The sequence below is a fragment of the Novosphingobium olei genome (genome assembly GCF_012927405.1).
In the GTDB taxonomy this organism is placed as follows: Bacteria; Pseudomonadota; Alphaproteobacteria; order Sphingomonadales; family Sphingomonadaceae; genus Novosphingobium; species Novosphingobium olei.
The window spans coordinates 57,672-106,302 of sequence record NZ_JABBGM010000011.1 but is presented as its reverse complement, the minus strand read 5'-3'; the positions used below and the strand labels follow the sequence as shown (position 1 = coordinate 106,302).

Sequence of the window (48,631 nt, the reverse complement as noted above, 5' to 3'; positions counted from 1 at the left end):
CTGACGATGGACGGAGCAAGCAGCGTCAGCTCGAGCACAGCAGGCTCAGGCCGAGCCGGTACCGTCTCTATCCAGACGGCAAGCATGACCCTGGCTGGCAATAGTGAAATACGCACAAGCAGCTCATCCAGCGGGCAGGGAGGTTCTATCGATATCTCCGCGCGCGATGCTCTCAATGTCGCGGCTGGTACAATTGCTTCGGCTGCGCTTGCCGGATCGAGTGGTGGTGCAGGAACGATCCGCATCCGTGGTAACACCATGGCGGTTGGGGCTGCGGGGATTGTCAACTCATCGACCGCGGGTTCGGGAGCTGCGGGCAAGATCGACATTGGGGTGACTGACCTTACGGTCGGAGGCTTGGTGACTACAGCGACCAGCGCTGAAGGCGTAGCTGGTCAGGTGCTTATCAATGCGCAGTCGCTTCGTGTGGATGGTGGTACGATCCGTTCGGACGTGCTTCTCGAAAGTGCGACGGGGGATGGCGGCAGTGTGTCGGTTGTGGCGCCGACCATTGCCCTTGCCAATGCTGGCGTCATCTCCTCTTCGACAGTGTCTGCAGGAAATGCCGGGAGCGTGTCGCTCGAAGCAGACAACCTGACGATGGACGGAGCAAGCAGCGTCAGCTCGAGCACAGCAGGCTCAGGCCGAGCCGGTACCGTCTCTATCCAGACGGCAAGCATGACCCTGGCTGGCAATAGTGAAATACGCACAAGCAGCTCTGCTGCAGGTGAAGCAGGTTTGGTATCTGTTCACTCGCAGAATTTGGTCATGAATAATTCCGCTATAAGCTCGAATGCGGAAAATGCACAGTCGGGCACCTCAGGAAATGTTCAGATTGTTGCTGAGAACCAGCTTATTATCGTCGATGGCGCATCGATCACAACGACATCTGCCAACTCATCCGCAGCAGGGGCTATTGCTATAGATACCGGTTCACTATCTCTAGTTGGACGGAATTCGCAGATTGCTACTGAAAATAATTCCAAATTATCTGGGGCAGCGGGGTCAATAGAAATATATTCTGGTTCAACATCGCTAAGCGACGGTGGAACGATCACCAGTAACTCTGCACAAGGGCCCGCAGGTGACATTATCCTTCATTTACGTTCCGATAGCCTTCTCATCTTGCGCGGACGCGAAGATTCGGGCGTGCTCACTACTTCTTCTGTCCCCAAGACCGGTGGTAGAATCACGATCGAAACGCCTTTGGCAATCATTAGCAATGGTGGAAGCATACTCGCCTTGGGCGAAGAGGGGGGCGCAAACGTCAGAATCTCAACCGGCTACTTCATACGATCTGCGGATCGGCTTAACTTACTGTCGGTAAACGGGGTTTTGACTGTAAATACTATAAATAACGACGTCAGCAATGGAATAATAAGCGACAATCTACAGTATGTTGATGCCTCTCGCGTCTTGAAAGCGCAGTGCGCTTCCAACAGATCAAGAGGATCCAGCACGCTACAAATCAAACCTTTACCCATCGACTCTTCCTCAGTTTCGCTAAGAATTTCGGAGGCCATTTTGGGCGTAACGAGATTGTACGGGTGCCGATAATGTGGGGCAAGAAAGCCAGCTTGCTAGCTCTCAGCGCAATTGGATTGAGCCAAACAGCGCGGGCTCAATCCTCTGATCCTGCCCTTGTCGCCGAGCAGCCGGCGCATGCGTCCGCTCCAGGAATTGCGTATTTCAAAAGCTTGAAAATCAAAATTGTAGCAACTCCAAACCATGGGAATTTGATCGCCAATCACTCTCAGATAAGGCTGAGAGATGACGTCAGCAAATTGCAAGTTACAGCCGATAGGGGTCAGATATTAGACAAAACCTGGATCGATAACCAGTTTTATGTAAATGATCTACTTGGCAAATCGGTCGAGGCTGATCGAATTGTGCTACTTATTAAATTAATCAATCAGGTCATACTCGGTGAGGGATATATCAATTCAGGGGTAAGACTTGATGAGCAGTTTCTTCCGCAAAACGGTGAACCACTTGAGCTGAGCCTTGTTCTGGGGCGTGTAAGAAGTGCAGATAAAGATGGCAATCCGGCAGTTGTATGGCCGCGATTTCGCAAGAATGGGCTGACGACCGCTTATGTCGCAGATCGCCTCCCTGCGACGAGAGAAGTCCCATTCAACGCGATGACGCTAGAGCATCAGTTTCGCTTGCTCGCCGATAACCCAGCGATTGCTACCGTCAACGCCGACCTTCGCGCTGGCGCAAGTGTTGGCACTGCAGAAATAACAGTTTCAGTCGAGCCAGCCGCTCGATGTGATCTTTACGCTGCGATGGCTAATAATCGGTCCCCATCCGTTGGGGGGGTGCGATATGCCATCGGAGCCACTGTTAGGAATGTTGGACATCCCGGCAGCTACATAAGCACAGAAATAGGGAAAACTCGAGGCTTGAACGATGGTGTAATTGCGATCGAGTTTCCCGCTGTTTCGCCAAAAATAAACATTGTATTGAACGGTAGTTTTAATCAAGCTTCGGTCATAGATCGGGCACTTCTCCCATTGGACATCAGATCACAAGACTGGTCGGCTTCGGGGGGGATGAAATATAACGTTTTTGAGAGACCGCTATTACCTGGAAACAGTGTAATTTCGGCTAAGTCGGCGATCAAAGTTACTCTGAGCGCTTTGGTGATACATCGTGAGTCGCGAACCGAGCTTTTAGGGGAGCCGTTCTCCTTCAGCCCCGGTTCAAACGATGGGCTCGCGAAATATACCGCTTTCCGCAGTGGTATTGATTTGATCCAGCGCAGCACCAAGCATGTGCTGGCGGGATCCATTGGTCTCACGGTAGGTATCGATGGGTCGCGGTCAAGTGCCTTTGGCGTCTTGACACCCAAACGGCATTTTATCGCCGCAGCTGCTCAGGTGAACTACGCAAGGAGAATAGATAATAGCGGCCTTGAGCTGCGCGGACGAATGTTTGCACAATTAGTGAATAGCATTCTTTATTCTTTAGAGCGTGTAGCGGCTGGTGGGCAAGACACAGTCCGAGGCTTAAGAGAAAGCGCGCTACTAGCTGACCAGGGAGTAATTGGCTCGATTGAGCTAGCAAAATCGTTCAGCATTGTTTCGCGAGGGCCCACCGCCCGAAAGGTGAGCGAAAAAGACCTTAGCCTGTCAGTATTTTTGGACGGTGCTTGGATAGGCAACAAAGGCAGGCTCCAGCCAGAGCGCCGATGGCTCTCAAGCATAGGAGTCGGAGCCTCATGGTCACCTGTCAACGGGGTTAGCGCTAAGGCTTCATATGCAAAGACTTTTGTGACCTTAGCACAAGCAAAGGCTTCAGATCTTCAGGATCGAGGTTTTCAATTCCAGATTGTTTTTAGGCCGTTAGAGTTTATCGCCGCCCACGGCGAGCGATAGGCGTAAAGACACTGCGTGTTGGCCTTCAACTCAAATTACGCTTTCTGTGATGCCAAGGACCCGATTTGCACGATGTTTGTCTGTTGGACTGGTGCTGATTTCGATCACTACGGGTCATAGCCACGCGGCCTGAAGTAGTTTGTGCATTCGTCCGGCTGGAAGATATCGACGTGTTTGCGGGTCAGGTCCCGGAGGCGGCTAACGGTTCGCTCGCCGATCTTGCGGAGCATGGCCGTGCTTGGAGAGGGCTTTCTCGATCGAGTTAAATCCGGGGCTTTAGTGTGGAAGGAAGCGCATTTCGCGCGTTCCGCTTCGATCTTTTGGCGGACTGGCGCTCGCGCGTGGGTCTGTGGCTCGATAGGTTGTCGATTATGACGATGTCGCCGGGGGGCAGTTCGAGAACGCGGACACGCGCATCTGGGTGCCATAGACTTTGAGCCAGTTGCCGTTGGAATTAATAGAGGACGCTAAGCTCGGAACCGTTTCAAATTCTCGACGCTATACGGATGATGCGAAAGCATCATTGGAGCGAAGAGCGAGCACTAGCCCGGACGGTCGACGACCGTTCGGGCAATTTTTAACGGGCTTTCGAAACGGCGGTGTCAAAAGGATTGCACCGCTGGCGGTAGGGGGCGGGGAGGGGTAGGTCTTGCCCATGCCCCGTCCTTGCAAACCAGCCAATCCGTTCCGGTATTTGCACTCCTCGCCCGAGGTGATCCGGCTCGTGGTTATGATGTATGTGCGCTTTCCGCTGAGCCTGCGGAACGTGGAAGATCTGCTGTTCGAGCGCGGCATCGATATCTGTCATGAGACGGTGCGGCTGTGGTGGAACCGGTTCGGGCCGATGTTCGCAGCCGACATCCGGCGCCAGCGTGAGCCGGATGCGGGGTTTCCGACACTGGAAGTGGCACCTCGACGAGGTCTACGTGAAGATCAGCGGCGAGATGCATTACCTCTGGCGCGCCGTGGACCAGGAGGGCGAGATCCTGGAGTCCTACGTCACCAAAAAGCGCGACAAAGCAGCCGCTTTGCAGTTCCTACGCAAGGCTTTGAAGAGCCACGGCCAGGCGGAGGTCATCGTGACGGATGGCCTTCGGTCGTATCCGGCAGCGATGAAGGAACTGGGCAACGAGCACCGGCGCGAGGTAGGACGCCATGCGAACAATCGGGCTGAGAACTCACACCTGCCGTTTCGACGAAGAGAGCGTGCCATGCAGCTGTTTCGGCAGATGAAATCGTTACAGAAATTCGCCTCCGTGCATGCCTCGATCCACAACCACTTTTCCCAGGAACGCCACCTCGTCGATCGACATACCTACAAGCTTCGCCGCTCGGCCGCACTGGCCGAGTGGCAGAACCTCATGGGCTGACGTCGCGTGCGGCAAAGGGGGCGCTTTGTCAGGAGCGAACGTTTCGCATCAGACTGACACCTCCGGCCGGACAGATGACCGCACCCTGTCAGATTAAATCATCAAGCCACAAACCCTCGTGCTGCGCAGGGGCCATCCACGGATGACAGCACCGTGAGACGACAAAAACTGCTATTTGTTCCGGCAGACACTACAGTCTCGGTCTGCCAATAAGATTACATTGCATGTGCCTGGGGAGACTGGGATGGCCAGTGGGCTTTTGCTGCCGAGCGCGATAGAAGTGCCGCGCTTCAAGGGCAAATGGGTGGTGCCAGCCGCCTTGCGCGATTTGGGTGAGGCGACCGATGCCTGGCGCATCGTCATGATCACCGCTTCGCCGGGCAGCGGCAAGACCCGGCTGATGGCGCGGCTGCACGCACATCTGGAAACGAACCTGCAGTTGTCCTGCTGGCTGCGCGTGGCGCCCGACGTGCGCGGGGCGGGCACGCTGTGCCGGCAGATCGCGACGGTATTGGTGCGCGTGGTTCTGGGTCAAAAGAGCGCGACAGCAGCGGTGCTGATGGCGCCCAGCGTCGATCCCGATGTGCTGATGAGCGTTGCACTGGGCGAAGTGGCTGCGTTCGGCGGCAGCATCGCGGTGTTCCTCGACGATCTGCATGCCGCTGACGCTAATGCGGTGGGCGATGTGCAGCGATTGCTGGACGGCGCGCCGCACAACTTAAGAGTGATCATGTCCTCTCGCACGCCAACAACCCTGCGGTTGGCGAAATGGCGCAACCACGATGCCCTGCTGGAAATAGACGACAACGCGCTCGCGGTGGATTTCAAGCAGATCGGCGAATTGGTGGCCGAAGCGGGCGCCGCGCCGCTGACGCTGGCGGAAACGCGCGCACTGTGGGCGCGATCGGGCGGGCGCGTTTCTGCCGTGCGGCTGCTGGCACGCAACCGCGTGCGGCGCGATGGCGGCCAGACGGCGAGCGATGCGGGGGGATTTGCCATCGGCCGCGATATTCTCGCCTATTTCGAGGAGGAACTGTTCGCCGATCTGTCGGACGAGGCGCGGGGGGCGCTGGACGCGATGATGGTTCCGCACCGGCTGGATCACGACCTGATGGTCGCGCTGGTAGGCGGGGGGGATCAGGCCGAAAGCCATATCCGCGAATATCGCTCGCACGGATTGCTGACCCGCCGGTCGCACGGGCAGGGCACGACCTATGAGGCCGTTCCGTTGCTGATAGACGTGCTGCGCGCGCAGAGCCTCTATGGGGCAGAAGAACTGACCGCGCTGCACCACCGCTGCTGCGACTGGTTCGAGGCGCGGGGCAATTTGGCGCTGGCTGCGGCGCACGCAATGGATGCGGGCGACGCGGCTCGCGCCATCGCGCTGGTAGAGCGTTGTGGCTTTGCCATGATTGCACATGGGCAGGTCCACGAACTGCAGGTCTGGATCGAGCGGTTTGCGATTGCTGACTTGCGCAAGCACCCGATGGCGCTTCTGGCCGTGGCGTGGGTGCTGTCGCTGCTCTACCGCCTGGATGAGGCCGAGGCGCTAATCGCGCCGCTTGAGGCGGAGCTGGCGGACGATCCGGCGTTATGCGCCGCGGTGGACGCCAATCTTGCCGCACTGCGCGTTATGATTCATTCCATGCGAGACGACTTCACGCGGGCGAGCGCCGAAGGGCGGTTGTGGCGCGCACGCTATCCGCAATCGAACGATTGGTTCGGGCGCGTGGTGGACAATTCCATAGCATTCTGTCTTGCGCTGACGGGCGACGTGGCCGAGGCTCGGCTGACGCTCGACAGCGCATATCTGCCCGCGTCGTATGACAGCAACCCTTATGCGACGATCTATGCGCGCTGCATTCTGGGCCTGATCGATCTGCGCGACGGGCAGGTGCGCCATGCCGAGCGCCACTTTGCGGGCGCGCTGAAACGGGCGGAGGCCGACATGGACCCGCAATCGACCGGCACCGTCATGGCTGCGGGCCTGCTGGCGGGCGCACTGTATGAACAGAACGAGCTGGCGCGTGTGGAGCAAATCATCGAGGGCTTTGCATGGTCGCTGCATGCCCATCTGTTCACAGACGCGCGGTTCCAGGCCTATCGCGCCAAGGCGCGCATCCGGTCAGCCAAGGGGCAGTATCGCGCGGCGATCACAGCACTGGAGACGGTGCTCGACGCCGGCCCAGCGATCCGACTGACGCGGGTGCATATCGATGTACTGAGCGAGAAGGTGACCATCGCGCTCAACCATCACGATACACGGATGGCCAGCGCCTATATTCGCGCGCTGGTGGAGCAACGCGACAACCTGTTGGCTGGCGGTCTGCTCCATGCCTATGCAGAAGCCGCGGTGCTGGGGGCACGGGCGCATTTCGATATCGAGATCGCGGCACCGGAACGCGCCGTGGAAATGCTGCGGCGGGCAGTGAAACTCGACCTGGCCGGCGGATGGAAAGTGCGCGCCATGCACCATGCGGTCCTGGGCGTGCGGGCACTGCACCGTGCGCAGCGGACGGAGCGGGCGCGGAGCCTGATGAAGCGGCTGGTCCGCCAGGCCGCCGGCAGCGGTATCTTGCGTACGATCATCGATGGCGGGCGGGACATCCAGAGCGTGTTGGATGGCCTTTTCGCGCGCAGCTGGCAGCCCGAAGACCGCAGGCAGGCGCGTTTGTTGCAGGAACTGCGCGAGGCGTTCGATCCTGACCTTGCCCCGCGTGACCAAGGCGCGGTCGAGGCGCGCGAATCTGCCGACCCGATGCTGACCGAGCGCGAGGTGCACCTGGTGCGCTTGGTGCGCGCCGGGCTGACCAACCGCCAGATCGCCGAACGGATGCGGGTGAGCGAGAACACCATCAAGTGGCATCTCAAGAACGTGTTCGAAAAGGCCAGCATTTCCCGACGGTCGGAACTGGCGAGCCTTGTGCTGAACTGACGGCACGCGGTGGGGCGCGCTCTACCCACCCTACCCAATCGAGAGGGTGGTTTTGCGCAGGCGAGGGCGCAGCCAGTGTTCTTGACGGATGACAAGAACGAATGGCGCTTACGCCAGGGGAGAACACCGATGACAGGCGATGACGACTTTCGGATCGATCCGTCGTGGTACTGGACGCCCGAACGCGCCGGGCAGGAATGGGATTCCATGTGGACCCGACTGTGGCACATGGGCCCGCGCGAGGAAGAGCTTCCCGAAAGCGGTGACGTGTTCGTGCACACGTTGGGGCGCGAGAGCCTGCTGTTCGTTCGGCTCGCCGATGGGAGTGTGCGTGGATACTTCAACGTTTGCCGTCATCGCGGAAACCGGCTGTTGCTGGGTCCGGATGGCCCGGCGTTTGCACCAAAGTTCACTTGCGCGTTCCACGGGTGGGAGTTCGATCTCGACGGCAGCCTGACGCATGTTCCCTACAAGGAGCGGTTCGATCCGGCGGTGATCGATGATCCGGCCTGTACGTCGCTCAAGACCTTCCGCGTGGAAAGCTTTGCAGGATGGCTGTGGTATACGCTGGATGAAGAAGCGCCGCCCTTGGCTGAATACCTCGGGCCGATTGGCGAGCGGCTGGCGGCCTACCAGATGGAGAAGGCCCGTATCATCGATTACAAGACGTTCGAATTCGGCTGCAACTGGAAGACCACTGTCGACGCCTTCAACGAGAGTTATCATTTCCAGGCGCTGCATTCGGAAGTGCTGGCCTGGGGCAATGAGGATGCCCCTATCACGCTGCTGGGCATCCACAGCTATATGGTCAATGAATATGGGCGGCCGAGCCGCTTGTACCCCGAGCGCGAGAGGCTGAACCCGTCGCTGGAAACTCTGTTGAGCGCCAGTGGCATCGATCCTGCGACCTTCACCGGCAAGGCGACGGATGTGCGTGCGGCCGTGGCGCAGGCGAAGCGGGCGAAGCAGGGCAATTGCGTGTTTCCCTATGAAGGGTTGAACGACAGCCAGTTGACCGACGCCTATCACTATCAGTTGTTTGCAACGACACACTTCAACCTCTTCCCTGAATTCTACGTCGCGCTGCGCTATCGCCCGCATCCCGATGGCGACCCCGAGAAGATGTATTTCGATTTCATCATGTGCGCTCCGCTTGAAGACGGCGAGGTGGCACCGCCTTACGAGCACCGCGTGGTGCGCGGCGGGCAGGAAGCTGTGGAAGACGTGCTGAAGTGGGGCATTCGCCAGCATCCCGTGGTCAACCAGGTGCTGGGTCAGGATGTTGATTTGGTTGAACATGTGCAGAAGGGGCAGCGCTCGCAGAGCTTTCACGATGCCATCTTCAGTTCCGACGAACGGCGAATCACGCACTTCCACCACAATATCGACCAGCTGATCCGGGGGCGTTCGGTACGCGATCTGATCGCGACCAATCCCATCGAGCTGGACGCGCATCCGGGCATCTGAAGGGACAGCCCCAGCGGGCAAAGCCGCGGGGTGAACGGGAGAAGGGAAACTGGCAATGGCGGCAAGGCGGATTCACGTCGTCTGCGGTGCGCCCACGCATGACACCAACTATGTCCGGCTCGAACTGCTGAAGGCGCTTCAGGGGTTCGAGGATGCGTGGGTGTCGGTCGGCGACGACTTTTCGAATCTGGACAAGATTGCGGCTGCGGACGGGCTCGTTGCCTACACGTGCAATGTCTCTCCCGATGGGGCGCAACTTGATGCGCTGGAGGCGTTTCTGGCGCGCGGCGGACGGCTGTTTGCCATGCACGCCACCAATGCGCTGATCCGCTTTACCGATGGCCCGCGAATCGTGGCGCAGGGCATCGCAATTCCGGGGCAGGTGGACACAACCGATACCAACCCGCGGTTCACAAGCCTGCTGGGCAGCCGCTTTCTGGCGCACCTGTTGCTAGCGCCGATGCAGGTGGAGGTGGTTTCTGACGATCCATTGGTGGCGGGCATCGCGCCGTTCGTGGTGGAGGACGAGCCGTATATCCTAGAGCTGACCGGACCGGCCGAGGTGCTGCTCAGTTCGCGCTTTAGCGGGTCCAATCCCGGCTATGTCCTGGCCGACTGGCCCGAGCCGCGCGATCATCCCCAGATGTATCTGCGGCAGGTGGGGGCTGGGGTCGTGCTCTATCTCGCGCTGGGGCACAGCAGCGGGCGCCACGACTTCCTGCCATTGATGGAAGAAGGACCGGTAACGCGCGGGCCGTGGGAAGAGGCCGGTTTCCGGCAGGTGCTGGACCGCGCGCTGGCATGGGTTTGCGGCACGTGAGCCGGCAACTGGCCGGGAAGGTTGCCATCGTCCTTGGCGCGGGTGGCGAGGGGAACATGGGGCAGGCGATTGCCCGGCGCTTCGCCGCCGAAGGGGCAAGGCTGGTCGTGAGTGGCCGCACGTTGCAGTCGCTGGAGCCGCTGGCGGCGGCGCTCGACGGCAAGGCCGTCGCTTGTGACATCTGTTCCGCCCCCTCCCTGGAACGGCTGGCGCAAGCGGCGGTCGATGCCTTTAGCCGGATCGATATCGCGGTGGACTGCACCGGGCGCAACTTTGCCCGGCCATTTTTGGAAACGACCGAGGCGGATCTGGCGGCGATGTACGACCTCCAGTTCAAGGGGCCGTTCCAGTTCCTGCAGGCGATGGTGCGGGCCATGACGGATGGCGGATCGATCATCCGCATCAGTTCGGCCGCCAGCACGATCCTGCTGGACGATTATGCGGCGTATCGCGGGACGAAGGCTGCGATGGATCAGGTCGCGCGCAGCGTGGCCGACGAATTTGGCGCGCGCGGCATTCGCGTGAATTCGATCAGCCCCGGGGCGGTACGGACGCCGATGACAGAAGGGGTGTGGTCCTATCCCGGCGTGGTGGAGGCATTTTCCCGGACATCGCCGCTAGGCCGCACGGCGACGGTCGAGGAGATCGCGGCGGCGGCGACGTTCCTGGCCAGCGACGATTGCTTCATGACCGGCGAGAACCTGCACGTGAGCGGCGGCTTGATGCTGCGGCGCAACCCATCGTCAGCGCAGATCCGGGCGGCGATGACAGACTGACAATTCACAAGGAGGTATAGCCCATGGCGCGGCAGGAAAACATCGATCTGCTCAATCGCTACTTTTCGTTGATGCAGGCGGGCGAGTGGCAGGCGGTGGAGGACATGTATCACGACGATATCGTGATCCACATGGCCGGCACCACGCCAGCCTCAGGCCGCCTGGCGGGCAAGGCGGCGGTGACCGACGACCTTATCGCCGAACAGGTGCACGGCGCGATGGTCCCCGAAAAAATCGCCTTTGCCCGGCGCTGGAAGATCATGTGCGCCGACGACGAGCGCGTGGTTGCGATCATGGAGGGCGGCGGGCCGACGAGGGCGGGCGACCTGTATGACCAGACGTACTGCGAGATATTCCGGTTCAAGGACGGCAAGGTCATCGAGATGCACGCATTCTTCGATACCGCACTGGCCGAGCGGGCACTGTTCCACAATCCTCTCGCCACGCCGCGCGACCAAGTCTCCGCGCAAATGGATTACTGAGCTATGGGCCGACTGGAGGGCAAGGTCTGCCTTGTCACCGGCGCGGCGCGCGGAATTGGAGAGGCGATTGCGCGCGCCTTTGCGGACGAAGGCGCGCTGGTGGTGATGACCGATGTGCTGGAGGACCGGCTGGCCGCGCTGGCCGGAGAACTTGAACAGACGGCGAAGGTTCATGACGTGGCCGACGAAGCGGGCTGGGCCGCGCTGGTTGCGGCGATCGGACAGGATTTCGGGCGGCTGGATGTGCTGGTCAACAATGCCGGGTTTGGCTGGCTCAAGCCAGTCACGCAGATCCCGCTGGAGGACTGGCGACGGCTGATGGCGGTCAACCTTGATGGGGTCTTCTTGGGGCTGAAGCACGCCATTCCGCTGATGGCGCGTGGGGGCGGCGGGGCCATCGTCAACATGTCGTCGATGTATGGCACGGTCGGAAATGCAGGCACTTCGGCCTATTGCGCCAGCAAGGGCGGAGTCACCATGCTGACCAAGGCCGTGGCACTGGAATGCGCCGAGGCGGAAAATGGCATTCGCGTGAACAGTATCCACCCCGGCTATGTCGACACGCCATCCGTGGCTGAGACCCTGACCGATGGCCAGCGCGAGGCATTGCGCGTGCTGCACCCACTGGGACGGCTGGCGGATCCTGCAGAAATCGCGCGCAGCGTTGTGTTTCTCGCGTCGGACGATGCCTCTTTTATGACCGGGGCGGAACTGGCCGTGGACGGCGGTTTCACAGCCCGTTGAAGGCACCGTCGCAGCACCCGACCCACCCGCTCACCTACCCATCGGGGCAGGTGGTTTGCGCAAGGGGCAGGGCGGGTAACGGTGAAGCCCTCAAAAAAGCATATAGATGGGAGAAATGCGATGCTTGGGGCAATGTTAAGGACGGGTCTGCTTGTGTCAGCAGCGGGCGTCGCCGTGGTGCCTGCAGCGGTCTACGCGCAGGACAAGCCGACCAGCGATGCCGCGACCGTGCCGGATAGCAGCGAGATCGTCGTGACCGCGCGTCAGCGCAGCGAACGGCTGATCGACGTGCCGGTGGCGGTGACTGCGATGAGCCAGCAGGACTTGCAGCGCTACAACTCGACCACCCTTGCCGACATCGGGCAGGCTGCGCCGCAGGTGCGCATCGCGCAGCAGGCGAGCGGCGGCGGTTCTTCGTTCGTCATTCGCGGCATTGGCTCTTCGACGCTCGATACAGGGTTCGACCAGTCGGTCGCGATCAACGTCGATGGCGTGCAGACGAGCCGCGGACGTTCGCTGCAACAGAGCTATTTCGATCTTCAGCAAGTGGAAGTGCTGAAGGGGCCGCAGGCGCTGTTCTTCGGCAAGAACAGCCCGGCAGGCGTCATTTCGATGCGCTCGGCCGATCCGACGTCGACTTTTTCCATGGGTGCCAACTTAGGCTACGAATTCCGCGCGCACGAGTTGGTGGGCAGTGGCTTCGTATCCGGCCCACTCACCGACACGCTGGGCGTTCGCCTTGCCGTTCAGGCCCGCACCATGCGTGGGTGGATGCAGAATGTGCCTGCTGCGCCGATCCCAAACTGGGAGCCGGCTACTGGCGCGACCATGCTGGCGGCCGACAAGTGGGGCCCGAAACAGCGTGAGGTGATGGGCCGTCTCACGGTGGTGTTCAAGCCGACGGCCGACTTCGACATGAACTTCAAGTTCACTGCGGGCGTTTCGCGCGATAACGGCGAAGGCACCAACGGCGAGATCGTCTATTGCGGGGGCGGTCCGGTGAACGGACTGGTTGATCCGTATGAGGACTGCAAGCGGAACCGCAAGGTCGTCTCGGCCTATGTCCCGCCCGAACTGCTGGCCGGTTATATCGGCAACCGCAGCGACAGTCGGCCTTACGAGGAATACAAGCCGATCCTCGCTTCGCTGACTACGAACTGGAAGTCGGACAAGGTCGCTCTGACCTCGGTGACTGGGTATTACCACTACGAACTGGGATACCTGCAGAACGGCTTCGAGAAATCGAGCTATGCCTACAACCTCGGCTCGCAGGTGGAAAAGTACCGGGCGTTTTCGCAGGAGTTCCGTGGGCTGACCACGTTCGACGGGCCGCTCAACGCGATGGTGGGCCTCTATTATCAGGATACTTCGCTATACAATGGTCAGTCGTTCCGCATCGCGGCGCTGCCGCAAGACCCGGCGACGGGCTATTACCAGAGCATTTCCAAGACCGGCACGCTTTCAGGCAAGACCTATTCCGCATTCGGGCAGCTGACCTACAAGATCCTGCCGAACCTGGAACTGGCGGGTGGCGTGCGCTGGACACACGAGACGAAGGACGTCGACCAGCGCAACACCTATGTGCACCCGCTGCTGGCCGGGCTGTTCCCGATGAAGGAGTTCAGCGGGCACTACAAGGGCAACAACGTTTCACCTGAAGCGACGCTGACCTGGCATCCGACGTCGCACACCACGCTCTATGGCGCGTTCAAGACCGGCTACAAGTCGGGCGGGTTCGGCCTTCCGGCGATCCTCAGCGTGGGCACCGTGGGGTCCGACTTCACCTTCGGTCCCGAAAAGGTCAAGGGCGGGGAGCTTGGCTTCAAGGGTGAATTCATGGGCGGCGCGCTGACGTTGAACAGCGCGATCTACCTTTATGATTACAAGGGCTTGCAGGTCGACATCTTCGACGGGACCAAAATCACCTATCAGGTGTTCAACGCCGGTTCCGCGCGGACCAAGGGCGCGGAAATCAATCTGCGCTACCGGGCGAGCAGAGCCTTCTCGCTGCGCGCAGGGCTGGGGTACAACCAGGCGCGGTATCGCAACTTCGTTTCGGCCTGCTATGCTGGCCAGAGCGTTGCGGGAGGGTGCAACCTTGCGCCTGACGCCAATGGCGTGTTCACGCGGCAGGATCTGAGCGGGGCGCCGCTGGTGCGCGCACCCGACTGGTCGGGCAATATCGGTGTGACGTATGACACCCCGGTGACCGACGGGTTCAACCTTGCCATTTCGGGCGATGCGACGGGGACGTCGAAATACTTCTTCAGCGAAACCGAAGGCGCGGGCACGCGGCAGAACGGTTACTTCAAGCTGGATGCCTCCATCAGGCTTTATCAGCCCGAACAGGGCCTGTCGGTGGCGCTGATCGGCAAAAACCTAACCAACCGCTATGTCATCGCGGGCGGTAGCGACCGCCCTGCCACGGGGGCGGGGGCGGGCACCAACACCGTGACGCCGGGCGACATCATCGGCTATATCGAACGGCCGCGTGAAGTGATGCTTCAGGTCGGCTACAAGTTCTGATAATGGGCAACGGACACGACAACGCCGCGGCCATTCGCGACTACTATCGGGCCATGGGGGAGGGAGACTTCGAGCACGTCGTCTCCCTCCACGACCCGGATGTGGTGTGTTGGATGTCGGGCACCAGCCTTGTTTCGGGGCGGTTTCAGGGGCGTGAACCGCTTTATGCCCATATGGGCGAACACGTCCTCGGCCCGCTGGTGACCGGGACCGAGCCTTATGTGAAATGCTCGCGACTGGTGCTGGTGGACGGCGATTATACGGTCGGCCTTCTGCACGGCGGGCTACCGGCGCGCGATGGCGGGCGATATGATCAGTTTTACCTTCAGATATTCCGTTTCGAGGACGGACTGATCCGCGAGATCGTCGAGTTTTTCGACACAGTGATGGTGGAAACCGTGCTGATGAAGAACCGGCTCGAGCAGCCGCGAGCCAAACCTGCAACACCGTTCGATATTGTGGCACCCGGGTGCCGGTCTGCGCTGGATCGTGAAGGGACCGTCGCACTGGCGCAAAGGTTGACGCAAGCCTTGGCTGACGGGGACTGGGCGGCAGCGCGGGCTTCGCTTGCGCAGGACGTGATAATCCGCGTTATCGGTTCGACGCCATGGTCGGGGCAGAGCGATGATGCCGGTGTGCTCGAACGGATGTTCGAGACGGGGCTGTCAGCGTTCCGAGTCGTGGCCGCCGACAGCGCGTCGGCGGTCGTGCTGGCGAAGGCGCCGGCAGCGCAGAAGCAGCAGTATGGCCTGATCATCGAAACCGATGGCGCAAGCGTTGGTTGCCTGTCGATTTTCCTTGATACTGCAGCCGCTGAGGCGGGGCAGTTCGGGAACCGCATGATCCCCGCCACTTCCCAAGCAATTAATCTGCCGTTCGACGTGTTGGCGTCCTTCACCAGATCGAAGGATTAATTGTTGAGGGGGCAGAGCTAAAGGGACTACACGGCGGTGTCAAAAGGATTGCACCGCTGGCGGTAGGGGACGGGGAAGGGTAGGTCTTGCCCATGCCCCGACCTCGCAAACCAGCCAACCCGTTCCGGTATTTCCACTCCTCGCCCGAGGTGATCCGGCTCGTGGTGATGATGTATGTGTGCTTTCCGCTGAGCCTGCGGAATTTGGAAGACCTGCTGTTCGAGCGCGGCATCGACATCTGCCACGAGACGGTGCGGCTGTGGTGGAACCGGTTCGGGCCGATGTTCGCAGCCGACATCCGGCGCCAGCGGGTGCGCCGCATGCGGGGCTTCAGGCACTGGAAATGGCACCTCGACGAGGTCTACGTGAAGATCAAATGCGAGATGCATTACCTCTGGCGCGCCGTTGATCAAGAAGGCGAAGTCCTGGAGTCTTACGTCACCAAGAAGCGCGATAAAGCAGCCGCTTTGCGGTTCATGCGCAAGGCTTTGAAACGTCACGGACAGGCCGAGGTCATCGTGACGGATGGCCTGCGGTCGTATCCCGCAGCGATGAAGGAGCTGGGCAACGACCACCGCCGCGAGGTGGGGCGCCATGCCAACAATCGGGCCGAGAATTCGCATCTGCCGTTCCGACGAAGGGAGCGTGCCATGCAGTGGTTCCGGCAGATGAGGTCGCTACAGAAGTTCGTGTCCGTGCATGCCTCGATCCACAACTACTTCTCCCAGGAACGCCACCTCGTCGATCGACAGACCTACAAGCTTCGCCGCTCGGCCGCTTTGGTCGAGTGGCAGAACCTCATGGGCTGAGGTCGCGTGGGGCCAAGGGGGCGCTTTGTCAGGAGAGAACGTTTCGCATCAGACTGACACCTCCGCCATTTTCCCGTGATAGTTTGATCTGGTGTCCGGCGCCGGAAAGGGGCTGCGCATCGCTTTGCGAATGACTGGTGATCGGGCGCAAACCGGGTCATACTGCCGGCGCGATATTTTTAGGTGAAAGCGATATGGCGGCCGGAGATGGCGTTCATCGTCCGGCGCATGACAATCAAGCGCACGTAATCGCCTGACAACACAATCGCTGCGGGGGCAAGCGGATGAGGGGTTTGCTGGGAGGCGCCAGATGGCTTGGATTGGCGCTGGCCTTTGGCGCGCTGGCCATCGTGGACTTCGGGCGGTTCGGCTTTTCCCGGATCATCGACCAGCGCGGCGGTGACATCGCGCTGGCGCTTCATGCCCGATCGCGCCCGGCGTCGGATCGGGTCGTGTTCGTCGACATCGACCAGAAGTCGCTCGAGGACATGAACGACCTTGCCGGAAGCTGGCCCTGGCCGCGTTCGGTGCATGGCGAGATCATCGATGCGATCGAACGACAGCATCCGCGCGCGATCGTGTTCGACGTGCTGTTCAACGAACCCGACATCTATCGCCCGGAACACGACGCGGCGTTCGTCGATGCCGTTGCGCGCAATCCCAACGTCTGGCTGGCGATGTCGCTCAACGCCGATGGCGAGGGCGCATGGGTCAGCGCGATGCCGGCGGGTGCGGGCGCAAGGCCCGCCGGGGCCGGCGTGCGCGACGCCCGGGTTCCCCTGATGCTGCCGCTGGTGGTGGCATCGCGGCCGGAGGCGATGCGCGGCGGCCTGATCAATTTCACGCCGGACAGCGACGGGGTGGGCCGGCACCACTCGCTTTGGCTGGAGCGCAAGGGCTGGCGCTTTCCTTCGTTGCCGGCGCAGGTGATGGCGAGCCTTGGCCGGCCCTTGCCGCCGCAGCAGCGCGTGCTGTTGAACTGGCGCAGTTCTTGGCGGCACGTCTCCTTCGCGGACGTCTACCTCGATTCCCTGCGTGAACGACCGCAGCGCCCGCGCGATGAATTCCGCGACCGGATCGTCGTCATCGGTACGGCGGCGCCGGGGCTGCTCGACCTGAGAGTGACGCCGCTGTCCAGCACCTACCCGGGGGCGCAAGTGCTGGCGACCGCGATCGACAACCTCGACCGGGGGGACTGGCTGCGCGAGCTGCCGCGGTCGGCAATGCTGCCGCTGGTGCTCGCCTTGATCGGACTGGTCGGATTGGGCTTTGCCCGGCAGGTGACGGCGGGACGGCTGATGGCCATCCTGATTGGCGCGACGGCTGTCGTGCTGGCAGGCGGGTGGGTTCTGCTGGGGCGCGGCACCTTCGTGCCGATCTTCGCAGCATTGGCCTATGCATGGGCGTTCTACATCGCCGGCGTGGGCCTCGCCTATCTCGAAGAGCGCACGAAGAGGTTGCGCACGTCGCAGATGTTCAAGCGGTTCCTCGATCCCAACGTCGTCAGCGACCTGATCGAGCGTGGCGAGTTCGACCACCGCAACACGGCACAGGCGCGGGAGATTTCGGTGCTTTTCTCCGACATCAGAGGCTTTACCTCGCTGTCGGAGGTTTCGACGCCGGAAGACGTGGTGGCGCTGCTGAACGCCTACTTTTCACGCCAGGTCGATGTCATCTTTGCGCATTCCGGAACGCTGGACAAGTTCATCGGCGACGCGATCATGGCATTCTGGGGCGCGCCGCTGGAGCAGCCCGACCACGCCGTGCGCGCCGTGAACGCGGCGCTCGACATGTCGGTCGCGCTGGAGACGATGCGCGGCCAGATGGATGGGCTGGCGAGCACGCTCGAGATCGGCATCGGCATTCACACCGGACGCGCGGTGGTGGGTTTCATCGGATCCAGCGACCGGCTCGACTACACTGTGATCGGCGACACAGTAAACCTTGCCAGCAGGGTGGAAGGATTGACCAAGGGAATCGCCCGAGTTCTGGTGACGCAAACCACGCGTGACGCTGCGGGTGATGCCTTTGATTGGCGAGACGTCGGTCTCTATTCGGTCAAAGGGCGTGAAGAACAGGTTCGACTATATGAACCATTGCGCAAAGATGATACGTAACTTGAACGATTTCATGGGGAGCATGATCGTGCGTTTGAGGCTTATGCTGGCGTCTGCGCTCGTCCCGGTGACGGGGGTGGCCCTCCTGACGGCAACGCCGGCCCTGGCCGCGGAAAAGGGCGTGGCCATTCGCGCCAGCGATCTGCTTGCCCGCCCGTTCATCGACGCTGAAAGGGCCGGCGCCGTTGCGGCGAACCAGCCAGTGACGATCGAAGCCCGGCAAGGGGCCTGGGTGCAAGTCAGCGCGGGCGGGAAGACCGGGTGGGTGCGCATGCTGAACCTGCGCCTGGAAGGAGCAGGTGTTGCAGGCGCCAGACCTGCGGTGGCGGACAATCGGCCCACCGCCGGCAACGCGCTGTCGAACCCGGCGGCCCTGCTGCGCACGGGGAGTTCGGGCCGCACGGTGACCACCGGAGTCAAGGGACTGGACGAGGAAGACATCAACAACGCATCGCCCGACTATACGCAGCTGGCGATGCTGGATGCGCTGGCGGTCGATCCGGGAGCGGCCCGCGCCAAGGCGCAGGCTGAAAACCTTACCGAAAACCAGGTGGCATACCTCAAGAAGCCGAAGGGCAGAGACTGATGAAGATCCTGCTCAAAACCGCCATGGCGCTGTCGCTGGCCGGCTTTGCGGCCTGCCCCGCGCAGGCGCAGTTCCCCAATCTGGGAAGCCTTCTGAACAAGGCGCAGAATGCCAAGAAGATCGGGGATGGATTGCGCTCGATCTCCCAGGAGGAGGAGATCAAGCTGGGGGGTGACCTTGCCGGGATGATCCTGGGCGCGGCGCCGCTGATCAAGGACGATGCCAAGCAGCGTTACGTCAACGAACTGGGACGCTGGCTGGCGAGCCATTGCAGCCGTCCCGACTTGCCCTGGAAGTTCGGCATCATCGACAGTCCCGACTACAATGCCTTTTCCATGCCGGGCGGGTACGTGCTGATCACGCGTGGCCTGTTCGACCAGATGCGCAACGAATCCGAACTGGCCGGCGTGCTGGCCCACGAGATCGCCCATGTCGAGCGCAAGGATCACCTCAATGCCCTGCAGCGCAGCATGCGCGAACAGGCGCTGGGCGACATGCAGCAGTATTTCCGAGGACCGGGCGGGATCGCTTCGCAGTTCACCACGGCACTGCTGGCGGCGGGCAAGGACATCTACACCCATGGCCTGAACAAGGGCGACGAGTTCGATGCCGACCGCAATGGCGTCGTCATCGCGGCGCGATCGGGGTTTTCGCCATTCGGACTGGTCGGCGTGCTGCAGACCTTGAGCGGGCAGAGCGATACGAGCGGCCGCGCGCTGCACGATCGCACCCATCCCTTGGCTGCCGAACGGATCGACCGGCTCGACCTGGCGATGGGCACGCAGTTCGACGCGATGACCGGGGTGGTGGACGACCTGCCCTCGTTCGTCGCGCTGCGGACCCCTCCGCCCCCGCCACCACCGCCGGCACAGGCGAAGCCGCCCGTCCGCAAGGGGAAGCGGCGCGGTTGACGGGAAGGGGGCGAGCGCGGCGGTGGCGCGGTCTGGCGTCTGCCGCTCTATCGCCTCATCGAAAGATGCCGGACGACCCAATCCCACGCTGACCGGAAGTGACGGACCAGCCTGAATTCCCAGCGGTGATCTGCACCATCCGCATAGGCCGATGCCGCGGGCACGACGATACCGATCGTCGTGCCCGCCGGCACGCGGCGATCAATCGAGAGTTGGGCGCCGATGGCGGCAGCGCGTTCGCGCATGCCGATCAGCCCGAAGTGTCCCTCGCGCCGTCCCGCTCTGATGATCGGCTCGGCGATGCCGACCCCGTCATCCTCGACAAAGATGCACAGCTGATCCTGATCGTAGTTCACGATGACGTCGACGACATTGCGGCCCGAGTGTCGCAGCGAATTGCAGATCGCTTCGGCAATGATGTCCAGCAGTTGTTCGAGCGCCTGGGCATGCAGGGGCCGGGGGATGCCTTTCGCCGTGACCCTGACCGAGGATTCGTCCCCTTGCGTCATGTTCGCGATGATCCGGCGCAGCACGTTGGCAAGGTCCGCCCCGAGTTCGACCGAGCGCAGATCCTGCACGCGGTTGCGCCCTTCCACGAGGGCATCGTCCCCCCGTTTCATCGCGTTTTCCAGCTTTTCGCGGGCGGGCTGGTCCTGCGGGATCGTGTCTGCCACCGACTGGAACAGCAGCATCAGACCCTGGAACCCTTGCAGCAGCGTATCGTGCAGATCGCGCGCGATGCGTTCGCGTTCCGAAAGCCGCGCTTCGTGCTGGGTGCGCAGCCGCGCCGAGAGCTGGGCAAGGCGCAAGGTGTAGGCCAGCCAGAGCAGCAGCCCGACCGCCAGCGCGCATAGCAGCAGAAACACACGTGACTGGAAGAACGTGGGCGCGATCACGAAGGTGAAACGGGCGCCTGTGTTGTTCCACACCCCGTCGCTGTTGGCTGCGATCACCTGGAACGTATAGGTGCCGGGGCCGAGCCGGGTGTAGAACGCCTGCCTGCGGTTGCCCGCGTCGACCCAATCGGGATCGATGCCGTCCAGCTTGTAGCGGAAGGCAACGCGTTCCGGGATCGAAAGGCTGAGCGCGGTAAATTCGATCTCGATGTTGGAAGTGCCCGCCGGAAGCTGGAGATTGCCCTGCGCCGGGTGGCGGCGATCGTTGGTGGTGATGGAATCGATCACCACGTTCGGCGCAAGGGGATTATGGAACAGGTTGTTGGGATCGATCCACACCAGGCCGTTGCCGGTGGTGAACCAGACCCGATCGGCCGCGTCCGCGACGACGCTGCTGCCATAGACGGCACCGTAAGGAGCGCCGGGCAGGCCATCGCGCGAATCGAGCAGTTCGTATTGCAGCAGACGCGGATCGGCACGATCGAGCGCGCTCTCGAGCGACTGTGTGCGGGCGCGCAGGATGCCGGCCTGGGTAAATATCCACGAGCTTCCGTCCGCTGTGTCGGCAATGCCGGTCACGCCCGAGAGAGCCGGGATGCTTGCCGCGCGCAAGGCGTGGAACTTGCCATCGGCGAAGCTGCCGATGCCATTTTCCCCGCCGATGATCAGGCCGCGACCATGGGGCTGGATGAAGGTGACGTCTCCGATGTTCAGCCCGTTGCGGGAGAAGTCCTCGGTCTTGCCGTTGCGCAAACGGAACAGGGTGCCGCCCGAATAGCGGATCCACATGCTGCCATCCGGATCGGGGATCAGCACTCCCGTTGCGCCGACCTTGGATTCGATGGGCAAGCGGCGCCAGCCCGTCACCGAGCGGCTGAACACGCCGCGCACGAAGGTGGAGATCCACAAGGTGCCGCCCGCGTCGTAGGCTGCCGAATAGACCGCCTTGCCCTCCACGCCTTCGGGAAGGGGCAGGGGCCTGGCGAGCGTGCGGCCGACCAACTGCTGGATGCCGTCCTGGGTTATCAGCCAGATGGTACTGTCGCGACGGTTGGTGACCATGCCGCGCAGGCGGCCGACATTCGCGACATAGCGTTCCGGCGGGTGCCCGGGCTGGATGCGATAGAGCGCCTGCGTGCCGTCCACCGCCCGGCTCGCGGTGCCGGACCAACCGGTGTAGGCGAAGATGCTGTCCCCGGCTGCGCCAACAAAGCGCGCGCGAAAGCCCGATGGTACCAGCGTTTCGGTGACGATATTGGCAGGACGGAACCGATCGAGACCGAGGCTGGTGCCGATCCAGATGTTGCCTTCGCGATCTTCGAACAGCGTGTGGACGAGATCCGACGACAGGCCATTGGTCGAGACCGAAGGACCGCGGCTGTCGGCCCCCTGATCGAGCACAGGGACACCATGTGCGGTGCGCACCCGGCGCAGCCCCCCGCCGCCGACACTGGTACACCACAACGTGCCGTCGCGATCGAGCAGAATCGGGCCCTCTATCGCCTTGGGCAGAACGAGCCCGGGATTGTTCGACGGCTTGGCCGGCGTGCGCAAGCCGGCCAGATCGGGCATGGGATAGAGGTGCGTTACGCGCGTGTCGGTCGTCCACAAGCGGCCATCGGCGGTGGTGGTGAAACCTTCCGGACCCCCGGCGTAGCCTTGCGCGCGCTGGAACTGCGATTGGCCGGGTTTGAGATAGAACAGGCCGCCAAGGTTCTTGGACCAGACCGTGCCATCGCGGGCCACCCCGAACGACCAGACCCCGCCGCTGCCTTCGCTGAAGGAAAAACCGAAATCGCCCTTGATGACCACCCACCGCTTGCCATCGAAGCGCAGGATGTTGTCGGGCGTCGATGCCCACACGGTCTTGTCCGCGCCGACGGCAAAGGCGTGTACGCTGGTGGAGCTGCGCGAGCTGACCGGGTAGTTGGTGACCTTGCCATCGTGCAAGTACGAGATCACGCCCACCGGACGTTCGTAGCCGATCCAGAGCCCCCCGGAGGCGGTCGCTGCCAGCGCATGGATGCTCGGACTGGGCAGCTTGTCCGCCGCGATCCGTTCCACGCGCACGCCATCGAAGCGATACAGGCCATTGACCGAGCCTAGCCACAGGTAGCCATCGGGTGTCTGGGTGATCGCCCAGATGTTGGCCGGCATGCCATCGGCGATGGTCCAGGCGGTGTGATGGAACTGTGCGATGGAACGGGTGGGATCGAGCGAGCGGGCAGGACTGGAAACCAGCAGCACCAGGAAGCAGGCAAGCACGGCCAACCCGGATTGCCGACGGCGCCTTCCTGCTGCCACCCTCAGGCAGGGTGACGCACTGCAGGTGGGCTTCGTCGATTTGCGCAATGCAGTCTTCCATCACTCGGCATGGGTGGCCGCCGGCACCGTGGGCGCATGCCTCCTGGCCGGACCGGGCTCTTATCACGATCGAGCATGGTATCGTCGACCGTTTTCAATTAGCATTTTCACCTTCGTTGCGGATCGGGGCTGGTGTGGCAACTGACGGGGGGTCTTTGCTCGGCATATGGCCGCGGCCGTCAAGCGTGAGGAGGGCGGGGCAGTCGCCGAACCCGAAGCTGCCGGCGGTGGCAGTGCTTGCATTGGCCCTGCTTGTCGAACCAGCAGCGTCACGAGCGGCTACACCGGACGGCCCGGACGCAGCAGCCCCGCCGGGCAACGCCGACATCATCGTGACGGCAAACAAGCGCCCGGAACGCAAGCAGGATATTGCCATGTCGCTCTGGGCCATGTCGGCCGAGCAGCTCGATCGTGCGCAGGTCCGCGATTTCGACGACCTTGTGAAAGTCGAACCTTCGCTGACCGTCACCAAGACCACGCAGCCTGGCAACAACAGCATCAACATTCGCGGTGTCGGAACTTACGCCTTTTCGATCGCGACGCGGGCCAGCGTATCGGTCGTTGTCGACGATGTGCCGCAAGCGTTCCAGGCGCAGGCCTTCCGAGAGCTTGCCGACATCGCCTCGATCGAGGTGCTGCGGGGGCCGCAGAGCACGCTGTTCGGCACTTCGGCGACGGCAGGGGTCGTATCCATCACCACCGCCGCGCCGACGACGAGACTGACGGCGGCAATGACGGGCGGCTTCACCAGCGATGGCGAGCAGCGGGCGAACGGTTTCGTGTCAGGCCCGCTGGATGAGGGGTTGCTGTTCCGCCTTTCGGCCAGCGCCAATCGCTATCGCGGCAACTTGCGCAACATCTACACCGGCAACTGGGTGGACGGGCAATCAGGCATCGACCTTCGCGGCAAACTCGTGTGGTCCGCGTCGGACGCGATCACCATCACTGCGGCGGCACACCACGATCGCGCTGGAACGAGCTGCTGCACCTCGGCCTATTACGCCGTTTCACCTGGGGTGAGCTTTGGCAACTTTGCGAGAGTTCGCGTGCCGCAGGGCGTGATCCTCGGCAACATCGTGCCCGGGCCCGACAACCGCACGATTTCAGCCGATGTCGATCCGCGAGGCGACGCCACCGAAAGCGGGGCGAGCGTCAAGATGGACTGGCGACTGGGCAAGTATGCGCTAACCGCGATCAGCGGGTTCGCGACCTATGCGCTCGACGATCTGCAGGACACGGACGGCACCGCGTTCAACTGGGGGCCGGGCGGCGCCGGCGTCCCAGGCGCAGCCCGCGGTGGCTCGGCCAACGGCGGCTGGTTCCGCATCCGCTCGGTCACGCAGGAACTTCGGCTGACATCCCCCGCTGCCGACCGGCTGTCCTTCGTCGCTGGCCTGTTCTTCAGCGACACCCGCGCGCAGCGCTCGTTCGTGCGCGGCAGCAATTCGCTGGGTCCATACGGTTCGCTGGCCATCGTGCCGCCGACCACGTCAGCCTATTCGAGCTATTTCGCGCAGGCGCGCGACACCAACATCGCGGCGTTCGGGCAGGCGAGGTATGACCTGACCGGCCGGTTCGCGCTCTCCGCCGGCATTCGCTTCAATCGCGATGCCATGCGCTATCGCCTGATCGACCGGGTGGCCAGTGTCAGCTTCGGGGTGCCGGATTGTTCGTCGGTAACCCCAAGCGGGCTTGCGATTTCGACCTGCGACACCTTCAAAGCCGTTGCGGGGCGGGTGGCGCTGGAGTTCCGGCCATCACCGGCGTTCCTCGTGTTCGGAGGCTACGATCGCGGGTACAAGGGCGCGGCCTACGATCTATCCAGCACTTACACCACGCGCACGCCGGTGACCCAGGCCGGGCCATACAGCGGCTTTCCGGTGGCCGACGCGGTAGCGGCGAAGCAGCCGATCCGCCCGGAAACGGTCGATGCGTTCCAGCTTGGCTGGAAGAGCCGGCCGGCGAGCGGGCTGACCTGGAACGTGACCTTCTACCTGGAGACGTTCCACGGCTTCCAGGCGCAGAGCCGCGACGAGCTGACCCGCCAGAACATCTTGAACAGCATCGAGCGGGTCACCACCAAGGGCGTAGAAATGGAGGTGGCGGCAGAGCTTTCGCCGGACTTCAGCGTGCACGGCTACGGCACGTGGAACGACGCGCGCATCGGGGCTTTCCCCAATGCAACGTGCTATTCTAGCCAGACCGCCGCACGGGGCTGCATCAATGGCCAGCAGGATCTTGCGGGCAAAAGCCTGCCCAATGCGCCAAGGTGGAAGTTCAGCCTGAGCGCGGAGCGCGAAATCCGGCTTCGCGCCGAAACCGGGCTGCGATTGATTGCGAACTGGGTCTGGCAATCGCGCGTGGTGCAGAGCCTGTTGCAGGACCCGAACTCGGTTCAGCCCGCCTATGGCCTGTTGGGGCTTGGCGCCGAGCTGCACGATGGCCGGCGCCGCCTCCGCATCTATTGCTCGAACCTGTTCGACCAGAACTATGCGCTGAACCGAGGGCGCGACGGGAACTGGAACATCAATCCCTATGGCGCGACATCTGCGCCGATCAGCGATGCCACCAAGTGGACGCCCGGACGCGACAGCAGCCGCTATGTTCGGGTGGAATTCGCCTCGAGCTTCTGAAGCGGGAGAAGGCAGGGCGCCTTCGCCCGCACCGCGTTCGGGGCGATCACAGGTCGATGATGCCGCGCCGGGCGGCGACGGTCACAGCATGGGTGCGATCGCTGACGTGGAGCTTGGCGAAGATGCTCTTGATGTTCGACTTGATCGTTTCCTCGGCCACGCCCAGCTTCCACGCCACCTGCTTGTTGGCATGGCCCGCCGCGATCATGCGCAGGATGTCGACCTCACGCGGGGTGAGCGGGTCCTCGATCGCGTGCAATGCGATCTCCTGGGCGACATCGGGATGAAGATGGCGCTGGCCGCGGTGGACTGCGCGGATGGCGTTGAGCAGTTCGCGGCGCAGGCTGCTCTTGAGCAGGAAACCCGCCGCACCGGCGCGCATCGCGGCAAGCGCCTTGGCATCGCCGGAATAGGTGGTGAGGATGATGATGCGCGCATCCGGATGGCGCGCCCTGATCGTCTCCAACGCCTGAACGCCGCTCATCTCGGGCATCTGGATATCCATCAGCACCAGATCGGGCCGGAGCTCCTCGAACAGGTGGATCGCGTCTGCGCCTGTGGCCGCTTCGCCCACGACGACCATGTCCGTCTGCAGGCCGATCACCGCGGCCACGCCTTCCCGCAACATCGGGTGATCGTCGGCAATCAGGATGCGGATCGGGGCTGTTGCTTCTGCCGGCATCCCAAAACAGTCCCCGCGTAGTCGCTGCGCCGGCGGCCTTGTGGCACGCCGTCCTGCCCGTGCAGTGGGGCCGGCGCATGGGCCACCACAGGCCCGATCGGGCCGACGGTTACCACGAGGGGTGCGCGGTTGGTAGCCACTCGAATTCGGGCTTCAGCTATCCCCCATCCGGGTGTTCCCGGCGTGGCCTGTGCAGCGCATTCTCCCGCCGCATTCGAACGGGGGACCAGACATGGACAAGCAGTTGCCGCCAGCCAGCGCTGGCATGGTCGTGCGCCGGGACGTGCTCGCCGCCGGGGCACTGGTCGCGGTCGCCGCGACCCTGCCGATCGCACCGTATTCAAACGCCGCATCAACTCCAGGAGACCGCACGATGGGCAAGATCACCACCAAGGACGGCACCGAGATCTTCTACAAGGACTGGGGGGCGAAGACGGCGCAGCCCATCGTCTTCCACCACGGCTGGCCGCTGACCGCCGACGACTGGGACAACCAGATGATGTTCTTCCTGGGCCAGGGTTTCCGCGTCATCGCGCACGACCGGCGTGGGCACGGGCGCTCGACCCAGACTGACAGCGGCAACGAGATGGACACCTATGCCGCCGATGTGGCGGCGCTGGCCGACCATCTCGATTTGCGGAACGCCGTCCATGTCGGCCATTCGACCGGTGGCGGGGAGGTGGCGCACTACGTCGCGCGGGCGCGCCCGGGACGCGTGGCGAAGGCCGTGTTGATCGGCGCGGTGCCGCCGATCATGCTGAAGACCGCGGTCAACCCCGGCGGCCTGCCGATGGAGGTATTCGACGGTTTCCGCACCGCGCTCGTCGCCAACCGCGCGCAGTTCTTCCTCGATGTGCCGACCGGGCCGTTCTACGGCTTCAACCGCCCCGATGCGAAGGTTAGCCAGGGCCTGATCCAGAACTGGTGGCGGCAGGGCATGATGGGCGGGGCCAAGGCGCACTACGACTGCATCAAGGCCTTTTCCGAAACCGACTTCACCGAAGACCTGAAGAAGATCGATGTACCCGTGCTGATCATGCACGGCGAGGACGACCAGATCGTACCGATCGCCGATTCCGCGCATCTGGCGATCAAGCTGGTCAGGAAAGGCACGCTCAAGACTTATCCGGGCCTGCCACACGGCATGGCTTCGACCCACCCGGACGTGATCAACGCCGACCTTCTCGCGTTCATCAAGGGCTGATGCGATGAGCTACACCAGCCGCATCGACCTTTCCGACCATGTGCGCAAGGAAGCCTGCGCCTTGCTGCAGGCACGCCTGTCCGACGCTCTCGATCTGGAAGCGCAGGCCAAGCAGGCGCACTGGAACGTGAAGGGCCCGCATTTCCTGCAACTGCACGAGCTGTTCGACCGCCTGCATGACGAGATCGAGCAATTCGTCGATCAACTGGCCGAGCGCATCACCGCGCTCGGCCATGTGGCCGACGGGCGCATCGCCACCACCGCCGCAGCCACCACGCTCTATGGCTATCCGCTGGAGGCCACCGGCGGGGAAGCCCATCTCAAGGCGATCAGCGCGAGCCTTGGCGCCTTCGGCAAGGCCGTGCGCGAGGCGATCGATCGGGCGGGCACGACCGGGGATGCCGATACCGCCGACCTGCTCACCCAGATCTCCCGCGAATGCGACAAGCAGCTCTGGTTCCTCGAAGCGCACCTGCAAGCGCACTGAGCATCACGATTTCAAGGAGAATTCCCATGTCGTTCCGGTCCCAGAAGCTGATCAATGCCGATGACACGCTGTTCATCTTCATCGACCACCAGCCGCAGATGGCGTTCGGCGTCACCAGCATCGACAGGCAGACGTTGAAGAACAACACGGTGGCCTTGGCCAAGGCTGCGAAGCTGTTCAACGTGCCGATCATCCTGACCGCGGTGGAGACAGAATCCTTCTCCGGCTACATCTGGCCCGAACTGCTCGATGTGGTTCGCCAGAAGCCGATCGAGCGGACCTCGATGAATTCGTGGGATTCCGACGAACTCGTCGCGCAGGTGAAGGCCAGCGGAAAGAAGAAGCTGGTCATCGCCGCGCTGTGGACAGAGGCCTGCCTGCTGTTCCCCACGCTGTGCGCGATCGAGGAAGGGTTCGAGATCTATTTCGTCACCGATGCCTCGGGCGGTACGTCGCTGGAAGCGCATGATGCGGCAATCCGGCGCATGGAACAGGCCGGGGCGCATCCGCTGACCACGATCAACGCGCTGCTCGAGCTACAGCGCGATTGGGCGCATCGCGATACCTACAACGGCGTGATGGACATCGTGCGCGAACATTTCGGCGCCTATGGCATGGGCGTCGATTACGCCTACACGATGGTCCACAAGGCACCGCAGCGAGGCGCTTTCCCGCACGAAGCACCCCACCCCGAAGGCCATTGATACTTCACGGCCGAAGGGAGCCTCCTGCCCATGAAACCTTATCTCGCAGCACTTGGCATCGGCCTCCTGGTCGGTGCGCTGTACAGCCTGCTCGGCACGCGGTCGCCCGCCCCTCCCGCGATCGCGCTGCTGGGACTGCTCGGCATGTTGCTGGGCGAGCAGGCCGTGCCGCTGGTGAAGCGGATGGTTCATGGGCAGGAGGTCGCCTCGTTCTGGAAGAGCAATTGCGCCGAGCGTGTGACCGGCGTGCCACCCAAGGCGGATAAGGAGCCTTGAGCGCCAGTCGCCGCCAGACACTGGCCGGAGCGCTTGGGGTCTCGGCCATGTCCCTGATGCCCGGCATCGCCCGCGCGACCCATAGAAAGTCACAGCCCATGCACGACGACCTCATCATCGTGAACGCCCTTGTCACCACGCTCGATCGGGAAAATCCCCGGGCCGAGGCGGTGGCCATCCGCGACGGGCGCTTCCTGGCGGTCGGATCGGAACAGGACGTGCGGGCCGCTGCACCGGGCGCCGCGGTCATCGATGCCCAGGGGCGGCGCATGATCCCCGGACTTATCGACAGCCATATGCACATCATCCGGGGCGGGCTGAACTTCAACATGGAGCTGCGCTGGGACGGAGTGCCCACGCTTGCCGACGCGATGGCGATGCTGAAGGCGCAGGTCGATCGCACGCCTGCCCCGCAATGGGTACGCGTGGTGGGCGGGTTCACCGAACACCAGTTCGCCGAAAAACGCCTGCCGACGCTTGCCGAACTCAATGCGGTGGCGCCCGATACGCCCGTGTTCATCCTCCACCTCTACGACCGGGCATTGCTCAACGCCGCAGCATTGCGGGTCGTCGGCTATGGCAAGGACACGCCCGATCCTCCCGGCGGGGAGATCGTGCGCGATGCCGCCGGCAATCCCACCGGACTGTTGCTGGCGCAGCCCAATGCCACGATCCTCTATTCCACGCTGGCCAAGGGGCCCAAGCTGCCCGAGGACTACCAGATCAATTCGACCCGCCACTTCATGCGCGAGGTCAATTCGCTGGGCGTGACCAGCGTGATCGACGCCGGCGGCGGCTTCCAGAACTACCCCGACGACTACCACGTGATCGAGAAACTGCACGAGGACGGACAGCTGACCGTGCGGATCAGCTACAACCTGTTCACGCAGAAGCCGAAGGAGGAACTGGCCGACTTTGCCGGCTGGGTGAAGCAGGTGACCCCGGGGCAGGGCGACGATACCTATCGCCACAATGGCGCGGGAGAGATGCTGGTCTATTCCGCCGCCGATTTCGAAGATTTCCGCGTGGCAAGGCCGGACATGCCGCCCAGCATGGAAGGCGATCTCGAGCCGGTGATCCGCCTGCTTGCGGAACATCGCTGGCCCTGGCGGCTGCATGCGACCTACGATGAAACCATCGGGCGCGCGCTCGATGTCTACGAGAAGGTCAATCGCGACATTCCCCTCCAGGGGATCAACTGGTTCTTCGACCATGCCGAGACGATCAGCGAACGCAATATCGACCGTATCGCGGCCCTGGGCGGCGGGATCGCCGTACAGCATCGCATGGCCTATCAAGGCGAATACTTCGTCGAACGGTACGGCCACCGCGCCGCCGAGCGCACGCCGCCCATCGCCCGGATGATTGCGGCGGGCCTGCCGGTGGGCGCTGGCACCGACGCGACGCGCGTAGCCAGCTACAATCCGTGGGTCTCGCTGTCATGGCTGGTCACCAGCCGCACGGTGGGCGGTCTGTCGCTCTATCCCGGCGCGAACCGGGTGAGCCGCGAAAAGGCCTTGATGATGTGGACGTGCGAGAACACCTGGTTTTCGAACGAGGTCGGCAAGAAGGGCCAGATCAAGGCTGGCCAGCTGGCCGACCTTGCGCTGCTTTCGGCGGACTTCTTCGCGGTACCCGAATACGACATCGCCCACATCCGCTCGGTCCTGACGCTACTGGGCGGCGCGGTGGTGCATGGCGAGGGCGACTTTGCGCCTCTCGCCCCGCAGTTGCCCGCACCGATGCCGGATTGGTCGCCGGTTCGCACCGTTGGCGGCTATCATCGCACGCCGGAGGCGAATGCCATGCTTGCCGCGGCCTGCGGCTGTGCCAGCGCATGCCAGGTGCATGGACACGACCACGCCCGGGCCTTGGGCGCAGCGACGCCTGTGGCCGATGTCCAGACCTTCTGGGGTGCGCTGGGCTGCGGGTGTTGGGCGGTCTGACATGGGCGACACCGAGCCGCCTCTGATCCACGCGATCCTGGACTGGCCGCCGATCTGGCTTGTTGCGCGCCTGCTGCTGGTTGGTGCCTATGTGCTGGGTGCCATCGCGAAGCTGGCCGACTGGCCTGCCGCGGTCGCCGAGCAGGCGCGGTTCGGCATGGCCCCGGCGCCGCTATGGGCCGCGATCACGATCCTTGTCGAAATCGTCGGCCCGGTGCTGATTCTGACGGGGCGGATGATCTGGCTCGGCGCGGGCGCGCTTGGTGTCTTCACCTTGCTGGCGGCGTTCGTCGCCAACGCGTTCTGGACGATGGAGGGCCCCGCGCGCTTCGCCGCTACCAATGCCTTCTTCGAGCATGTGGGCCTGGTCGGCGGCTTCATCCTCGCTGCGCTCGTCGCCGAACACGCCCGGCGCGAAGGACGTCCCTGACGATGGCGACCTCCCCACCCGCTCCGGTTCGCACCCCGGCACCGCTGTTTCGCCTGTTGCTGCTGCTTTCGGCGTCCACCGGCATGCTCGATGCGGCCAGCATCCTTTGCCTCGGCAAGGTCTTTACCGCCAACATGACCGGCAACGTGGTGTTCCTTGCCTTTGCCGCAGCGGGGGCGCCAGGCTTTACCGTCACCCCCTATCTGATTGCGCTTGCGGCCTTCATCGTGGGGGCAATCGTCGCGGGCCGGGTCTGGCGCATGCCCGGGCCACGGTCGCTGCAGCACTGGCTTGTGGTGGCGGCGCTGATCGAGGCCGCGTTGCTGATCGTGGCGGGGCTGACCGCCCTTGGCGCTGCCCGGCCTGAAGACCTGCCGCCCTGGCGCCTGTTCGCCATCCTTGCCTTGACCGCCAGCGCCATGGGCTTTCGCAATGCGATCGTGCGCCAGTTGAAGGTGCCCGATCTTACCACGACGGTCCTGACGCTCACGATCACCGGACTTGCGTCGGATTCGCAGTTCGCCGCCGGATCTGGTGCCAACCGGAACGCGCGCCTTGCCGCCGTGGCCATGATCTTCGGCGGGGCGGTGATCGGCGCGGCACTTGTCCTCCACGCAGGGCTTGCCGCCACCCTGCTGCTGACCGCGCTGATCGTGCTTGTCGGCACTGTCATCTTCACCCGCCATCCGCTGATGGCGGACCTTCGCCGCTGATGCGGGGCCTTGCGACAAGACTGCTGTCGCTCGTCCTCGCGCCGCTGCCGGCCTGCGCCGCGCCCGAGCGTACCAACGTGCGCTACGATGAGGACTGGTCAAGCGCTGCAGGCGCAGAGGGCATCGACCGGCTGAAGTACGTGCGGTTGGACGCATCGGGCGATATTCACGCATCGCTCGGTCTTGAGTTGCGAACACGCTACGAAGGATTCGATAATCCGCTGTGGGGCGCGTCCCGCGACGACGGCTATCTTTGGCTGCGCGCGATGCCTTCGTTGGATGTCGAGGCTGGGCACCTGCGAGCCTTCGTCCAACCGATCGCCGGCTATGCCCGCGGCGTCAACGGCGGCAACGGCCCTGCCGACCAGACCGGGATTGACCTGCTGCAAGGCTTCGGCGAATGGCGGGTGCCGTTGGCGACCCATGGCACGATCACGTTGCGCGCCGGCCGCGAACTTGTTGGTCTCGGATCGGAGCGACTGGTCGGCCTGCGCTATGGCCCCAATATTCCGCAGCCGTTCGACGGAATGCGGGCGATCATCGCTCATGGCGCGGTCCGGCTCGATCTGATGCGGTTGCGTCCGGTGCAGATCGGGCTCGGCAACTTCGACGATCGCACTTCGCAGACGCGGAAGTTGGAAGGGGCCTACGCCACTTGGACAGTTGCGCCCAATATCGGCGTTGATCTCTATCTCCTCGGCTATCGCAACGACCTGGCGCGGTTCGACGGCATTTCCGGGGTGGAAAGGCGCAGGACCTACGGCGTTCGCGCGTTCGGTAGACGCGGCGGACTGTCGTGGAATTGGGAGCTGATGATCCAGCGCGGCCGGTTCGGGGGGCAACCGATCCGCGCCTGGTCCCTGGCGACGGAGACGGGCATTTCCTTTCCCGCCGTGCGGCTGCAGCCGCGTTTGCGGCTTCGCGCCAATGTGGCGAGCGGCGACAGCAAGACCGGTGACGGCAAGCTCGAAACGTTCAACGCCATGTTCCCGAAAGGAAAGTATTTCGGAGAACTTTCCCCGATCGGCCCTCGCAACATCATCAACATCCACCCTGGGATCGACCTTGTGGTGGCGCACGGGGTGGGCATCGAACTGACCGAGGTGTCCTACTGGCGCGCCTCAACGGGCGATGGAGTCTATGACGTTCCCGGGCAGGAAATCCGGGCCGCCGGAGCAAGCAAGGCACGCCACATTGGTGACCAAATCGAGCTAAGCACCTCCTGGAAGGCAAGCGCGACGGTATCCTTCGCAGCCTCGCTATCGTTGTTCCGCGCGGGCAGATTTCTCAAGGAGACCGGGGCCGCCCGTCCTATCCACATGGTCGGCACCGAAGCGATGCTCAAGTTCTAACGCGAGACGAGCGCGCAAGTGCGTGCCTCCTATGCCTTGCTTGCATGGATGCGCAGGCGGTTCGGCCGTGGGTGCTTCGCCATCGGTACCGTGCTAGGCCGCGTTCATGGACGATCTGGCGTAACTTGCAGGGGAGATGGGCGTGAGGCTGGGTTCGCGGTTCGACCTCAACCTTCTGGGCGTTTTCGAGGCGATCTACGCACGATCCAGCGTGACCCACGCGGCCCGGCACCTCAACCTTTCGCAGTCCGCCGTCAGCCATGCTCTGGCGCGGTTGCGGCGCGAACTGAACGACCAGCTTTTCGTCAGGGTGGACGGCAAGCTGGTGCCCACCGCGCTTGCGACGACGATCATAGAGCCCGTGCGCAGGGCCCTGCATGGCCTTGAGAGCGCGATCGGGGCCGCGCATGAGTTCGATCCCGCGCACTCTGCCCGCCAGTTCCGCATCGGCCTTCGCCCCAATATCGAGGCGCGGATGTTTGCCGATCTGGCGGTCGCGGCGCGGGCGGCGGCGCCGTTCGTTCAGCTGGCCAGCGTCGATTTCCGGCGCGCCGATCTGGCGCGCGCGCTGGCGCTGGGCGAACTGGACGTGGCTCTCGACGTCGAAAGCGAGGCGACGGCGGGACTGCAATCGCGAAAGCTGCGGCTCGACGTGCTGGTGGTTGCGGCGCGCCGCGACAACCCGCTGGTCGCCGATGGCCTGACGCTTGCTGCCTATCTAGATGCGCAGCACGCTTTCGCATCGCCTCGTCCGGCGGGGCAGGGGACGGAAGACCTTGCGCTGCAGGCGATCGGGGCGGAGCGCCAGATTGGCATGCGCTGCCAGGGCCTTTCCACCGCCTGGGATATTGTCGCGCGTTCGGACCTGCTGCTGACGTTGCCGCAGTCGCACGCTGAAACATTGCTGCACCGGGGCGGTGTAACGTTGTTCCCGCTGCCGCTGGAAGTGCCGCCCCGGCCGCTCAAGCTGTTCTGGCACGAGGTGGTCGAGGGTGACGGGGGGAACGCCTGGCTGCGTGAATTGATCACCGGTTTGCTTACCGAGCAACATGCAGAGGATTCATGACCGCTATCTGCAAATGCAATTTGGTGCATGGCATTGGCCTGGGTTAGGCTTGCCGCAGAGAGGGAGCCAACCATGACCGATATCTATTCCATTCCCGAACTTGACGATCTGCGCATGTCCGAAAGCGCGCGGCCTCTACTCGAGGCGGTGAAGCGGCACATCGCCGAGAACGTCGATCCGATCACCGAGGAATATTTCCGCCTTGGCGAAGGCCGGGCCGACCGGTGGAGCTTCGCGCCAGGCCAGCTCGAACTGCTCGATGGCGCCAAGGCGAAGGCCAAGGCTGCGGGTCTGTGGAATTTCTTCCTGCCCGACGCGGAAACCGGTGAGGGGCTGAGCAACCTCGATTATGCCTACATCGCGGCTGAGCTCGGCAAGTCGCCGCTGGCTTCGGAATCGCTCAACTGCTCGGCCCCCGATACCGGCAACATGGAAGTGCTCGAACGTGTCGGCACGCCCGAGCAGAAGGCGCGCTGGCTGGAGCCCCTGCTGGCGGGAGAGATCCGCTCTGCCTATGCCATGACCGAGCCGAACGTCGCCTCTTCGGATGCCAAGAACATCAGCACCCGCGCCGTGCGCGACGGCAAGGACTGGGTGATCAACGGCGAAAAGTACTACATTTCGGGCGCGGGCGATCCGCGCTGCAAGATCATGATCACGATGGTGCGCACCAGCGACGACGGTCCGGCATCGCAGCAGCAGTCGCAGATCCTTGTGCCGATCGACACTCCGGGCGTGGAGATCGTCGGCCCGATGCACGTGTTCGGCGAAGACCACGCGCCGCGCGGCCACATGCACATCCGCTTCAACAATGTCCGCGTGCCGCACGAGAACATCCTCCTCGGCGAGGGCCGCGGGTTCGAAATCTCGCAGGTGCGCCTCGGACCGGGCCGCATCCACCATTGCATGCGCACGATCGGCAAGGCCGAGGTGGCGCTGGACTACATGGTCAAGCGCGGTTCCTCGCGCGAGGCGTTCGGTCGCTCGCTGATCATGCTGGGCAAGAACCTGGAACTGGTCGCCCGTGCGCGCATCGAGATCGAAGCGATGCGAATGGTGGTGCTCAAGGCCGCCAAGGCGATGGACGTGCTGGGCAACCGCGAAGCGCGCGTCTGGGTCAGCCTTGCCAAGGCGATGGTGCCGGAAAAGACCTGCCAGATCATCGACCAGGCGATCCAGATCCACGGCGCCACCGGCATTTCGCAGTGGACCCCGCTGGCGGAACTCTACACTGACGTGCGGCACCTGCGCTTTGCCGACGGTCCGGACGAGGTCCATCACATGGTGGTCGGCCGGCACGAACTCGGGCTGCACTGAACGGCTTGAGTCGGGGACCGGGCGGCACGGGGTGCCTCCTGGTCCGAGCCTTAACCAGGGTGTCGAAGCGAAGCCTGCAACCCGGCCTTTCACCTCGCCAGCGTTTGTGGCTTGCTTCGAACGGTCGGCGCTGTCAGGTGGTCGGATGAAACCCGAAACGCGCGCGATGATAGCAGCCTCGGCCTATGCCCTGATCTTCGGCAAGAAGGTGGCGGGCGTCCACGATCACGCTTCGGGCGTGGACCTCGACATCGCAGCCGAGGCGCGCGAGGGGCGTGTGCAGGCGGTGGACGGTGCCCGTTCCGTCAGGTTTGCAGGGACGCTTCCCGAGGTGCGCGATTCCAGCACCGGGGCGTACATTTCGTTCGAGCTCGACGGGACGACCGCGCGCGGGTTCGACCGGGCGACGTCCAGTCATTTTTCGCTACGCGCGCAAGACCAGATCGTCCAGCTGTACGATCATGGGCAAGAGGCCTGGTTTGCGTTCAGCATCCAGACGATCTGACACGCTCGTCCGCTTTCGCGCGGTTGACCATGCAGCCACGCTGTGACAGCGCGAAGGCATTCCGGGAGTAGCGAAGCAGCCGTGCAGAACTTGTCCGAAACCGCCGCGCCATCCAGCCTGCTTGGCGATCTGATCGCGCTGTTGCAGGTGTCACCGCTGGGCGACGACCGTTTCGAAGGCGGGTGCGAGCGCGGCGCGCAGGCGCGCCTGTTCGGCGGGCAGGTCATCGGCCAAGCGCTGATGGCGGCGCAGACCACCGTTCCCGAAGGTCGATTGGTCCATTCGATCCACGCCTACTTCCTGCTTGCCGGCGATGGGCGCGATCCCGTGGAGTACGAAGTCGGGCGAGACCGCGATGGCGGAGCATTCTCGTTTCGATCGGTCGACGCCATGCAGGACGGGCAGGTGATCCTGCGGCTTGCCGCCTCCTATCAGCGCAAGGAGGTTTCGGTATCGCATCAGGTGGCGATGCCCGCAGCGCCCGATCCCGAAACGCTGGTCGATCACATCATCGCAGCCTTGCCGTTTCTGGACGAAATGGTGCCAGAGCTTGCTTCGCGCTGGCCCAGCCAGCGATCGGCAATCGAGTTCCGGCCCACCGATCCGCATCGAAGCTTTTCGGCCGAACCCGCCGAACCCGTGCAGTCGTACTGGTTCCGCGCAGTTGCGCCGGTGCCGGACCATCAGCCGCTTCAGCGCGCGCTCCTGGCCTACGCGTCGGACAAGATGCTGCTTGCAACGACCATGCTACCGCACGGCATCCATTGGTCGCGCCCAGGAATCCGTTCAGCAAGCATCGACCACACGCTGTGGATCCACGGCGACGTCGATATGGGCCAATGGATGCTTTACCACCAGACCAGTGACTGGACCGGCGGCGGTCGCGGGCTGATCCATGGCAAGATCTTCACCCGCGACGGTCGCCTGGTAGCCACCGCGATGCAGGAAGCGGTATTGCGCATCTCGCCTGAATCAACGCCGAAGCGCTGAGCGGGCAGCAATCATCAGAGGCACAAGCGCGATTGGGTGCTAGCTTGCATCGCGAATACAGTTATTTAAAAATATATTTCGTGTGAAAACCCAGATGCAGCTAAATGAATTCCGGAAAATAGTATAATAAATTGCAGATATATCGTTTTGACCTAAAAATAAATTCAATCCCGGTTGGTCGAATACTGCAGATTTAATGCGCCAAATTTTAAAAAATACTTGATAATCGTTCGATTTCCGAGATTATCTTGGGCAATCTTCAACGCGAAATCTATCCCTAGCACCATAGAATATTTTGCATTGCAGGCCAGATGCGTTCGTCCATTCTGCCAGGACGTCGCTAGCACCGTCTCCATTCGCGTCTGAGACAAACATTTTTTCAACGGCACCGTAACCTCCTGCCCAGATGCTGTCCGGACCGAGGCCGGTAGCTGAGCCAAGTGCCACAAGGTATGCCTTGGCAGGTGCATCCACGCGCAACCGATCGCTGAAGCCGTCTCCGTTAAAATCTCCCCAGATGTCACTTTCAAGGGATGGGGATCCAGCGTTCTGGCAGTATTCCAGTATAAATCGTGCCATGGACGGAACCGATTTCATATTAAGGCAAAGACCTGCGTTATTCGTGGCTTGCAGCGTGACCGAACCCGATTGCGAAGGTTGCAATGCAATGAGACGATCCACTTTTCCGACTGCACGCGCCCACTCTTGCTGGGTATTTTGCAGCCCTTGCCCGACGCGCAGGGACACCCAAAAAGAACCGGATGAATCCAGATCTACGATGTCTGTGTAGCCGTCTGCGTTAAAATCGACCGGAAGCATATCCAGATTTTCGTCAATGCTGGTCAAACCTTCGTCAGCGAAAATGAACGCAGCAAAGTCGAAGACAATCGCACGATTTGGAGTGACCTTGCCCTTGACAGTAAGGGTTGCACCCGGCGCAATCGTCAGGTCGACAGGATGAGCCAGTGGCAGCGAGCCGGAGTTCTGACCCGGCACGTGGGCAGGTAGTTGAATTGTGGTGACAGTTTGATTGTTTATCAGCACCTCGACGGAGTGAGTAGACGGTTCGGTGCTGCTCAGATTGGAGATGAACGAGCCGATCCCATAGACGCGGACCGGTTTGTCGCTAGTGTTGCGGAAGCTTGTGAACGGGGCAGTCGTCCTCGCGGGATCGGCAACGTAGGAACGGTCGCGGTAGGGTGAGCGATAGCTTACAATTCGTCCGCCCGTCACCCAGTCGGAGCGTTTGAGCGTGGCCGAATAACAAACCTGGAATAGCGACCCATCGGCCAATCGACTGTCGTCAATGACTTTCGCTCCTGATCCATCGAGAGGGAATATCGCCGAAACCGAGCCAATCGAAAGCCGTTGGTTAGGTGCGATTGCCAAGCCACCTTGCGGGATGGTGATTGAACTCACGCCGCGGTCGTTCGGCTGCGTGTCATACCGGTGGGTGATCAACAATTCCTCGCCGCTATTCAATGCTACGAGGGCAGAGCGCGGCAGAACGGTGAAGCCAACGTCCGTTTCCACGGATTCGCCAGTTCTGATACCGCTTGTGTCCATGACGTAGGCGAAATCGACAAGGCGATATTCGGCTTGTGTCAGGTTGGTGAAAAACGCAGCGGCCCCCACCGTTCTGGGATCTTCTGTCTTGTTTTTGCGGAGGCAGCCCGAGAAGATCACAGTGTCCGTTGCGTTGACAAGGTCGATGCTTCCGGTCCCCTCTTTAGCGCGATCGACAAACTGCTGGGTTGCAGTTGTTGGCGGAGTTGATGTTTCGGAGCCTGGCGACGAGGGTCGGGTTGCTTGCCCTTGGTTATCTCCTCCACAGGAGCACAATGCGCCGGTCAACATTATCGCGATCAGAGGACTACCGAATATCTGAGAAATTGTCCGCAATCTTGCCCCCTGAATCAATGGTCAGTCTGAATGCCAGATTTTCGCTTGGGGAGATATAATACAATCATATACTTCCACTAAATCATGCATTTATGTTGCAGGATTAGCGATTGAAGCGCTTTGCCCCGGTAAACGGTATTACGCCCACTACTGGGAGCCGACGAAAGGCTAATCCCTTTCAGCGAAACCAAGGGAAAATTGTTCATTCCGGCTTTGGCGATCGTCAAGTCAACTGGTGATCTCCACACATGGCTATGCCGGTGAGCGCCTTGGTGAACCCAGCTTTGCGTCCAAGGTACGACTGGCATGTGCCGACGCGTGCCATCGTTCTGTCACTGAAGTTTATCCAAACTGCCACGTGCAGCGCCTAGCGAACCAACCGCTCCAACGTTCGAGCGTTACGTGGCTAGGGATAAAGTAGATGAGGGCATTTGGATCGACGGCGTGCGCCTTGCGGGCAGGCTTGTTGGCGGGCACGATCATGTCATTGGGATTTTCTTCGCAAGCCATCGCTGGCGAGGCTGGCAACGCTGAAGAGACCGAAGCGGCGGCAGCGCCGGTCGCAGGGAACGGCCTGGTCGATGCGAATGCGATCATCGTTACCGGCGCCAAGACGACGCGTTCGGCAACTGCGATCCAGCAGACCGAAATCCAGAAGATCCTGCCCGGCGTTTCACCGCTAAAGGCGATCCAGACCCTTCCGGGGGTGCTGTACATCACGGCCGATCCGTGGGGCAACAACGAGCAGAACGCGCAGACGTTCGTGCACGGCTTTGCCGGCAACCAGCTTGGCTACACGATGGATGGCCTGCCGCTGGGCGACCAGAGCTACGGCAACTACAACGGCCTTTCGCCGCAGCGTGCGGTCATTTCCGAAAACGTTGGGCGCGTGGTGGTGGCGACGGGGGCGGGTGACCTTGCCACGCCTTCCAACAGCAACCTGGGCGGTACGGTAGAGACGTTCTCGTCCGATCCGTTGGCGAAGTTCGGCATCCAGGGCGCCCAGACCGTGGGCAGCTATGATGCTTCGCGAACCTACCTGCGGATCGACACGGGCGATTTCGCGGGCGGCAATTCGGCCTATATCTCCGGCGTGCGCCAGCGCGCACGCGCTTGGGATTTCAACGGCATCCAGAAGGGGTGGCAGGCGAACGCCAAGTTCGTCCACGACAGCGAAGCGGGCAAATTCACCCTCTATTTCGACTACAACGACATGGTGCAGCCCAACGAGGACGCCACCGTGTTCTTCAAGCCTTCGGCGGGCGGCACGGCAACTGCGGCGCAGCTCTACACGCCTTATACCAAGCCGTTCTATTACCCTGATTTCGACGGCTACCGTTCGGGCTACCTCAACGCGTTCGGCAATTCGCCGGCCGCGCAGGGCAGCAATTATCGCAATTACTATTCCGATGCCCAGCGCACCGACTATCTCAGCTACCTGCGTTACGACGCGCGGCTTTCCAGCAAGGTGACTTGGTCGAACACGGCTTATTACCACCACAACGACGGCGTAGGCGTGGTAGCCGGACCGTTGGGCCAATCGATCACCACCGCGCAGGCCTATCTCGATCCGAATTACGGCAGCCTGCCATCCAACTGCCGCTTCACTGCCAACAACAACGGGACGAAGCCGGCAGCCTGCACCGCGCTGACTTCGGCGCAGGCGGCTACGGCCGGCGCGGCGCTGGTGGCGGCAACGGGCGGATCGGGCCTGATCACGCGCACTACTGAGTACCGCATCGATCGCGTCGGGCTGATCTCTTCGATCAGCGCGGAATTGGGCCGGCACAAGATCGACCTGGGCGGATGGTTCGAACACAACAGCACCACGCAGTGGCGCCGCTGGTACGCCGTGCCGGTGGGAAGCCCGGCGATGAGCACGCCCTACATCCGCCCGGGCGACGTGATGGAACCGCTGTTCACGCAGTATCAGGGTGAAGCCCGGATCAAGCAGTTGCAACTGCATCTGCAGGACACTTGGCAGGTCACGGATCAGCTGCTGGTTCAGGCCGGTTTCAAGACCAGCGCCCAGTGGGCCAACGGCCGTTTCCCGGTGCAGCCCAAGGTCGGATCGCTTGGTGGCACCACCGCGCTGCCCCAGGGGAAGATAAATTCGTTCAACTGGTTCCTGCCAGCCGTGGGTGCGACCTATAACGTCAACGGCCACGAGCAGTTCTACTTCAACGTGCAGAAGAACCTTCGGCAGTATCAGGCCTATCTCGCAGGCGGTGGCGGACCGTGGTTCACGGGCAGCCAGGCGGCGTTCGATGCTTTCGCCCGCGAAGGCAAGCCGGAGACGAGCTGGACCTATGAGGCCGGCGTCCGGTCAAATCGCCAGCTAGGCTCCGGCGTGGCGCTGCAGGCACAGCTGAACTACTACCATGTCGACTTCAGCAACCGGCTGCTGGCCATCCCGACCAACCCCGGCGGCATTGCCGGCAGCGGTATCACGGGCGGCACGTCGACGCTCGTCAATGTCGGCAGCGTCAAGACCGATGGTTTCGATGCAGCCCTTACGCTGCGCTTTGGCAACACGTTCTCGGTCTACAACGCGTTGTCCTACAACCTGTCGAAGTACAAGAACGACTACACTTCGACCGCTCTTGGGATCGGTGCGGCGACCGACACCTGCATCGGTGGTTACCTTGTCACGGGCGGCATCGTGCCAACCTGCGGAAAGCAGCTGCCCGGCACGCCCAAGTGGATGAACAAGACCGTGGCCACGCTCAACGTGGGGCCGATCGAGATCCAGGGTATAGGCGACTATGTTGGCAAGCGCTTCGCGACTTTCACGAACGATGTTAGCGTTTCGTCCTATTTCCTGACCTCGCTGCGCATTGCAGCGCGTGTGCCGGAAGGTTCGCTGCCACTGCGCAAGGTTGAGCTCGCACTGAACGTGACGAACTTGACCGACAAGAAGGGCGTTTCGACGCTGTCGATCGGCTCGGCCACCAACAGCTACTCGGCCTATCCGATTGCGCCGCGGCAGTGGTTCTTGACGCTTTCGGCTGCCTATTGAGGAAATTCCCCCGGCATCAGTACAAAAACGGCGTGCTCTCACGTTCGTGGGGGCGCGCCTTTTTATTCGGAGCCAAGGCCCACCCCCGACTGTAAGTTCCGGCTACATTCGGCGACAAAGCGGATGATCCCCTGCTAAACCAGGGGGACGGTCATCCAGGGGGGACATCTTGCTCGTACACTCGAGGTTCTTGCACGCCGCCGCAGCGGTTGCGCTGGCTGTTGCATATTCGGCACCCGTGCATGCCCAGCAGGCCGGACTTCAGGTGTCGCTGGTGGAGGGGCAGGGCGACGAGCCGGCGGCAGGCGTCGATGTGATCATCGAAAACGCCGAGATCGGTTTCCGGCGCACGGTTCGCAGCGACGCAAACGGGATGGTGCGGCTGGACGGTGTGTCCACGGCCGGGCGCTACAGCGTTCGCTTGGGCAACGCGCCTGCCAGCGAGGCGGTGACGGTTGCGCTGCGGGCGAACTTCACCAGCAGCGTGACCCTGCGCCGGAATGGTGGCGGAGCGATCGTGGTCGAAGGCCATCGCGCGGTGACTGGGATCAACGCGGTCAATGCCGAGGTTTCGGCTTCGCTCGACAAGGCAGAGCTGGTTGCGCTGCCCATCGAGGGGCGCGATGTGCTGGGTGCGCTGGTGCGGCTGCCCAACGTGGTTCCGTCGACCGGGTTCTTCGCAGAATCCCCCTCGATCTCGATCAATGGGGCCAACGGTCTCGACGCCAACTATCTGCTCGACGGGCTCGACAATAACGAGAGCTTCCTCGGCGGGATCAAATTCCCCGTTCCGCTGGGTTTCACCCGCAACGTCACCGTCCTCGCCAACTCCTATTCTGTGGCCTACGGCCGGACGGCCAATGGCGTGGTGAACTACACTTCGCCGTCCGGGACCAACGATTATCACGGCGAAGTCTACGCGCTGGTTCGTCCGGGCCGACCCATCGACGCGGCTTCGCCCTATCCCCGGCGCGACCTTTCCGGAAATCCGGTTGGTGAAAGCTTCGAGCGATATCAGGCAGGCGCCAGCATGGGCGGCCCGATCGCGCGGGACCGGACGTTCTTCTACGCGAACTTCGAATACACCCGCGATCGCAACGTGCAGGTGGTCGATGCGCCGGCATTGGGCACGGTGGCGAACGTGACCGGCCACAACGAGGCCTACCTCGGTTCGCTGCGAATCGACCATCGCCTGACCGACGACTGGACGCTGAGCCTGCGCGCCAATGTCGGGCGGGTGACGGTGGACCGGCCCGGCGGAAGCCTTGGCGGGGGCAATGTCACGTTCCCTTCGGCCGGATCGGACCAGCAGCGCTTCTCCACGCTCGTGGCGGCATCGGCCAGCTATTCGGGCGACGCGTGGAGCTATGACGGCGCGGTGCAGTTCAGCCGGTTCCGCTGGGACTATGCCCGGCCCAAGGGAGAGCCCGGGCCGCAGGCCACCGTGCGTGATCCGTCGGGCCTTGCCGTCGCAGTATTGGGCAATCCCGGTTATGTCTTCAACGATCTGGAAAAGACATGGCAGACGACGCACCGGCTGCAACGCAAGCTTGGTGCGCACAAGCTGACGATCGGCGCGGACGTGCTTCATTCGGACTTCGCGCTGCTGGGCGGAGGCAATCCGGATGGGAACTACACGGTGGACCTGACCGATGCGCAACTGGCGACCTTGGCCGGCAGCGGCAAGGGCCTTGCACTGTCGGCGCAAGACGTTCTTTCGCTCAATCCGGCCGTTGCCAACTACTCCGTGGAACTGCGGCCGCGCGCCTTCGGCACAGGGCAGACGCAATTGGGCTTCTATGTTGAGGATGAATGGCAGGTCGGCCCCCGGCTGACGGCGACATTCGGGCTGCGCTGGGACTATGACAGCCTGACGGGCAAGGGCGGGAAAGGCGCCGACCTTGACAACTTCGCGCCGCGCCTATCGCTGAACTACCGGCCCGACGCCCGATCGACTGTGCGGTTCGGGGCCGGGATATTCACTGGAAAGCTGCCATACTCGGTGATTTCCGACGCCCTGCAGCGCAATACCACCTCGCCTGGCTTCGTTTCGCAATTGCGAGCGTTGCAGGCCAAGGGGCTGGTTCCGGCCGGTGTCGATCTGGCCAAGGTGACGTTCGACGGCAACCTTGCGGTGTCGCCCGCCTGCACGACGGTTTCGGCCTGCCCCGCGCCCCAGCAGGTTCAGGCCCTGCGCGACAGCGCGACGCTGGGCGAAGCGCGGATACTCAATCCCGAAGGCTACAAGAGTCCGTGGAGCCTGCAGCTGAGCGCCGGGTATCAGGTTCAGGCGAGCGATACGCTGACACTGAGCGCGGACGTGATCTACAGCCGATCGCACAATCTGGTGCGGCTGCGTGATCTCAATGCGCCTGCACCGTTCACGCCCAACCTTGCCGCACTGACCGACGCCAACATCGCCCTGCTCAAGGCGCAGCCGGACAACGCATCGCGCTTTGCCCTGGCGCAGTCTCTGGGGCTGGTGCGCAGCCAGGCGGATGCGGACGCCACCCGGCCGGTCGCGCTGGTCGCAGGTGGGGCCAGGCAGATCACCGTGTCGGAAACGAAGGGAGAGTCCGAGTACAAGGCCCTGATCCTGCAGGTGAACAAGGCGCGCGGCGAAGATGCCTATGCCTTCCGCATCAGCTATACGCTGTCCAAGCTGTCCAACGATACCGACGACATCAACTTCCGCGCCGCCAACTCGAACGATTACAGCACGGAGTGGGGGCCATCGGCCAACGACCGGCGGCACGTGATCTCCGCAGTGGGCTACCTTTACCCGTTCGATGGCCTGAGCGTGAGCGTGGCGGGGCTTTTCCAGTCCGGACAGCCAGTGAACCTCGTGCCCGATGCTCGCATTTTCGGGACGCAGGACCTTAACGGTGATGGCGCTTCCTTCGGCGAGAGCTATGTCGGGAATTCGGACCGCTATCCCGGCGCCAAGCGCAACTCCGCCCGACTGCCGTGGTCGGCAACCATCGATATCGGTCTGCGCTATACCATCCCCGCATCCGACGGGCGGCTCGAGTTGAGCGCGGATGTATTCAACGTGTTGAACACCAACAACAAGTCCGGCTTTGCCAACGCGGCGACCACGTCCAACCAGATCCAGTTCGGTGGCGGCGCACCGTTCGTGCAGCGCAATGCGGGGCCACCACGCCAGTTCCAGTTCGGGCTTGCGTGGAAGTTCTGACCCGTCGAAGGTCTGGCCGCAGCTTGAGGGGGGTGAAATAGGCGATGGCGATCCTGCAGCAGGGACAGGGGCTGATCGGCATCGGGCTGATCCTGCTGATCGCCTGGGGTGTCTCCGAGAATCGACGAGCCATGCCGGGCTGGCGCTGGATCGCGGGCGCCCTGATCATGCAGCTGGCCATCGCGCTTGCGTTCATCCGCGTGCCGCTGGTGTGGCGCGCGGTAGAGGCGATTAACAGTGGCGTCAGCGCGATCGAGCAGGCGACCCTGGCGGGATCGAGCTACATGTTCGGCTATCTCGGAGGAGCGGAACTGCCATTCGTGCTCAAGCCCGGCGTATCGCCGCCGATGATCATTGCCTTCCAGGTGCTGCCGCTGATCATCGTGTTCTCGGCGCTGACGGCGCTGTTCTGGCATTGGGGCGTGCTGCGCTGGCTGGTCAACGGTCTCTCGTGGGTTCTGCGGCGAACGCTTGGGGTTACCGGCGTCGTCGGATTGAATGCCGGCGCCAACATCTTTCTGGGCGTGGTGGAAGCTCCGCTGATCGTGCGTTCCTGGTGCGCCACGATGTCGCGCTCGGAACTGTTCGCCGTGATGGTGCTGTCGATGGCCAACATCTCGGGCGCGTTGCTCGTGCTTTATGCGACGACGCTGGCGCCGATCCTGCCCAATGCCGTGGGGCACATGATCGTAGCGTCGTTCCTGTCGCTGCCGGCGGCGATCCTGATCGCGCGGATGATGGTGCCCGAAAGCGAGGGCGAGCGCGACAGCGCTGCCGCAGAGCCGGAAGTCCATTACGAGGACACGATGGATGCCATCCTGCGCGGCACGACCGAAGGGGTGCAACTGGTGCTGGCCGTCATCGGCACGATCATCGTCATCTTCGCGCTGGTGAACCTTGCCGACCAGATCCTGGCCAACCTGCCGCGGGTCGATGGTGGGCCGATCACCTTGCGGCGCCTGTTCGGGTGGTTCTTCGCGCCCTTCATGTGGGCGATCGGTGTGCCGTGGCGCGAAGCGGTACCGGCCGGGGCGCTGATGGGCACGAAGACCATCCTCAACGAATATGTCGCCTATCTGCAGTTTTCGCAGGTGCCCGCTGGTACTTTCACACCACGAACGGAGCTTATCGTCACCTATGCGCTTTGCAGCGTCGCCAATCTTGCCAGCGTGGGCTTGCTGGTGACGACGATCGGCACGCTGGCACCCGGTCGGCGACGCGAGGCCGCGCAACTCGGGATGAAAAGCTGGCTCGCCGGCAATCTTGCCTCGGGCATGTGCGGGGCGGTGATCGGCCTTGTCACATTGGCAGGTTGAGGGGAGGCTAACGCGATGTTCGATGCCCGCCTGCGACCGCTGATCGACCCGCCGCTCAACCGGCTGGGAAAGTTGCTGGCCGGCATGGGGCTTTCGGCGAATGGGGTGACATTTGCCGGGCTGGGGGTGGGCATTGGCGCGGGTTGGGCGCTGGCATCAGGGCATGTCAGCCTTGGTCTGGCGCTCATTCTGGCCAACCGGCTGCTCGATGGCGTCGACGGGGCCATCGCACGTGCGACGCAGTTGACGGACTGGGGCGGGTACTTCGATATCGTGGCCGACTTCGCGTTCTATGTCGCGGTGCCGGTGGGCTTTGCCCTGCTATCGCCTGGCAACCTGCTGCCCGCGGTGGTCCTGATCGCGAGCTTCACGCTGACCGGCACGAGCTTCCTTGCCTTCGCCACGATTGCTGCGAAGCGGGGGCTTGAGACGACGGCGCACGGCCGGAAGAGTTTCTTCTACAACACGGGCCTTGCCGAAGGCAGCGAGACGATCATCGCCTTCATCGCGATGTGCCTGCTGCCAGCGCATTTCCCGCAGATTGCCTATACCTACACGGCGCTGTGCGTGGCGACGGTGGTGCAGCGCACCCTCGTCGCCCGCGCAACGTTCGCTCAAGCGCCCTGAAGCTGCGCCAGGAAACTGCGGATTCGCTTGGCGTTGACGCCCATGTCGGACACGCCGATCCGGCTGACCGAGCGCACGTCGACGATGCTTGCCGTCCCATTGTCGGCCGACGTTGCGCGCACGGCGATATCATCGTGGAAGCGGATGAAGGAGACCGAAGCGGTCGCTTCGAGCTTGCCCGCGGTGGGATCGTTGAGCGCGATTTCCCAACCGTTCTCCTTGGCGATGCGCGCCGCGTTGGCGATCACCTGCGCCGGCGCCCTGGCAATGCGGACGGTCTTGATATCTCCATAGGCGGCCGCGTGAATCTTGCGCCAGTTGTCCACCGTGCCGACGCCAGCCAGGTTGTCTGCGCGAAGTGGCAGCTTGGTGAACGCCGGCGGATTTGCGAGATCCGTGGTGATGTCATGGATCGCAGGAACCTTGCCGGAAAGGGCCGGGCGGGTCGCGATGAAGGCCACGAAGGGCAAGGACAGGACGATCGCGAGAATTGCCCTGCCGCGTGCAGGCGAGCGATGGCGCAGACCGAGCAGCAGCCCGATGACGCCGAGCACGAACGCAACCAGCGCGACAAGTCCGCCAAGCGCAAGGCCCCCGAAGCCGACCAGCTTGGGGACCACGTCATACCGCCCCAGCGTGACGCCGATGATCGCTATGATCAGGCCAAGAATGGCGAGAGTGCGCGCCCAGGTGCTGAGGCGCCGCGTCCACTTGCCGTCGTCTTCGTCCTTCGCGTTAGACATAATTCCCCCTCCTGATTTACCGTCGCTACCGACCGTGCAGGCTTTGGTCGGTGCGCAGCGCGCATTCTTACACCAGCGGCGATATTCGCCAGCAAAAGATACCGCGTCAAAAACGCTGTAAGGATCGCGCCGATGGTGCGACCAATGGGCTCAGGGGCACGGGGGGAAGGGGCGATTGTCGTGACACCGGGATGGTCTGGTCAGAAGTCGTCGAACGGGCGGCCGATCCGGCTGTTGCTCGCCGGCGGTGGGCACGCGCACCTCGGCGTGCTCAAGAGCTGGATTGCGCGGCCGCCGCACGGCATCGAGACATCGCTGATCACTAGCGAGCGATACCTGATCTATTCCGGGATGGTGCCGGCCTGGATCACGGATCCGGCGGCCGCCGAGGACCTCCGGATCGATCTGGTTTCGCTGGCGGACCGC

General features: G+C 62.8%; 37 protein-coding genes and 2 pseudogenes (1 of these 39 running past the window's edge). 33 read left to right on the top strand and 6 right to left on the bottom strand.

What is annotated here, in order from left to right:
- The coding region (locus HHL27_RS18490; protein WP_206069699.1) for a hypothetical protein at positions 1 to 1,557 on the top strand (1,557 nt) is incomplete at its 5' end.
- Positions 1,557 to 3,380: a ShlB/FhaC/HecB family hemolysin secretion/activation protein gene (locus HHL27_RS18485; protein WP_169494868.1), complete on the top strand. Its 1,824-nt coding sequence runs from the start codon at positions 1,557 to 1,559 to the stop codon at positions 3,378 to 3,380. The genes HHL27_RS18490 and HHL27_RS18485, both read left to right, overlap by 1 nt.
- Positions 3,381 to 3,487: 107 nt before the next feature.
- Here the strand turns inward: HHL27_RS18485 and HHL27_RS22525 are convergent.
- A pseudogene (locus HHL27_RS22525) lies at positions 3,488 to 3,795 on the bottom strand (transposase); the annotation flags it as partial.
- Between the two features lie 240 nt (positions 3,796 to 4,035).
- Between HHL27_RS22525 and HHL27_RS18480 the strand changes: the two are divergent.
- The 10 genes and pseudogenes from HHL27_RS18480 (at position 4,036) to HHL27_RS18435 (ending at position 16,223) form a co-directional block, all read left to right on the top strand.
- Positions 4,036 to 4,750, top strand: a pseudogene (locus tag HHL27_RS18480) (IS6 family transposase).
- Positions 4,751 to 4,994: 244 nt separating this feature from the next.
- Positions 4,995 to 7,685 (top strand): LuxR C-terminal-related transcriptional regulator, encoded by a 2,691-nt coding sequence (locus HHL27_RS18475; protein ID WP_169494867.1) that lies wholly within the window; start codon positions 4,995 to 4,997, stop codon positions 7,683 to 7,685.
- Between the two features lie 9 nt (positions 7,686 to 7,694).
- Complete coding sequence (locus HHL27_RS18470; RefSeq protein ID WP_169494866.1) at positions 7,695 to 9,152, top strand: SRPBCC family protein; 1,458 nt, start codon at positions 7,695 to 7,697, stop codon at positions 9,150 to 9,152.
- 55 nt (positions 9,153 to 9,207) lie between these two features.
- A complete protein-coding gene (locus HHL27_RS18465) occupies positions 9,208 to 9,972 on the top strand; it encodes a ThuA domain-containing protein (protein WP_169494865.1) in 765 nt (254 codons plus the stop codon).
- On the top strand, positions 9,969 to 10,748 hold the full coding sequence (locus HHL27_RS18460) for an SDR family NAD(P)-dependent oxidoreductase (RefSeq protein ID WP_338114947.1): 780 nt from the start codon (positions 9,969 to 9,971) through the stop codon (positions 10,746 to 10,748). The genes HHL27_RS18465 and HHL27_RS18460 overlap by 4 nt, the downstream gene beginning before the upstream one ends.
- A gap of 23 nt (positions 10,749 to 10,771) precedes the next feature.
- Positions 10,772 to 11,230, top strand: a complete 459-nt coding sequence (locus HHL27_RS18455; RefSeq protein WP_169494863.1) for a nuclear transport factor 2 family protein — start codon at positions 10,772 to 10,774, stop codon at positions 11,228 to 11,230.
- Positions 11,231 to 11,233: 3 nt separating this feature from the next.
- Entirely contained in the window at positions 11,234 to 11,974 is a 741-nt protein-coding gene (locus tag HHL27_RS18450) for an SDR family oxidoreductase (protein ID WP_169494862.1), read from the top strand.
- A gap of 153 nt (positions 11,975 to 12,127) precedes the next feature.
- On the top strand, positions 12,128 to 14,500 hold the full coding sequence (locus tag HHL27_RS18445; protein ID WP_169494861.1) for a TonB-dependent receptor domain-containing protein: 2,373 nt from the start codon (positions 12,128 to 12,130) through the stop codon (positions 14,498 to 14,500).
- A gap of 2 nt (positions 14,501 to 14,502) precedes the next feature.
- On the top strand, positions 14,503 to 15,414 hold the full coding sequence (locus HHL27_RS18440) for a nuclear transport factor 2 family protein (RefSeq protein ID WP_169494860.1): 912 nt from the start codon (positions 14,503 to 14,505) through the stop codon (positions 15,412 to 15,414).
- A gap of 92 nt (positions 15,415 to 15,506) precedes the next feature.
- Entirely contained in the window at positions 15,507 to 16,223 is a 717-nt protein-coding gene (locus HHL27_RS18435) for an IS6 family transposase (RefSeq protein WP_169494859.1), read from the top strand.
- A 179-nt stretch (positions 16,224 to 16,402) separates the two neighbouring features.
- On the opposite strand, the gene HHL27_RS18430 is transcribed toward HHL27_RS18435, so the two are convergent.
- On the bottom strand, positions 16,403 to 16,645 hold the full coding sequence (locus HHL27_RS18430) for a hypothetical protein (protein WP_169494790.1): 243 nt from the start codon (positions 16,643 to 16,645) through the stop codon (positions 16,403 to 16,405).
- On the opposite strand from HHL27_RS18430, the gene HHL27_RS18425 reads away from it, so the two are divergent.
- The 3 genes from HHL27_RS18425 to HHL27_RS18415 are packed head-to-tail and all read left to right on the top strand — an operon-like array spanning position 16,574 to position 19,837.
- A complete protein-coding gene (locus tag HHL27_RS18425) occupies positions 16,574 to 18,340 on the top strand; it encodes a CHASE2 domain-containing protein (protein ID WP_338114951.1) in 1,767 nt (588 codons plus the stop codon). The genes HHL27_RS18430 and HHL27_RS18425 overlap by 72 nt on opposite strands.
- Before the next feature lie 28 nt (positions 18,341 to 18,368).
- Positions 18,369 to 18,926, top strand: a complete 558-nt coding sequence (locus HHL27_RS18420; protein ID WP_169494857.1) for an SH3 domain-containing protein — start codon at positions 18,369 to 18,371, stop codon at positions 18,924 to 18,926.
- Complete coding sequence (locus HHL27_RS18415) at positions 18,926 to 19,837, top strand: M48 family metalloprotease (protein ID WP_169494856.1); 912 nt, start codon at positions 18,926 to 18,928, stop codon at positions 19,835 to 19,837. Before HHL27_RS18420 ends, HHL27_RS18415 begins: the two co-directional genes overlap by 1 nt.
- Positions 19,838 to 19,884: 47 nt before the next feature.
- On the opposite strand, the gene HHL27_RS18410 is transcribed toward HHL27_RS18415, so the two are convergent.
- A complete protein-coding gene (locus tag HHL27_RS18410; RefSeq protein ID WP_338114950.1) occupies positions 19,885 to 22,998 on the bottom strand; it encodes a sensor histidine kinase in 3,114 nt (1,037 codons plus the stop codon).
- 86 nt (positions 22,999 to 23,084) lie between these two features.
- On the opposite strand from HHL27_RS18410, the gene HHL27_RS18405 reads away from it, so the two are divergent.
- Complete coding sequence (locus HHL27_RS18405) at positions 23,085 to 25,730, top strand: TonB-dependent receptor (protein WP_277350587.1); 2,646 nt, start codon at positions 23,085 to 23,087, stop codon at positions 25,728 to 25,730.
- A 46-nt stretch (positions 25,731 to 25,776) separates the two neighbouring features.
- Here the strand turns inward: HHL27_RS18405 and HHL27_RS18400 are convergent, their stop codons facing one another.
- A complete protein-coding gene (locus HHL27_RS18400) occupies positions 25,777 to 26,412 on the bottom strand; it encodes a response regulator (protein WP_169494853.1) in 636 nt (211 codons plus the stop codon).
- A 373-nt stretch (positions 26,413 to 26,785) separates the two neighbouring features.
- Here HHL27_RS18400 and HHL27_RS18395 point away from each other — a divergent pair, with 373 nt between their 5' ends.
- The 12 genes from HHL27_RS18395 (at position 26,786) to HHL27_RS18340 (ending at position 37,402) form a co-directional block, all read left to right on the top strand.
- Positions 26,786 to 27,616: an alpha/beta fold hydrolase gene (locus tag HHL27_RS18395; RefSeq protein WP_206069704.1), complete on the top strand. Its 831-nt coding sequence runs from the start codon at positions 26,786 to 26,788 to the stop codon at positions 27,614 to 27,616.
- 4 nt (positions 27,617 to 27,620) lie between these two features.
- Positions 27,621 to 28,103, top strand: coding sequence for a DNA starvation/stationary phase protection protein Dps (gene dps / locus HHL27_RS18390; RefSeq protein WP_169494851.1), 483 nt, complete (start codon positions 27,621 to 27,623; stop codon positions 28,101 to 28,103).
- A 26-nt stretch (positions 28,104 to 28,129) separates the two neighbouring features.
- Positions 28,130 to 28,807 carry a hydrolase gene (locus tag HHL27_RS18385; protein ID WP_169494850.1) on the top strand — a complete coding sequence of 226 codons (678 nt, stop codon included), beginning with the start codon at positions 28,130 to 28,132 and terminating at the stop codon, positions 28,805 to 28,807.
- 30 nt (positions 28,808 to 28,837) lie between these two features.
- A complete protein-coding gene (locus tag HHL27_RS18380) occupies positions 28,838 to 29,083 on the top strand; it encodes a DUF1427 family protein (protein WP_169494849.1) in 246 nt (81 codons plus the stop codon).
- Between the two features lie 98 nt (positions 29,084 to 29,181).
- The gene (locus tag HHL27_RS18375; protein ID WP_420874080.1) at positions 29,182 to 31,029 is read left to right on the top strand and encodes an amidohydrolase; all 1,848 of its coding nucleotides are present in this window, start codon (positions 29,182 to 29,184) and stop codon (positions 31,027 to 31,029) included.
- A gap of 1 nt (position 31,030) precedes the next feature.
- Complete coding sequence (locus HHL27_RS18370) at positions 31,031 to 31,459, top strand: DoxX family protein (protein ID WP_169494848.1); 429 nt, start codon at positions 31,031 to 31,033, stop codon at positions 31,457 to 31,459.
- A gap of 2 nt (positions 31,460 to 31,461) precedes the next feature.
- Entirely contained in the window at positions 31,462 to 32,172 is a 711-nt protein-coding gene (locus tag HHL27_RS18365; RefSeq protein WP_169494847.1) for a YoaK family protein, read from the top strand.
- On the top strand, positions 32,172 to 33,524 hold the full coding sequence (locus HHL27_RS18360) for an alginate export family protein (protein WP_169494846.1): 1,353 nt from the start codon (positions 32,172 to 32,174) through the stop codon (positions 33,522 to 33,524). The genes HHL27_RS18365 and HHL27_RS18360 overlap by 1 nt, the downstream gene beginning before the upstream one ends.
- Before the next feature lie 142 nt (positions 33,525 to 33,666).
- Positions 33,667 to 34,590 carry a LysR substrate-binding domain-containing protein gene (locus tag HHL27_RS18355; protein WP_169494845.1) on the top strand — a complete coding sequence of 308 codons (924 nt, stop codon included), beginning with the start codon at positions 33,667 to 33,669 and terminating at the stop codon, positions 34,588 to 34,590.
- Between the two features lie 72 nt (positions 34,591 to 34,662).
- Positions 34,663 to 35,907 carry an acyl-CoA dehydrogenase family protein gene (locus tag HHL27_RS18350; RefSeq protein ID WP_169494844.1) on the top strand — a complete coding sequence of 415 codons (1,245 nt, stop codon included), beginning with the start codon at positions 34,663 to 34,665 and terminating at the stop codon, positions 35,905 to 35,907.
- Between the two features lie 145 nt (positions 35,908 to 36,052).
- The gene (locus tag HHL27_RS18345) at positions 36,053 to 36,412 is read left to right on the top strand and encodes a hypothetical protein (RefSeq protein WP_169494843.1); all 360 of its coding nucleotides are present in this window, start codon (positions 36,053 to 36,055) and stop codon (positions 36,410 to 36,412) included.
- 81 nt (positions 36,413 to 36,493) lie between these two features.
- The gene (locus HHL27_RS18340; RefSeq protein WP_169494842.1) at positions 36,494 to 37,402 is read left to right on the top strand and encodes an acyl-CoA thioesterase domain-containing protein; all 909 of its coding nucleotides are present in this window, start codon (positions 36,494 to 36,496) and stop codon (positions 37,400 to 37,402) included.
- 243 nt (positions 37,403 to 37,645) lie between these two features.
- Here HHL27_RS18340 and HHL27_RS18335 read toward each other — a convergent pair whose 3' ends face one another.
- Positions 37,646 to 39,256 (bottom strand): hypothetical protein, encoded by a 1,611-nt coding sequence (locus HHL27_RS18335; protein WP_206069698.1) that lies wholly within the window; start codon positions 39,254 to 39,256, stop codon positions 37,646 to 37,648.
- Between the two features lie 529 nt (positions 39,257 to 39,785).
- Here HHL27_RS18335 and HHL27_RS18330 point away from each other — a divergent pair.
- The 4 genes from HHL27_RS18330 (at position 39,786) to HHL27_RS18315 (ending at position 47,462) form a co-directional block, all read left to right on the top strand.
- Positions 39,786 to 42,323 (top strand): TonB-dependent receptor, encoded by a 2,538-nt coding sequence (locus HHL27_RS18330; RefSeq protein WP_169494840.1) that lies wholly within the window; start codon positions 39,786 to 39,788, stop codon positions 42,321 to 42,323.
- Positions 42,324 to 42,492: 169 nt separating this feature from the next.
- A complete protein-coding gene (locus HHL27_RS18325) occupies positions 42,493 to 45,519 on the top strand; it encodes a TonB-dependent receptor domain-containing protein (RefSeq protein ID WP_169494839.1) in 3,027 nt (1,008 codons plus the stop codon).
- A gap of 44 nt (positions 45,520 to 45,563) precedes the next feature.
- The gene (locus HHL27_RS18320) at positions 45,564 to 46,835 is read left to right on the top strand and encodes a NupC/NupG family nucleoside CNT transporter (protein WP_169494838.1); all 1,272 of its coding nucleotides are present in this window, start codon (positions 45,564 to 45,566) and stop codon (positions 46,833 to 46,835) included.
- Between the two features lie 15 nt (positions 46,836 to 46,850).
- Positions 46,851 to 47,462, top strand: coding sequence for a CDP-alcohol phosphatidyltransferase family protein (locus HHL27_RS18315; protein ID WP_169494837.1), 612 nt, complete (start codon positions 46,851 to 46,853; stop codon positions 47,460 to 47,462).
- On the opposite strand, the gene HHL27_RS18310 is transcribed toward HHL27_RS18315, so the two are convergent.
- Positions 47,450 to 48,205, bottom strand: a complete 756-nt coding sequence (locus HHL27_RS18310; RefSeq protein ID WP_169494836.1) for a DUF1499 domain-containing protein — start codon at positions 48,203 to 48,205, stop codon at positions 47,450 to 47,452. The two genes, HHL27_RS18315 and HHL27_RS18310, sit on opposite strands and share 13 nt — an antisense overlap.
- A gap of 132 nt (positions 48,206 to 48,337) precedes the next feature.
- Here HHL27_RS18310 and HHL27_RS18305 point away from each other — a divergent pair, with 132 nt between their 5' ends.
- Positions 48,338 to 48,631, top strand: partial view of an FAD-dependent oxidoreductase gene (locus HHL27_RS18305; RefSeq protein WP_206069696.1) — the beginning only. Its footprint extends 948 nt past the window's final position; the window shows 294 of its 1,242 coding nt (coding positions 1-294); it begins with the start codon at positions 48,338 to 48,340; its stop codon lies beyond the right edge, outside the window.

Coding starts and splice junctions, on each gene's coding strand:
- HHL27_RS18415 (WP_169494856.1), top strand. CDS start 18,926: ATGAAGATCCTGCTCAAAACCGCCATGGCGCTGTCGCTGGCCGGCTTT.
- HHL27_RS18435 (WP_169494859.1), top strand. CDS start 15,507: ATGCCCCGACCTCGCAAACCAGCCAACCCGTTCCGGTATTTCCACTCC.
- dps (WP_169494851.1), top strand. CDS start 27,621: ATGAGCTACACCAGCCGCATCGACCTTTCCGACCATGTGCGCAAGGAA.
- HHL27_RS18395 (WP_206069704.1), top strand. CDS start 26,786: ATGGGCAAGATCACCACCAAGGACGGCACCGAGATCTTCTACAAGGAC.
- HHL27_RS18485 (WP_169494868.1), top strand. CDS start 1,557: ATGTGGGGCAAGAAAGCCAGCTTGCTAGCTCTCAGCGCAATTGGATTG.
- HHL27_RS18455 (WP_169494863.1), top strand. CDS start 10,772: ATGGCGCGGCAGGAAAACATCGATCTGCTCAATCGCTACTTTTCGTTG.
- HHL27_RS18310 (WP_169494836.1), bottom strand. CDS start 48,205: ATGTCTAACGCGAAGGACGAAGACGACGGCAAGTGGACGCGGCGCCTC.
- HHL27_RS18375 (WP_420874080.1), top strand. CDS start 29,182: ATGCACGACGACCTCATCATCGTGAACGCCCTTGTCACCACGCTCGAT.
- HHL27_RS18315 (WP_169494837.1), top strand. CDS start 46,851: ATGTTCGATGCCCGCCTGCGACCGCTGATCGACCCGCCGCTCAACCGG.
- HHL27_RS18475 (WP_169494867.1), top strand. CDS start 4,995: ATGGCCAGTGGGCTTTTGCTGCCGAGCGCGATAGAAGTGCCGCGCTTC.
- HHL27_RS18385 (WP_169494850.1), top strand. CDS start 28,130: ATGTCGTTCCGGTCCCAGAAGCTGATCAATGCCGATGACACGCTGTTC.
- HHL27_RS18405 (WP_277350587.1), top strand. CDS start 23,085: ATGCAGTCTTCCATCACTCGGCATGGGTGGCCGCCGGCACCGTGGGCG.
- HHL27_RS18345 (WP_169494843.1), top strand. CDS start 36,053: ATGAAACCCGAAACGCGCGCGATGATAGCAGCCTCGGCCTATGCCCTG.
- HHL27_RS18370 (WP_169494848.1), top strand. CDS start 31,031: ATGGGCGACACCGAGCCGCCTCTGATCCACGCGATCCTGGACTGGCCG.
- HHL27_RS18380 (WP_169494849.1), top strand. CDS start 28,838: ATGAAACCTTATCTCGCAGCACTTGGCATCGGCCTCCTGGTCGGTGCG.
- HHL27_RS18360 (WP_169494846.1), top strand. CDS start 32,172: ATGCGGGGCCTTGCGACAAGACTGCTGTCGCTCGTCCTCGCGCCGCTG.
- HHL27_RS18320 (WP_169494838.1), top strand. CDS start 45,564: ATGGCGATCCTGCAGCAGGGACAGGGGCTGATCGGCATCGGGCTGATC.
- HHL27_RS18450 (WP_169494862.1), top strand. CDS start 11,234: ATGGGCCGACTGGAGGGCAAGGTCTGCCTTGTCACCGGCGCGGCGCGC.
- HHL27_RS18465 (WP_169494865.1), top strand. CDS start 9,208: ATGGCGGCAAGGCGGATTCACGTCGTCTGCGGTGCGCCCACGCATGAC.
- HHL27_RS18330 (WP_169494840.1), top strand. CDS start 39,786: ATGTCATTGGGATTTTCTTCGCAAGCCATCGCTGGCGAGGCTGGCAAC.
- HHL27_RS18350 (WP_169494844.1), top strand. CDS start 34,663: ATGACCGATATCTATTCCATTCCCGAACTTGACGATCTGCGCATGTCC.
- HHL27_RS18430 (WP_169494790.1), bottom strand. CDS start 16,645: ATGAAGCGCCAGCGCGATGTCACCGCCGCGCTGGTCGATGATCCGGGA.
- HHL27_RS18365 (WP_169494847.1), top strand. CDS start 31,462: ATGGCGACCTCCCCACCCGCTCCGGTTCGCACCCCGGCACCGCTGTTT.
- HHL27_RS18440 (WP_169494860.1), top strand. CDS start 14,503: ATGGGCAACGGACACGACAACGCCGCGGCCATTCGCGACTACTATCGG.
- HHL27_RS18400 (WP_169494853.1), bottom strand. CDS start 26,412: ATGCCGGCAGAAGCAACAGCCCCGATCCGCATCCTGATTGCCGACGAT.